Origin of the sequence: Streptomyces sp. NPDC058664 (assembly GCF_042716635.1) — a bacterium.
Lineage (GTDB): Bacteria > Actinomycetota > Actinomycetes > Streptomycetales > Streptomycetaceae > Streptomyces.
This window is the reverse complement of record NZ_JBHXRW010000008.1, coordinates 78,021-132,073: the sequence shown is the minus strand read 5'-3', so window position 1 is coordinate 132,073 and position 54,053 is coordinate 78,021. Positions and strand designations below refer to the sequence as shown.

Annotated in this window: 49 protein-coding genes (1 of these 49 only partly in view); 28 read left to right on the top strand and 21 right to left on the bottom strand. The window is 72.8% G+C overall.

The window, feature by feature from the left end; translation table 11 throughout:
* Positions 1-134: 134 nt before the first annotated feature.
* Entirely contained in the window at positions 135-1,397 is a 1,263-nt protein-coding gene (locus tag ACFWUY_RS09475) for an esterase/lipase family protein (RefSeq protein WP_384104326.1), read from the bottom strand.
* 490 nt (positions 1,398-1,887) lie between these two features.
* Positions 1,888-2,331 carry a DUF3592 domain-containing protein gene (locus tag ACFWUY_RS09470; protein ID WP_384104322.1) on the bottom strand — a complete coding sequence of 148 codons (444 nt, stop codon included), beginning with the start codon at positions 2,329-2,331 and terminating at the stop codon, positions 1,888-1,890.
* 428 nt (positions 2,332-2,759) lie between these two features.
* Between ACFWUY_RS09470 and ACFWUY_RS09465 the strand changes: the two genes are divergently transcribed.
* Positions 2,760-3,152, top strand: coding sequence for a hypothetical protein (locus ACFWUY_RS09465; RefSeq protein WP_384104318.1), 393 nt, complete (start codon positions 2,760-2,762; stop codon positions 3,150-3,152).
* Here ACFWUY_RS09465 and ACFWUY_RS09460 read toward each other — a convergent pair.
* On the bottom strand, positions 3,078-3,518 hold the full coding sequence (locus ACFWUY_RS09460; protein ID WP_384104315.1) for an ATP-binding protein: 441 nt from the start codon (positions 3,516-3,518) through the stop codon (positions 3,078-3,080). The genes ACFWUY_RS09465 and ACFWUY_RS09460 overlap by 75 nt on opposite strands.
* Positions 3,519-3,670: 152 nt before the next feature.
* On the opposite strand from ACFWUY_RS09460, the gene ACFWUY_RS09455 reads away from it, so the two are divergent.
* From ACFWUY_RS09455 to ACFWUY_RS09400, 12 genes are all read left to right on the top strand, one after another.
* The gene (locus tag ACFWUY_RS09455; RefSeq protein WP_384104312.1) at positions 3,671-4,516 is read left to right on the top strand and encodes a helix-turn-helix domain-containing protein; all 846 of its coding nucleotides are present in this window, start codon (positions 3,671-3,673) and stop codon (positions 4,514-4,516) included.
* The gene (locus ACFWUY_RS09450) at positions 4,513-4,692 is read left to right on the top strand and encodes a DUF397 domain-containing protein (protein ID WP_384104310.1); all 180 of its coding nucleotides are present in this window, start codon (positions 4,513-4,515) and stop codon (positions 4,690-4,692) included. Before ACFWUY_RS09455 ends, ACFWUY_RS09450 begins: the two co-directional genes overlap by 4 nt.
* A 92-nt stretch (positions 4,693-4,784) precedes the next feature.
* Positions 4,785-5,570 carry an SDR family NAD(P)-dependent oxidoreductase gene (locus ACFWUY_RS09445; RefSeq protein WP_384104307.1) on the top strand — a complete coding sequence of 262 codons (786 nt, stop codon included), beginning with the start codon at positions 4,785-4,787 and terminating at the stop codon, positions 5,568-5,570.
* 99 nt (positions 5,571-5,669) lie between these two features.
* Positions 5,670-6,131, top strand: coding sequence for a GNAT family N-acetyltransferase (locus tag ACFWUY_RS09440; RefSeq protein WP_384104304.1), 462 nt, complete (start codon positions 5,670-5,672; stop codon positions 6,129-6,131).
* Between the two features lie 307 nt (positions 6,132-6,438).
* Positions 6,439-8,790, top strand: coding sequence for a hypothetical protein (locus tag ACFWUY_RS09435; RefSeq protein WP_384104300.1), 2,352 nt, complete (start codon positions 6,439-6,441; stop codon positions 8,788-8,790).
* A gap of 1 nt (position 8,791) precedes the next feature.
* A complete protein-coding gene (locus ACFWUY_RS09430) occupies positions 8,792-10,045 on the top strand; it encodes a hypothetical protein (protein WP_384104297.1) in 1,254 nt (417 codons plus the stop codon).
* Positions 10,042-12,729, top strand: a complete 2,688-nt coding sequence (locus ACFWUY_RS09425; protein WP_384104294.1) for a GTPase-associated protein 1-related protein — start codon at positions 10,042-10,044, stop codon at positions 12,727-12,729. Before ACFWUY_RS09430 ends, ACFWUY_RS09425 begins: the two co-directional genes overlap by 4 nt.
* Before the next feature lie 57 nt (positions 12,730-12,786).
* Complete coding sequence (locus ACFWUY_RS09420; protein WP_384104291.1) at positions 12,787-14,421, top strand: hypothetical protein; 1,635 nt, start codon at positions 12,787-12,789, stop codon at positions 14,419-14,421.
* A complete protein-coding gene (locus ACFWUY_RS09415; protein WP_384104288.1) occupies positions 14,418-14,582 on the top strand; it encodes a hypothetical protein in 165 nt (54 codons plus the stop codon). The genes ACFWUY_RS09420 and ACFWUY_RS09415 overlap by 4 nt, the downstream gene beginning before the upstream one ends.
* Positions 14,583-14,729: 147 nt before the next feature.
* The gene (locus ACFWUY_RS09410; RefSeq protein ID WP_384104484.1) at positions 14,730-15,398 is read left to right on the top strand and encodes a tellurium resistance protein; all 669 of its coding nucleotides are present in this window, start codon (positions 14,730-14,732) and stop codon (positions 15,396-15,398) included.
* Complete coding sequence (locus ACFWUY_RS09405) at positions 15,395-16,354, top strand: PP2C family serine/threonine-protein phosphatase (protein WP_384104286.1); 960 nt, start codon at positions 15,395-15,397, stop codon at positions 16,352-16,354. The genes ACFWUY_RS09410 and ACFWUY_RS09405 overlap by 4 nt, the downstream gene beginning before the upstream one ends.
* A complete protein-coding gene (locus tag ACFWUY_RS09400) occupies positions 16,351-17,694 on the top strand; it encodes a protein kinase (RefSeq protein WP_384104283.1) in 1,344 nt (447 codons plus the stop codon). The genes ACFWUY_RS09405 and ACFWUY_RS09400 overlap by 4 nt, the downstream gene beginning before the upstream one ends.
* A 36-nt stretch (positions 17,695-17,730) precedes the next feature.
* Here ACFWUY_RS09400 and ACFWUY_RS09395 read toward each other — a convergent pair whose 3' ends face one another.
* The 6 genes from ACFWUY_RS09395 to ACFWUY_RS09370 all read right to left on the bottom strand — a co-directional run bounded on the left by ACFWUY_RS09395 (position 17,731) and on the right by ACFWUY_RS09370 (position 23,081).
* Positions 17,731-18,060: a hypothetical protein gene (locus ACFWUY_RS09395; RefSeq protein WP_384104282.1), complete on the bottom strand. Its 330-nt coding sequence runs from the start codon at positions 18,058-18,060 to the stop codon at positions 17,731-17,733.
* A 22-nt stretch (positions 18,061-18,082) separates the two neighbouring features.
* Complete coding sequence (locus ACFWUY_RS09390) at positions 18,083-19,591, bottom strand: hypothetical protein (protein ID WP_384104279.1); 1,509 nt, start codon at positions 19,589-19,591, stop codon at positions 18,083-18,085.
* A 74-nt stretch (positions 19,592-19,665) separates the two neighbouring features.
* Complete coding sequence (msrB, locus tag ACFWUY_RS09385) at positions 19,666-20,073, bottom strand: peptide-methionine (R)-S-oxide reductase MsrB (protein ID WP_384104276.1); 408 nt, start codon at positions 20,071-20,073, stop codon at positions 19,666-19,668.
* A 10-nt stretch (positions 20,074-20,083) separates the two neighbouring features.
* Entirely contained in the window at positions 20,084-21,478 is a 1,395-nt protein-coding gene (murC, locus tag ACFWUY_RS09380) for a UDP-N-acetylmuramate--L-alanine ligase (RefSeq protein WP_384104273.1), read from the bottom strand.
* A gap of 162 nt (positions 21,479-21,640) precedes the next feature.
* Positions 21,641-22,123 (bottom strand): indole-3-glycerol phosphate synthase, encoded by a 483-nt coding sequence (locus ACFWUY_RS09375; protein WP_384104270.1) that lies wholly within the window; start codon positions 22,121-22,123, stop codon positions 21,641-21,643.
* Between the two features lie 106 nt (positions 22,124-22,229).
* Positions 22,230-23,081, bottom strand: a complete 852-nt coding sequence (locus ACFWUY_RS09370) for a pyrimidine reductase family protein (RefSeq protein WP_384104267.1) — start codon at positions 23,079-23,081, stop codon at positions 22,230-22,232.
* A gap of 36 nt (positions 23,082-23,117) precedes the next feature.
* Here ACFWUY_RS09370 and zapE point away from each other — a divergent pair, with 36 nt between their 5' ends.
* From zapE to ACFWUY_RS09350, 4 genes are all read left to right on the top strand, one after another.
* On the top strand, positions 23,118-24,203 hold the full coding sequence (zapE, locus tag ACFWUY_RS09365; RefSeq protein ID WP_384104264.1) for a cell division protein ZapE: 1,086 nt from the start codon (positions 23,118-23,120) through the stop codon (positions 24,201-24,203).
* A gap of 51 nt (positions 24,204-24,254) precedes the next feature.
* The gene (locus tag ACFWUY_RS09360; protein ID WP_384104261.1) at positions 24,255-24,680 is read left to right on the top strand and encodes an OsmC family protein; all 426 of its coding nucleotides are present in this window, start codon (positions 24,255-24,257) and stop codon (positions 24,678-24,680) included.
* 147 nt (positions 24,681-24,827) lie between these two features.
* Positions 24,828-26,189, top strand: coding sequence for an alkaline phosphatase PhoX (locus ACFWUY_RS09355; RefSeq protein WP_384104258.1), 1,362 nt, complete (start codon positions 24,828-24,830; stop codon positions 26,187-26,189).
* Positions 26,190-26,274: 85 nt separating this feature from the next.
* The gene (locus ACFWUY_RS09350) at positions 26,275-27,129 is read left to right on the top strand and encodes a polysaccharide deacetylase family protein (protein ID WP_384104481.1); all 855 of its coding nucleotides are present in this window, start codon (positions 26,275-26,277) and stop codon (positions 27,127-27,129) included.
* Positions 27,130-27,174: 45 nt separating this feature from the next.
* Here the strand turns inward: ACFWUY_RS09350 and ACFWUY_RS09345 are convergent, their stop codons facing one another.
* The 4 genes from ACFWUY_RS09345 to ACFWUY_RS09330 are packed head-to-tail and all read right to left on the bottom strand — an operon-like array spanning position 27,175 to position 29,570.
* Positions 27,175-27,360, bottom strand: a complete 186-nt coding sequence (locus ACFWUY_RS09345; protein WP_384104255.1) for a hypothetical protein — start codon at positions 27,358-27,360, stop codon at positions 27,175-27,177.
* A 28-nt stretch (positions 27,361-27,388) separates the two neighbouring features.
* Positions 27,389-28,039, bottom strand: coding sequence for an ABC transporter (locus ACFWUY_RS09340; protein ID WP_384104252.1), 651 nt, complete (start codon positions 28,037-28,039; stop codon positions 27,389-27,391).
* On the bottom strand, positions 28,036-28,896 hold the full coding sequence (locus ACFWUY_RS09335; protein WP_384104249.1) for an ATP-binding cassette domain-containing protein: 861 nt from the start codon (positions 28,894-28,896) through the stop codon (positions 28,036-28,038). The genes ACFWUY_RS09340 and ACFWUY_RS09335 overlap by 4 nt, the downstream gene beginning before the upstream one ends.
* Positions 28,893-29,570, bottom strand: a complete 678-nt coding sequence (locus tag ACFWUY_RS09330) for an AIM24 family protein (protein WP_384104246.1) — start codon at positions 29,568-29,570, stop codon at positions 28,893-28,895. Before ACFWUY_RS09330 ends, ACFWUY_RS09335 begins: the two co-directional genes overlap by 4 nt.
* A 71-nt stretch (positions 29,571-29,641) precedes the next feature.
* Here ACFWUY_RS09330 and ACFWUY_RS09325 point away from each other — a divergent pair, with 71 nt between their 5' ends.
* The 3 genes from ACFWUY_RS09325 (at position 29,642) to ACFWUY_RS09315 (ending at position 32,925) form a co-directional block, all read left to right on the top strand.
* Positions 29,642-30,355, top strand: coding sequence for a peptidyl-tRNA hydrolase (locus ACFWUY_RS09325; RefSeq protein ID WP_384104243.1), 714 nt, complete (start codon positions 29,642-29,644; stop codon positions 30,353-30,355).
* A gap of 82 nt (positions 30,356-30,437) precedes the next feature.
* Complete coding sequence (locus ACFWUY_RS09320) at positions 30,438-31,877, top strand: DUF692 domain-containing protein (protein ID WP_384104240.1); 1,440 nt, start codon at positions 30,438-30,440, stop codon at positions 31,875-31,877.
* Position 31,878: 1 nt separating this feature from the next.
* On the top strand, positions 31,879-32,925 hold the full coding sequence (locus ACFWUY_RS09315; RefSeq protein ID WP_384104238.1) for a TIGR04222 domain-containing membrane protein: 1,047 nt from the start codon (positions 31,879-31,881) through the stop codon (positions 32,923-32,925).
* A 212-nt stretch (positions 32,926-33,137) separates the two neighbouring features.
* Here the strand turns inward: ACFWUY_RS09315 and hemQ are convergent, their stop codons facing one another.
* Both hemQ and hemG read right to left on the bottom strand, forming a co-directional pair.
* On the bottom strand, positions 33,138-33,851 hold the full coding sequence (hemQ, locus tag ACFWUY_RS09310) for a hydrogen peroxide-dependent heme synthase (protein ID WP_384104235.1): 714 nt from the start codon (positions 33,849-33,851) through the stop codon (positions 33,138-33,140).
* Positions 33,852-33,868: 17 nt separating this feature from the next.
* A complete protein-coding gene (gene hemG / locus ACFWUY_RS09305) occupies positions 33,869-35,356 on the bottom strand; it encodes a protoporphyrinogen oxidase (RefSeq protein ID WP_384104232.1) in 1,488 nt (495 codons plus the stop codon).
* Positions 35,357-35,525: 169 nt separating this feature from the next.
* Here hemG and ACFWUY_RS09300 point away from each other — a divergent pair, with 169 nt between their 5' ends.
* From ACFWUY_RS09300 to ACFWUY_RS09290, 3 genes are all read left to right on the top strand, one after another.
* Positions 35,526-36,545, top strand: a complete 1,020-nt coding sequence (locus ACFWUY_RS09300) for a DUF4349 domain-containing protein (RefSeq protein ID WP_384104229.1) — start codon at positions 35,526-35,528, stop codon at positions 36,543-36,545.
* Positions 36,546-36,676: 131 nt separating this feature from the next.
* Complete coding sequence (locus ACFWUY_RS09295) at positions 36,677-38,050, top strand: FAD-dependent oxidoreductase (protein ID WP_384104226.1); 1,374 nt, start codon at positions 36,677-36,679, stop codon at positions 38,048-38,050.
* Positions 38,051-38,104: 54 nt separating this feature from the next.
* Positions 38,105-38,614 carry a hypothetical protein gene (locus ACFWUY_RS09290; RefSeq protein ID WP_384104223.1) on the top strand — a complete coding sequence of 170 codons (510 nt, stop codon included), beginning with the start codon at positions 38,105-38,107 and terminating at the stop codon, positions 38,612-38,614.
* A 66-nt stretch (positions 38,615-38,680) separates the two neighbouring features.
* Here ACFWUY_RS09290 and hemE read toward each other — a convergent pair whose 3' ends face one another.
* Entirely contained in the window at positions 38,681-39,757 is a 1,077-nt protein-coding gene (gene hemE / locus ACFWUY_RS09285) for a uroporphyrinogen decarboxylase (RefSeq protein WP_384104220.1), read from the bottom strand.
* A 91-nt stretch (positions 39,758-39,848) separates the two neighbouring features.
* Here hemE and ACFWUY_RS09280 point away from each other — a divergent pair, with 91 nt between their 5' ends.
* The 3 genes from ACFWUY_RS09280 to ACFWUY_RS09270 all read left to right on the top strand — a co-directional run bounded on the left by ACFWUY_RS09280 (position 39,849) and on the right by ACFWUY_RS09270 (position 42,844).
* A complete protein-coding gene (locus ACFWUY_RS09280; RefSeq protein ID WP_384104217.1) occupies positions 39,849-40,550 on the top strand; it encodes a DUF3000 domain-containing protein in 702 nt (233 codons plus the stop codon).
* Between the two features lie 262 nt (positions 40,551-40,812).
* Entirely contained in the window at positions 40,813-41,478 is a 666-nt protein-coding gene (locus tag ACFWUY_RS09275) for a LuxR C-terminal-related transcriptional regulator (RefSeq protein ID WP_384104214.1), read from the top strand.
* An 82-nt stretch (positions 41,479-41,560) separates the two neighbouring features.
* Positions 41,561-42,844, top strand: a complete 1,284-nt coding sequence (locus ACFWUY_RS09270) for an HRDC domain-containing protein (RefSeq protein WP_384104211.1) — start codon at positions 41,561-41,563, stop codon at positions 42,842-42,844.
* Between the two features lie 53 nt (positions 42,845-42,897).
* Here the strand turns inward: ACFWUY_RS09270 and ACFWUY_RS09265 are convergent, their stop codons facing one another.
* Positions 42,898-44,019, bottom strand: a complete 1,122-nt coding sequence (locus ACFWUY_RS09265) for an alpha/beta fold hydrolase (protein WP_384104208.1) — start codon at positions 44,017-44,019, stop codon at positions 42,898-42,900.
* Positions 44,020-44,326: 307 nt separating this feature from the next.
* Here ACFWUY_RS09265 and ACFWUY_RS09260 point away from each other — a divergent pair, with 307 nt between their 5' ends.
* Together ACFWUY_RS09260 and ACFWUY_RS09255 are read left to right on the top strand one after the other, a co-directional pair.
* Entirely contained in the window at positions 44,327-45,541 is a 1,215-nt protein-coding gene (locus ACFWUY_RS09260) for a thiolase family protein (RefSeq protein WP_384104206.1), read from the top strand.
* Positions 45,538-47,676, top strand: coding sequence for a 3-hydroxyacyl-CoA dehydrogenase NAD-binding domain-containing protein (locus ACFWUY_RS09255; protein WP_384104203.1), 2,139 nt, complete (start codon positions 45,538-45,540; stop codon positions 47,674-47,676). The genes ACFWUY_RS09260 and ACFWUY_RS09255 overlap by 4 nt, the downstream gene beginning before the upstream one ends.
* Positions 47,677-47,752: 76 nt before the next feature.
* On the opposite strand, the gene ACFWUY_RS09250 is transcribed toward ACFWUY_RS09255, so the two are convergent.
* From ACFWUY_RS09250 to ACFWUY_RS09235, 4 genes are all read right to left on the bottom strand, one after another.
* A complete protein-coding gene (locus tag ACFWUY_RS09250) occupies positions 47,753-48,841 on the bottom strand; it encodes a hypothetical protein (protein ID WP_384104200.1) in 1,089 nt (362 codons plus the stop codon).
* Positions 48,842-48,940: 99 nt separating this feature from the next.
* Positions 48,941-50,419, bottom strand: a complete 1,479-nt coding sequence (locus ACFWUY_RS09245) for an amino acid permease (protein WP_384104479.1) — start codon at positions 50,417-50,419, stop codon at positions 48,941-48,943.
* 159 nt (positions 50,420-50,578) lie between these two features.
* Positions 50,579-52,498, bottom strand: a complete 1,920-nt coding sequence (gene dxs / locus ACFWUY_RS09240; protein ID WP_384104197.1) for a 1-deoxy-D-xylulose-5-phosphate synthase — start codon at positions 52,496-52,498, stop codon at positions 50,579-50,581.
* A gap of 247 nt (positions 52,499-52,745) precedes the next feature.
* Positions 52,746-54,053, bottom strand: partial view of a sugar ABC transporter permease gene (locus ACFWUY_RS09235; RefSeq protein ID WP_384104194.1) — the 3' portion only. 27 nt of this gene lie beyond the right edge of the window; 1,308 of the gene's 1,335 nt are visible here — the last part of the coding sequence; the start codon falls outside the window, past its right edge; the stop codon is at positions 52,746-52,748.

Genomic DNA, 54,053 nt, shown 5'->3' with positions numbered 1-54,053 from the left:
TGGGGGCTTTTTCTCGTTCCCCCCCCCCCCCGTCCCCCCTTCCTGGCGGGGGGGGGGCGTGGGGGCCGCGGGGGGGCCCCCCCCCCGCCCCCCCCCCGCACCCCTCTGGCTTCGTATGGGCGTTCCGGCTGGGGTTACGCGTCCTTGAGCTTGGTCACGATCCACTCGCCGAGTTCTCGGGTCATGACGGTGTGGCCTTCGTTGGTGGTGGCGCAGAGGAAGTCGTGAAGGTCGCTGTGCTCCGGGTCGATCTTGCCGTAGAGGGCGTCGCCGTTGTCGATGGCGGCCGACGAGACGGCGCTGACGGTGGGGACGAAGGTGGAGGCGTTGTGCGCGAGGTCCGCCTTGTCGGGGGTGTTGATGAGGTTGGCCAGCAGGGCGGCCACGCCGAAGTTGGCGGCGCCGCCGAGGAGCTCGGGGAAGAGCCCGCCGGGGGCGCCGTCGATTTCGGGGAAGCCGGTGGTGTTGATCGAGACCTCGTCCTGACCCTCCTTCTGCATCCGGGCAACGGTCTTCTGTCCCTCGCCCTGGGTACGCAGCTGCGCGGTCACCTTCGGTCCGGAGGTCTCCATCGCGGGGCTGTCGGCGGGGATGTCGTTTCCGGCGCCGGTACCCGTTCCGTTGGCGACGCCGAGCAGGCGCGGGATCTGGGGCCAGCTGCCCATCCGCTCCAGTGCGTCCAGGAAGTCGGTCCGTTCCTTGTCCTGGCCGGCGGCGACGTCGAGGGTGGTGTTGGTTCCGGTTGCGAGGTGCCAGCGCAGCATCTGGCGCGCGGCGGGGCTGTTGATCAGGTCGGAGTAGAGGTTGTAGAGCGGCTTGCCCTCGCCTCCCCAGTTGTCCTTCACGAAGTGGGCGAACGCCTGGACTCCCAGGGGCAGCCACGCGCCGCGGTGCGGGGTGTCGTAGGAGAGGTAGGTGGCGGTCTCGTGGTTCATCCGCTGGCGCTCCAGCTTGGCCAGGGCGTAGCGGGTGACCAGGCCTCCCATGCTGAAGCCGCCCACCGTCAGCGGGTGCTCGCCCTCGCGCTCGGCGATCGTCCGCATGATGCACTCGATCGCGACCTCGGCGTTGTCGAGGATGGAGGCGGCGCGGTCGGCGAAGCCCAGCAGGATGACGTCGAAGCCGGCCGCGCGCAGCGTGGAGACGAACGGGTACGCCCCGTTCTCCAGACCGTCGTACAGAACGTCTACGTCGGTTCCCGCCGGAGAGAAGCCGTCGGAGAGGATCACCGGCCGCTTGAGGGCCGGCTGGTCGGGCTCGCTGTAGAAGACCCACGCGGTCCCGCTGGCGGTGGCCCGGTTGCCGAGGTCCCACTTGGTGTCCCAGGGAGCGGACTGCACGGCGGCGCGCTCGGACCCCGGAGGGGTACCCCAGATGTTGACGACAGGCTTGGACATACTTCGACGTCTCCTTTTGCGTGGCGGCGATCATGCCGAACACAGCCATCGTCCCGACGCGAACACCCGCGCCTCACCCCGAATCCGGTGAGATCACTCTCCCGGGCACGAAACGGCCCTATTCACTCCCCCTTGCGCGCCTCTCGTGCGCGGGGCGCCCCAGCCAGAACGCCGACCTGACCAGGCAGAGGCGTCAACGTGGCCGGAATGGCGCCCCGCGACCACACACGACCCGCCCCGGCCGGCGGGGCCGTCTCGACTCCCGGAATGAGCGACTCACCCATGCCCACAGCCGGGGTCCCCCACCCGAACGTCTTGCGCGGCCGGCTGTTGAGCTCCGCGACGACGGCGGCGAGGTGTTCGGGGGTGCTGGGAGAGGTCGGTGCCCTGTCGAGACAGAACTCGTTGCTCTCGATGTCCCGCATCACGATGCACGACTCGTTCCCTTCGTCGGCGAGCAGGACGTGCTCGCATACCGCGTCGAGCGCGATCAGCCGTGCGCGCTCGGCCTGACGGGCTCCGCGCGCCGCTGCCGCCGCATGAAGACCGCCGACCAGACCGACAGCACCGCGAAGAGAAGGGCGGCGGCGCCCGACACCACGGCCAGCACGGCCGCCCCGCCGCCACTGACGTCCTCTTCACGGGCGACCACCTGAGGATCGTCCGCCTGGTGCCGGACGTCCAGGCGGGTACCGATCCGGCTGGACCTGCCGCCACTCCCCACCGGCAGCCCCGCCACCACGGTCCGCCCCTCGGCCTCGAACGAGACCTTGCACCCGCCCGTCATGCACGGGCCGCTCGTCTCCAGCGTCGCCTCGGCCCGCTGCCCGTTGTGGAGCGAGCGGAGATGCTGCGCCGCCGGAAGCATCACGAGTCCCGACAGCGCGCCCAGGAGCAGCGCGAACGAAAGCGACAGCCAGAGGCTCGCACGCACCCCCAGGACTCCCTCGGCCGTGCCTCCCCCGCGCGCCGGAACTCTCCGCGTTCGACATCGCCGCCACGTCTTCCGCCCCCCTTCGACCGTGTCCGTGCCCATGAGCCCATGAGCACATGAGCACATGAGGCAGACGACCCGGTGGCTTCATGTGGCGATGCGAGCACACCGGTCACGGCCCGGTTGCCCGATGTCGGCAATCAGGGTCGTGGCCACGTCCGGCCCGTACGGTCTTCACGACCGGCAGAGTAGGCCCGGCGCCGCAGGACCACCTGAGGAACGCGTTCAGCTCGCAGAAGCGGTGCGGGCCGAACGCGTAACCCCCCTTGAAGCGTCAACAACCTTGATTCACCGGGCAAGTCGAACGACTGGCGGTAGAAGGCGAACCTGGTTATGAGAGGCGGGGCAGCCAGTACACGTTCCTGTGCATGCAGGATCACAGTCTCCACAACATCATCGACATGGTCGAAGGGTTGAACGAAGACCGCTACCTCGACGGGAACACGTTCACAGGCACCGTTCAACTCGTACGGCACACCGCCGAGCCGTTCACGGGCGCCAAGTGGCTGCGTTCCACCGGACCGGAGGACAAGACCGTCTTCACGTGCCTCGGCGCGTCGGACGGACCGCGCATGCTCGACGGCCACCCAGGCCCCAATACCGTTCAGCTCCAGCCGAACACCGGTTTCCTGGGCACGAGGTGGTCCATCGAAGTGCCCGTCTGGCATACCTCGGACAGCACCGACTCACGGAACGGCGAGGTCGAGTTCCGCCCGTACGGTCTTCCCGACCGGTGCGCGATCGAGCACCGTCCACCGTGACGCCAGCGCCTCGACGAGCAGCAGGCCGCGCCCGCCCTCGTCGAGAACCGCCGGGGCCCTGAGGGCCGGGCGCCGCTCGCCCCGGGTGTCGGAGACGTCGACCCGGAGCAGCGGTCCGGGCGCGTACGCGAGCCTCAGCTCGCAGTCGCGCCCGGGCACCCGGCCGTGGGTCACGGCGTTCGCGGCGAGCTCGGCGACGAGCAGCCCGACGGTCTCGGAGATCCCGGAGCCGTACGGGAAGTCCCAGCGGTGCAGTTGGTGGAGAGCGAGCCGGCGGGCGAGCCTGGCGCCACGCGGAGTCGAGCTGAAACGCTGCGCGAACACACGTACGGTGACGGTCTCTTCGCGGGTCACGGGGGAGGTCATGGGGCCAATGTGGCGTCACCCGGGGCCCGTTACCAGCTCAGAAACCCGTACGCTGCGACAGCGTACGGGTTCACGCTCTGGACGGTACCGGTCACTACCCGTGAGCATGGGTGCGGTTCAACACGAGCGCACGGGTGCGGGAGGTGGCCGGGGTGACGGACGAGGTACCGGGCGAAGGTCCGGGAGGAAACGAACCGGAGGCGTCGGACAGCCTGAAGGCGTTCGGGGAGGTGGTCAAGGCCTTCCGGAAACGGGCCGGGCTGACGCAGGAACAGTTCGCGCCGCCGGTCGGCTACTCGGTGCCGACGATCGCCTCGATCGAACAGGGCCGGCGTTTACCTTCCGCCGATTTCGTGGCACGGGCGGAGGAGGTGCTCGACGCGTTCGGGGTCATCCGGGCGGCGGCGAAGCACTTGGCGCGGAAGCCGGGACTGGCGAGCTGGTTCCGCCAGTGGGCGAGGCTGGAACTCCAGGCGGTGACGCTGTACACGTACGAGAACCGACTGGTGCCGGGCCTGCTCCAGACGCCGGCGTACGCGAAGACGCTGTTCGACGAGCAGATCCCGGCGCTGGGTGACGACGAGATCGAGGCCGCGCTCGCCGCCCGCGTCGAGCGGATGAAACTGCTCACGGAGCGCCCCCACACGATCTACAGTTTCATCGTCGAAGAGCATGTACTGCGCCGTCTGACAGGCGGCCCGGAGGTCATGCGGGAGCAGATCGACCACGTCCTCGACCTGTGTGCCCGCCGCAACATCGACATCCAGATCATGCCGCAGTCGCGCGGTCATCACGCGGGGTTGGGCGGGCCTCTGCAACTCCTGGAGACTCCGGAGAACAAGTGGTATGCCTACTGCGAGGGACAGCGTGCCGCCCACCTCATCGCCGACCCGAAAGAGATCAGCATCCTGCAGAAGCGATATGCCAGGATGCGGGCACAGGCTCTGTCTTTCGAGGAGTCCGTGAGCCTGTTGCGGGAGATGCGAGGAGCAACATGAGCACCACAGACCTGGCCTGGTTCAAGAGCAGCTACAGCAGCAGTGGTGACGGCGACTGCGTCGAAGTCGCCACCTGCCCCTCCACCGTCCACGTCCGCGACTCCAAGGTCCCGGACGGCCCCCGGTTCGCCGTGGCGCCCGTCGCCTGGACGGAGTTCCTCGACCACCTGCTCTGAGCCGCGTCTGCGCGTCTGACAGGATGCGTGTACCTGCCCGTCACCTCACACCGGCGGGCCGGTACACGCGCGACGCGAGGAGCGACACACCCATGAGCACCACCCCCGGCGGCTACCTCTCCGGTCTCTTCTCCCTCGAAGGGCGTACCGCCCTCGTCACGGGGGGCAGCTCCGGCATCGGCCGTGCCATCGCCGGGGCCCTCGCCCGCGCCGGGGCGCGTGTCGTGATCGTGGCCCGCAAGGAGAAGGAACTCGTCGCGTCTGTCGACGAGTTGACCGTTGACGGCTGCCGGGCCGCCTGGGTCAGCGCCGACCTGAGCACCCGTACGGGGATCAGGGCCGGGGCGGAGGCGGCGGCGGCCGTCTTCGGGGAGCCGGACATCCTGGTGAACTCGGCGGGCATCAACCTCCGGCCTCCCCTCGGCGAGACGGGCGAGGACGTCTGGGACACCACGATGACCGTGAACCTGGAGGCGCCCTTCCTCCTCGGCCAGCGGTTCGGTCCCGGCATGGCCGAGCGCGGCTTCGGGCGGATCATCCACATCACCTCGCAGCAGGCGCACCGCGCGTTCGTGCAGAGCGGGGTGTACGGGGTGTCGAAGGGCGGCCTGGAGTCCCTCGCCCGTTCGCAGGCCGAGGCCTGGTCCCCGTACGGCGTCACCGCCAACACCCTGGTGCCCGGTTTCGTGCTGACCCCGCTCAACCAGCGCCTCGCCGCCGACCCCGAGAAGGTCGCCTCGCTCGCCGCCCGCACGATGGTCGGCCGCAACGGTCTCGCCGAGGACTTCGCGGGCGCGGCCGTCTTCCTGGCGAGCACCTCGTCGGCGTTCGTCACCGGGCAGTCCCTCTTCGTGGACGGCGGGCTGTCCGTCCACTGAGCCTTCCCGGTGTTCCGACCGCACAGGTTCACCGGGGTGTCCGATCCGGTGGGGAAACCCGGATGCGTCCGGGTCCCTCGTCTGTGAGAGTCGCGCACTGTGAACAGTGATGATCTCGTGTTTCGGCGTGCGGACGACTCCGACGCGGCCGGCATCGCCGATGTGTGGCTGCGTTCCTTCGCCGCCGCGCTGCCCACCGTGCGACGCGCGCATGGTGACGACGAGGTGAGGAACTGGTTCTCCCATGTGGTCGTGCCGCAGTACGAGACCTGGGTAGCCGTCGCCGAGGGCTCCGTGATCGGGCTCCTGGTCCTCGACGGCGAGGAGCTCGAACAGCTTCACCTCGATCCGTCGTGGCGCGGCCGGGGCGTGGGGGACCGGTTCATGGACGTGGCCAAGCAGCGGCGGCCCGGCGGACTGGGGCTGTGGACGTTCCAGGTCAACGGACCGGCCCGACGGTTCTACGAGCGGCACGGATTCCTCGCCGTCGAGCACACCGACGGATCGCGCAACGAGGAACACGAGCCGGACGTCCGCTACGCCTGGCAGCCCCAGGAGTAGGGCCCGCCGAGAGGACGGCCATGCGGCTGTCACCGCCCCTCCGACCGCCACGGCCACCCAACCCGGCGAACCTGTGCGGCGACGGCGCCAGGCCCTCTTGACACGCTGTGCAGCCAACCCGGCACGGGCGGTAATAGCGGCAAACCCCCTGCACAGCGCCACGACTTCTGCTGAGATGTACCCCCGGCGGGTAGCCGGACGATCATGAGGGACGGGGATGCGACGGGGGTTCGGAGAACGCTTGGGCCTGCCCGGCGCGCTGGGTTCCTTACCCCTCGCCCCGCTCACGCCCGAGTACGTCGATCTGATGAATCATCAGCGTACGGCGGGGGTGCGTCACTTCGGTGAGGCGCTGGTCGGGGACGGCGAGATCCTTTCCTTCGTGGACGGTCTCTTCCTCCGCGCCGGGAACCGGCGGCATCACGTCAGCGCGGCCCGGCTGCGTGATCTCGCCGACGTCCGTCCGTCGCGGGCACCCCTCCTGAGGCTCCTCGCCGACATCCAGACCCGCGACCCGGCCCTCCTGCGGCGCGTACTGCTGCACCAACTGATCGGTCTCCTCCAGGAGTCCGGAGCACCGGGCGAGGCGTCCGGGCTCGATCCGGCCGAAGCCGCCGCCCTCGAACAGGCCGTCTCCACCGTGCCCGTCCTCGACGCACGGCAGCGCAAGGCGGCCGAGTCCCTCGGCGGGCTCTGGAACCAGCGCCGGTTACGGGCCGCCGCACGGGCCCTCGACACCCTGGGCCCCGCCGTCGTCCGCGCCGACCCGGCGCTCGCGCACCTCGCCTCCCGGCTGAACCACCGCCTCGGCCGTTGCGACCGCTCGCTCGCCGCCGCACGCGCCACCCGGGACACGGAAGCGGCCCGTACCCACTATCTGGACGCCCTCCGACTGGCCGCCGACGACGACACGGCGACGCGCGGCCTGATCACGCTGGGCAGGCCCCGGCGCCCCGAGGACGCCCCGCTCACGGCCCGGCTCTCCGGCGACCGGGTCCTCCTCTCCTGGCCCGTGCCGGACGGACGGAGCTGGCGCGCGGTCCGCCTCACCCGGGGCACCGACCGGCCGGCCGTCGTCCCCGCGACCGCCACCACGCCCGGGGCCAGGGGCGCCGCCGTCGACCACGACCCCCGGCGCGGAACCCAGGTGCGGTACGCGGTGTTCCCGCTGCGCGACGGCGTCCCGGACGGGCCCCCGCTGGTCTCCGGGCCGCTCCTGATCGCCCCCGCCGTCGAGGACCTCACCGTCACCGACGGGCCCGCGCGGCTCACGGCCCGCTGGACCCGCCCGCCCCGCACCGCCCGTGTGACGGTCACCCTGCACGACATCGGTACCGGCGCCGCCGACGGCCCGGTCCCCGACGGGAAGGCGCTCGCGCGCCACGACGCGGGCGCCGACGCGGACACGTACACCTTCACCGGTCTCCGGCCCGGCTCCTACCTCGTCCGTGTCGTCTGCCACCACTCCTCGCCCGAGGGCCGGAACGTGGAGTCCGAGGGCGTGCGGGCCGCCGGTGTCGTCCACGCGTGGCCGGACGCGCTCACCGCGCTCACCGCCGTGCCGGACCCCGAGGGAGGCATACGGTTCGCCGGCCGGGGCGCGGCCGACGCCGAGGTGCGCCTCGTCGCCTGGACCGGCCCGGCGGGGGCACCGCCCGAGGGCACCGGTCTGCGCACCGACGCCCTGCCGGCCGCGCTCCCCTGGGCCGCGTACGGCACCGCCCACCCGGTGGCGCCGGCCTCCGCCTTCACGGGGCTGATCGCCGCGGTGGCCGTACGCGGGGAACGGGCCCTCGTCGGCCCGTCCGTCCGGGTCGACGTCCCGGCGCCGGTGACCGGACTCCAGGGACTGCGCGAGCCCGACGGACACGTGCGGCTCGTCTTCGACTGGCCCGCCGACGCCGGTTCGGTGGAGGTCGAATGGGAGCAGGAAGGAGTTCGGGACCGCACCCGGGTCAGCCGCTCCCGTTTCTTCCGGGAGGGGCTGCGGCTGCCGATCGGTCCGGCCTCCGCCCGGATCGGCGTGCGCGCCGCCTCCCGGCACGAGCCGCCCGCCGGGTCGTCCGCTCCCGCGCCGGACACGACGGGCACCACGGGCACGACGGTCTCCGTGAACGCCACGCACGCCACGGACGCCACACAAGCCGAGAACACCGCCCACGCCGTGACCGCCACGGACCCCGTGGACCGGACCGTCGTCGTCCGGCGTGCCCCCGCCGTGCTCACCCTCCCCGGGGACGTCGTCGTCTCCTTCCGCCTCGTGACCCGGCGCCGAGGCCTCACGCGCAGGGCGACGCCCGAGGCCGTCGAGGTGACGGTGACCGGGGCGGACCTCCGCGACGACTCCTCCCCCGGCTCCTCCCCCGACCGCTCCTCCCGCGACGACGGCGCCCACCCCGTCGCCCCGCCCCGCCTCCCCGACCTCGTGCTCGTCGGCCGCGTCGGCGACGCGGCCACCGCGCGCCCCCGGCACCCCGAGGACGGCGACGTCCTCGTCCGGCTGACCGGGGCCGAGCTGGCGGCCTCTCCGCGCACGGTCCGCGAGCTGCCCGCCGGGCAGCTCCGGCCGCCCTACGCCCTGCGCGCGTTCCTGGCCGGCGAGCACGCCGGCTCCGTACGCCTCCAAGAACCCGCCCTCTCGACCCTGGTGATGCGCTGACATGACGACGGTGATCTGCCCGTACTGCTTCGACCGTTCCCAGGCCTCGCGCCTCCCGTACCGCTGTCTGATGTCCCGTACCGGACTGCGCGGGGGCACCCCCTGCGACCCCGAACGGGACGACCTGTGGGCGAGCTTCACGGGCGCGGCGGCCGCCCCCGCCGCGTACATGAAGGGCCCGGTGTTCCCCGCGCCCGGCGGTCTCGGCAGGCTGCGCGGCGGAGGCGGGCGCGCCGAGTGCCCGCGCTGCGGGGTGGCCACGCCCGTGCGGGTGTGCGCGGCCTGTCACAGTGACCTGCCCAGCGACTACTGCGCCCAGGACAGCCGGATCATCGCGCTGATCGGGGCGAAGGCCTCCGGCAAGAGCACCTACGTGTCGGTGCTCGTCAACGAACTGCGGCACCGCGTCGGGCAGGCGTACGGGGCGGCTCTCGCCGCCATGGGCGACGAGAGCCAGAACCGCGACCGCGAGATGGCCGAGGACCTCTACGAGCGACTGCGGCTGCCCGGCGCGACCCGGCCCGCCGCGACCGGCTTCAACGACCCGCTGCTCTACCGGCTGAGCCTGCCGAGGCAGGGCCGCCAGGGCAGCCGGCACACGGCGCTCGTCTTCTTCGACGCGGCCGGCGAGGATCTCAAGTCGGCCGAGTCGATGACCCGTTACACCCAGTACCTCAGCGCGGCCGACGGCATCGTCCTGCTGGTCGACCCGCTCCAGCTCGGGGCGGTGCGGGACGCGCTCCCCGAGGGCGGCGGGCCGCCGCTGCCCTCGCGCGAGACCCCGGCCCTGCAGATCGCCGCCGACGTCGCCACCCAGCTGCGCTCGCACCGCAGGGGCGGCTCGCGCGGCCGGGTGGACACCCCGCTCGCCGTCGCCGTCACCAAGACGGACACGCTGCGCACCCTGCTCGACCCGCACTCCCCGCTGCTGCGCAACACCCCGCACTCCGGCGGCCGGTTCGACGAGGCCGACCGGCTCGCCGTCCACGAGGAGACCCGGTCCCTCATGGAGGGCTGGGACTCGGGGGCGCTCTGGCGGCAGCTGGAGCGGGACTTCTCCACGGTGTCGCTCTTCGGGCTCTCCGCGCTCGGTGCCCCGCCGCCCGCCGACGCCCCCGCCGACGTGCCCAAGTCCGGCCCGCAGCCGGTCCGCGTCGAGGACCCGATCCTGTGGCTCCTCGGGCGGCGCGGCCTGATCCCGGTCGCCAAGCCGCCGCGCGACGGCGCCGCCCGCAAGGGGGATTCCGCGGCATGAGCCTGCCCCAGATGCACTACACGTCGGCGCCGCCCGGACCGGACGGCTCCGGCTTCCGGTTCACCGCGGTCACCCCCGGCGTCCCGTCGTCCGTGCTCCGCGAGGCCGAACAGCTCGTCGGGTACGAGCCGCCCCGGGACGCCCCGTCGCGGCCCACGCCCTCGGACCTCGCCCTGTTCCCCGAGATGTTCAGCTACACACGGCTCTCCGACGGCAGCGGACTGCTCAGCCGCACCGTGTACACGGGCGCCGACTACAGCGGACGGTGGGGCAACTTCCACGCCCACGCCGTCCATCTGACGGCCGGCGACCGGCTGCCCGGCGACCTGCCGCCGATCGCCGCGTGGGGCGCCCCGCAGTGGGCGGACCACTCCCCGGAGGACGGCACGCCCCCGCCGATCGACGCCTTCACCCCGGTGCACCCGGCCGGACTCCGGGCGGAGCTCGCGGCCTTCGCCGCCGAACGGCAGCCCTGGCTCGCGGCCGTCCTCGCCGATCTGCGGCGCCTCGCCGAGACCCCGCACGCCCCGCAGATCGTCCTGGCCGAGCAGGACACCCGGCGGGTCGCGCACTGGGTGATGCTGGTGAACGCCGCGCTGCCCCACGCGTTCGCCCGCGGCCTGACCTTCACCACGTACACCCGGCGTCCGCAGCAGGCCCGCCAGCAGATCATCGGGGTCCGCCCCGAGGACGTCAGGTCCGTGGCCGGGCAGCCGCACCGGTACAGCGTGCACGACTGCTCCGACCCCTCGGCGGTCCCGCCCCCGGCGGCCGACGCCTGGGCGCGCACGGCGGCGGCCGTCTGGGCCGCCGACGCGCACGAGCTCCTCCGGCGGGCGGGCGGGACGGAGGGAGCGGAGCCGTTCGCCCCGGGTCCGCTGGCCGTGCTCGCCCTGGCGCACGGCATCCCGGTCCCCGAGGACGCGCGGGCCGACGCGGTCGCGTGGGTCCGCGCCCACCACGGCGCCTTCGACGAGCCGACGCTCACCGGCTTCCTCAGGGCCGTCTGCGACAACGCCCCCGGCACGCCCGAACTCCCCTCGGAGGCCCTGGCCGGCCTCCTGGCCGCACTGCACGGCGGCGTCCCCGCCGCGCTGACGGCTCCGCTCACTGCACGGCTCGTCAGCCGGGCCGTACGGGGCGGGGAGACGGCCCTTCCGCCGCTGCCGCCCGGGGCGCTGCCGGAGCCGTACCGGGGCGACCTGGCCGCCGAGTCGGGCGAGGAGCTGCGCCGGACGCTCCGGCACCCGCTCACGCCGCTGGTCCGGGTCGTCGAACTGCTGCGGGTGGCCCGGCTGCTCGGGGTGGCGTACGACGACCTGACGGCCGGCCTCGCCGAGCGGTTCCGCGACGGCCTCCTGAGCCGGCCCGGCGCGGCCACCGCGGAGGCGCTGCGGGACGCGCTCGCCGAGTCCGATGCCCTGCGCGACGAGGTCTGCGTCCTCCTGGAGACCCGGGCGGCCGACGACCCGCCGGGGGTCGCCCTGGCCCTGCGGGAGATCCGGCTGCCGATCGGCGGATCCGTGGCGCTGCCCCACCTGCTGATGTGCGTGACGGCTCCTACGCTGCGGCCGGGGGGCGCGGGCCATGGGGACGTACGGGCGGGTGACGGATCCGGTGCACGTTCCGGGTCCGGTTCCGCGTCCAACTCCGTGTCCGGGTCCGGGTCCGGGTCCGGGTCCGGCGTACCGGCGGGTGACGGCTCACGCGCGGGGTCCGGCTCACGCGCGGGGTCCGGCTCCGCGTCCCCGTCACGCGACGGCGACGCCGCCCGCGTGCGCGAGCGCGACCAGGTCTGGGTCCGCGACCGGAACGGCGAGCTGCACAAGCTGCTCCGGATCGCCGGGGTGCCCCACCCCGGCGACCCCCTCGTCCTGCGCACGGCGGTCGCGCTGGTCTGGGACGACCGCGGTCCCACGGCGGCCGAGGCCTCCCAGCTCCTGAGCGAGACCGGCGCCGAACCGCACATCGCCGCCGGCACCTGGGACCACCTGGTGACCGCCGCGGTCGACGCGCCCGCCGAGGACAAGGAGGTCCCGCTCCTCGCCCGGCAGCTCCTCGCGGCCGCGCCCGAGGCCGTCGGGCGTTCGGTCCAGGACGACCTCAGGCTGCTGTCGCTCGTCCACGACATGGAGGAGCGGCGGGACGACGCCGGCGCGGCCCAGGGCGGCTGGACCGCCCGGGTCCGGGCGCTCGCCGGGTCCGCCCGTCCGAACGTCAGGAACCGTGCCACGGCCGTGCTGGCCCGGCGGCTCCTGGGCCCGGACCGACCGGGCGGCGAACTCATGGAGCTGGCCCGCAGCGACGACGGCGACCTCATCGACGCCTACGCCTCGGCGGCCCGTACGCCGGTCTTCCGCGACGTGCTGCGGTCGGCCCCCGGCCGTACGGCGGACTGTTTCGTCGCCTGGACCGCCCACGCCGGGGCGAGCCCCCGGTGGGACCTGACGCGGCGGGCGCTCCTGGACGAGGTGCTGCGCCCCGTCGTCCAGGGCCTGTCCGACGGGGAGCTGTTCTCGGTGGAGGACGCGCTCGTACGCCTGTCGGCGAACCGGGCGGCCGACTTCCAGGAGTGGAACCGGCCCGCGGGCGGCCTGGGCCGCCTCTTCCGGCGGCGCGGGCGGAAGCCGGCGACGCCGACGTCCCCGTGGCGTGGCGACGTCGCGCCGCCCGAGGGGAGGTAGCCCCATGACGACGAGAGGGTTTTCGACGACAAAGCCGCTGGTGAGGGAGTGGGCGACATGACGGGTGAGGAGCTCACCGGGATCGCCGTCGACGTCCTCGTGGCGTTCTGGGGCGTGACCGCCCTCCTGGTCTGCGTCGTCTACGCGTTCTGGGTGTTCCTGGCCACCGCCTGCCGGAGCGCGGGACGGGCACTGGGGCCGTTCCGGGCGGGGCGGTCGGACACCCGGGTCCTCACGATCGGCACGGAGCCCGCCCACCCGTCGTACTGGCCGGAGCAGTCCTGGATCGACACGGCCGGCGCCGTCGGCCGCTCCTACCGGGCGCTGTGGACGCTGTGGTGGGCGCACTGGATGCTCACCGTCACCGGGCGGCTCTTCCGGGGCCGGCGGCCGGGCACGGACCGGCGGGGCACGAACACCCTGACCCGCCAGACGATGCGGCTCGTGGCGCCGGGCACGGCGGTCGGCGCGACCGTCGCCGCGCTGCTCGCCGCCGCGCTGCACACGCTCGTGCTCGTCGTGTTCTGCGCCCTCGTCGCCCTCGTCTGGGCGTCCTGGGTCCTGACCGTCGCCGTCGTCCGGGGGACGGAGCGGGCCTGGCTCCTGCTGCGCGGGGTGCGGACGGTCTGCCCGCACCCCGGCTGCCACCGGCCGTTCCCGCTGGCCGCCCACCCCTGCCCGCAGTGCCGCGCGGTCCACACCTCGCTGCGGCCCGGGCGGTACGGGGTGTTCCGGCACGCCTGCCGGTGCGGCGCCCGGCTCTCCTCCTCGCTCCTCTCGGGCCGTGGCCGGACCCCCGCCGAATGCCCTTCCTGCGCGCGGCCGTTGCCGCCGTCGGTGGGGACCACGCGGGTGGTCCACGTCCCCCTGATCGGCGGCTCCTCCTCGGGCAAGACGATGCTCGTGGCGGCCGTCGTGGCGGGGCTGCGTTCCTGGTCGGAGCGGGGGAACCTCACCATGGAGTTCGCCTCGGACGCCGACCAGCAGGACGGCGAGGCACTGGATCGGCAACTCGACCGGAACGACTGGGCCCACAAGACGCAGGGCGACCAGCGGGCCTGGATGATCCTGGTGGGCAGGGGGCGCCGACGGCGGCTGCTGTACCTCTACGACCCCATGGGCGAGTCCCTGCACCAGGCAGACCGGGTGCGCGAACAGCAGTACCTCGCCCACGCCGACGGTGTCCTCTTCGTCGTCGACGTGCTGGCCGACCGTACGGTACGGCGCGCCCTGCACGGCGCCGACGACACCCTCGCCGACGGGGCCCGGCCCGCAGCCCAGGGGCCCGTCGACACCTATCAGGGGCTCACCGGCGAACTCGCCGCGCTCACCGGCGGCCGCGGCGACCTCCCGGTGGCCGTGGTGGTCACCAAACGGGACGTGCTCGACCGCATCGGGGCGCTGCCCGCTCCGGGGGCCCGGGTCGACGAATGGCTCGGCGCCATCGGCCTCGGCGGGCTCGTCCGCGGCTTCACCCACGATTTCAAGGCGACGGGCTTCTGGGCGGTCAGCGCCTCGGCGGCCACCGGCACCGGAGCCCTGGACAGCGAGCGTCGGCGGGCGGCGGAGCCGGTGCTCTGGCTGCTCGCCCGCTCGGGACTGCGGGTCGGCGCGCTGGTCGAGTCGCGGGGGCCGGTCCCCCGGCAGGGGCGCCGCACCGACACGAGGAAGCAGGGGGTACGACGGGGATGACGGTGGTGACCCCGCGCGTGGCGCGGTCCCGCAAAGTGGTCATGGCGCTGTTCGTGACGGCCTGCGTCGTGGTGTTCGGGGCGGCCGTGTACGGCGTCCTGTACGCGCTGCCCGGCCTCTTCGAGGAGCTGCGGCTCCTGTGGGAGGAGTCCGAGTCCTGACCGGCTCTCGCACCGGGACCGGCCACCGGCCGCTCCCCGCGCGCCCTCCCCCTCTCCCTCCTTCCCTTCCCACCCTCCGATTGCCACCCATCCACTCACTCATCCACCCACAGGAGGATTCTCGTGACCGAGATCCCCGGCGGCCCCATGGCGAACCGCCCGGTGCACTTCATCTGGCTGCTCGACTGCTCGTACTCGATGCTCGGCGAGAAGATCGGGCAGTTGAACTACGCGATCCGGGAGGCGATCCCGGAGATGCGCTCGGTGGCGCACGACAATCCGGCCGCCCAGCTGCTGCTGCGCACGATCACCTTCTCCACCACCGCCCGCTGGCACCACAAGGACCCCGTGGCGGTGGACGACTTCACCTGGCAGGACGTGCAGCCCGACGGCACGACCAACCTGGGCGAGGCCCTGCACCTGGTGGCCGGGGAGCTGCGTACCCCGCCGATGCCCGAGCGGGCCCTCAAGCCGGTGATCGCCCTGGTCTCGGACGGCGTGCCGACGGACGACTGGCGTGCCGGGCTCAAGGCGATCGACGCCACCCCGTGGGGCCGCAAGGCGGTGCGGGTCGCCATCGCGATCGGTTCGGACGCCGACCGCGGCGTGCTCCAGGAGTTCCTGGCCAATCCGGAGCTGCGCCCGCTCGACGCGAACAGCCCCAAGCAACTGGCCGCCGCCATCCGTTGGGCCTCGACGGCCGCGGTCAAGGCGGCCTCGCAGCCGGTGGCCGGTTCGACCGACCCCGGCGTCAAGCCGGCTCCGTACGCGCCGCCCGTCCTCTCCGACGACGACGACGAAGACGACGTGTGGTGAGCGCGCTGCCGGCCTGGGAGACCTTCCACGAGAGCGTCCAGGGCGTCAACAAGGCGCGGAACCAGGACCGGTGCCTGGTCCAGGGCACCGGCACGGCCGAGGACCCGCTGATCCTCACCGTCGCGGACGGCCACGGCTCGGCCTCGTACCCCCGGAGCCACGTCGGAGCGCACTACGCGACGGACCTGTTCGCCCACCGGGCACGCGAGTTCGCGATGTCCGTGGCCGACCGCGACCGGGCGGGCTGGCGCGGGCGGCTGCGCGACTACGCCCGGATCGGCCTGCCGGAGCGGCTGGTCAGGGACTGGCAGGGCAAGGTCCTCGGCCACTGGGAGCGCGATCCCACCCCGGACGAGGACCGGAAGTCCCCCGGGCCGATCCTGCGGCTGTACGGGTCGACCCTGATCGGCGCGGTCCTCACCCCGGACCTGTTCGTCGCCTGGCAGCTGGGCGACGGCGAGCTGACCGTGGTGGACGGCGACGGCGGGGTCCGGCTGCCGCTGGCCCCCGCCCGGGTCGAACTCGGCGACGAGACGGCCTCGTTGTGCATGCGCGACGCGTGGCGGTCGGTCCGGGTGCACTGGGAGCCGCTGCCCGATCCGGTACGGGCTCCCCGGCTGGTGGCGCTGTCCACGGACGGCCTGTCGAAGAGCTTCGTCTCGGACGAGGGCTTCACCGAGTTCGCGGCCGGTCTGCACCGGCGGCTGGCCGAGCGGGGCGTGCCGGGCGTCGCCGAGGACATCCCCCGGTGGCTGGCCGAGGCGTCCCGGCACTCGGGCGACGACACGACCCTGGTGCTCGCCCGCCGGTCCGCCGAAGGCCCGGCCACCGACGAGGCCACCGACGAGGCCGCCGGCGAGGGCTCGGACGAGAGCCGGGGCGAGGCCACGGAGGGCCCCGGAAACAGTCCCGTGGACCCGCGGATCCCCTACTGCGAGGAGAGAGAACGACCATGAGCGGCATGCTCGACAGCGGAGACTCGCTGATCACCGACAGCGGGCAGACGATCGTCGTCGACCGCCTGCTCGGCTCAGGCGGACAGGGCGAGGTGTACCGGGTCGGCCTGCCCGACGGCAGCGTCAAGGCCCTCAAGTGGTACTACCCGGACAGCGCGACCCCGCAGCAGCGCCGGGTCGTCGAGGACCTGGTGACCCGTGACTTCGACGACGACAGGTTCCTCTGGCCGACGGCCTTCGTCAGTGCGGGGGACGACCGCTTCGGCTATCTGATGGACGTACGGCCGGACCGCTTCCGGGGTCTTCCCGAGCTGTTCCGGCGGACGGTGAGCACGTCCTTCCGGGCCCTGCTGACCGCCTGTCTGTACACGGTCGAGGCGTACCAGGCCCTGCACTCCAAGGGGATCGCCTACCGGGACATCTCCTGGGGCAACATCTTCTTCGACCCGGCCACCGGCGAGGTCCTGGTCTGCGACAACGACAACGCGGTGGTCGAGGGCGACCAGAGCGGGATCTCGGGGACCATGGGGTTCATGGCCCCCGAGCTGGTGCGCGGGGACCCCGGCGCCCAGCCGGGGACCCAGAGCGACCTGCACTCGCTCTCGGTCCTGCTGTTCATGTTCCTGATGAACCACCACCCGCTGAAGGGCGCCCGCGAGCTGGCGATCCACTGCCTGGACGAGAACGCGGAGCGCAAGCTGTACGGCCGCGAGCCGCTGTTCGTCTTCGACCCGCAGTACACGGACAACCGGCCGGACCCCGTCGAGCACTCCACCGTGCTCGCCCTGTGGCCGCTGGTGCCGCCCTCCCTGCAGGCGCTGTTCGTCCAGAACTTCACCGTCGGGCTGCGGGAGCCCTCGGCCCGGGTGCGGGAGTCGCAGTGGCGGGACGCGCTGCGGGCCGTCCGTGACGCCGTGGTGGAATGCGCGAACTGCGGCCGGGAGAACATGACGGAGCCGGGCTCCGCCACGCCCGGCACCTGCTGGAAGGACGGCTGCCGCAGCACCCTCGTGCTGCCGCCCCGCCTGGTGGTGACCACCCCGCCGCCGAGGGCGGAGCGGCACATCATGCTCGGCAGGGCCGCCCGGATCCACCGGCACCACCTGAGCCCCGAGCCCTCCCGGCACGACTACTCGGAGGAGAGCCTGGTGGCCGAGCTCGTGGAGCATCCGCAGAAGCCGGGGCGGTACGGCCTGGCCAACCGGTCCGCCACGGCCTGGACGGGCACCCGTTCCGACGGCACCACCCAGCAGGTCGTGCCCGGCCAGACGGTGCCGCTGCGGTCCGGGCTCGCGCTCGAACTGGACGGCGGTGCCAGGGCCGAGGTCCGCGCCCACTAGCCGTCCCGTCCTTCCGGAGAGGGAGCCCCCGGGGGATCACATGCCGACGATGCCGGCGATCCCCTGGACCAGGGCCAGACCGCCGCTGCCGACGGTCACGTACGGCTCGATGGCGGTGAGCGCGGACCGGATGCGGCCCTGGTCGGCGGGGCGGCCCTCGCGCTCGGCGGTCACGAGTTCGCCGTGCACCGCCTCGGCCTGCTCGACGGCGGCCCGGGCCGCCTCCTCGTCGCGGAGCCACCGGACGAGCCGGGCCGCCATCGCCACGGCGCTCGCCGGGTCCGTACCGTACTGGTGGATCTCCACCCGGCCGTTGTCCCCGATGTTGCTCCCGGACACCTGGCCGTGGAAGTTGTACGTGTTCATGGGTTTCCTCTCCCTCGGGCCCTCAGGGCCTGACGTGGCCGGGCTGGGCCGGAGCGCCCTGCTGTCCGCCCGGTCCGCCCTGTCCGTGCTGGTTGACGGTGCCGTTGCTGCCGACGTTGCTGCCGTGGATGTCGCCCGAGATGTTGTACGTCTGGGTGCTGATCACCTGCACGGCCTGGTCGTAGGAACTGGTGTCCACCCGGTGGTCCTTGAGGAACCGTTCGGTGGCGGTGAGGACGCCGCTCTGGAGCCGGTGCAGGTAGTCCCGGGAGTCGGAGCGGTCGCTGTGCAGCATGTTGTCCCAGGACGAGACGCTCTCCCGGATGCTTCCGGTCGCCCCGTGGTCGAAGACGACCTGCCGCTCGACGATCTCCCGCCGCAGGTTCCGCAGGTCACGGGCGCGGGCCCGGGCACGGCCGCGCCGTTCGGAGTTGCGCCCCCAGGCTCCGCGCAGGCCGGGCCAGCAGTCGCGCCGGGTGGCCGCGAGCAGCTTCCAGGCCCGCTCGAAACCGCGGAGCGGCAGGGCGCCCGCCAGGTTGTAGACGGCCTCGTCCACGGGCGGGATGACGAAGACCAGGACCTCCCAGGAGAGGCTGGGGTGGTGGAGCCGGGCCCGCAGCTGCATGGTCACGATCACCCGGCCGCCGTCGCTGACGCGCTCCAGGCTGAGGAAGGTTTGCATCCCGGCCCCGGGGTTGAGCAGCCCGGTCCGTACGAGGTCGGTGTCGATCTGGGCGCGGGGGCGGCCCTGCGGCTCCTCCAGGAGCTCGTCCGCGAGGAGCTGGACGTGGTCGCCGCACACGTACAGCCGGTTCCGCGCCCGGAGTCCTTCGAGGCCCGCGATCTTCGCCATCTCCTTGGCGACGTAGGTGTGGAGGTCCACGGCGTCGAAGGGGACGATGGTCAGCTTGCGCCCGGGGTTCGCCGGGTCCTCGGCGGGCCGCGAGACGTCGATGGGCTGCCAGACGACGTCCTTGATCTTCCTGCCGCTGCCGACGAAGGGGTCGGTGCGGGCGGCGGCCGCCGTGTACGGCACGACGTTGGCCTTGGCGAGCGCCCTGAGGCGGTCCTCGGCCCGCTGTTCGACGGGGTCCGCGAGGGTCTCGGGGCGCGCGCTGCCCCAGTACACGTCCTGGGCCGCGGTCCAGGAGGCCGACAGGGCGGCGTGCACCGCCCACCAGGCGCCGGCGAGCGAGCCGGCCATCACCCCGCCGCCCGCCCACGGGCCGACGGCGTTCCCCGAGACGAAGCCCCACACGAGGACGGCGAGGCCGGCCCAGAGGGCGAGGAAGAGGCGGGAGAGGACGCGGTCGCGCCGCTCGGAGCGGCGCACCGCGGCCCGCGCGTGGCGGGCGAGGGCGATCAGATGGATCCCCAGGGGGAGCCCGAGGGCCGTCATCCGGTCCGCGGTGAGCTCGGTGTCCACCTCGCGGGCGAAGTGCTCGTCGAGGTGGACGTGCGCGCACAGCTTCCGGGTCACCGCGTCCTTACGGTAGGTCGGAAGCTGCGGTAACGACGGTCTGCGTGCCATGCGGTCTCCCCCTGTGCGTCACCGCACACCCTAGGGAAGTCCGCCCACCGTGTCCCCCGGTTCGGCCGGAACGCTCAGCCCTCTTCGGGCTCCAGGCGCAGCGAGATCGAATTGATGCAGTAGCGCTGGTCCGTCGGGGTGGGATACCCCTCGCCCTCGAACACGTGGCCGAGGTGCGAGCCGCAGCGGGAGCAGCGGACCTCGGTGCGGAGCATGCCGTGGGAGCGGTCCTCGATCAGCTCGACGGCGGAGCTGTCCTTCGGGTCGAAGAAGGACGGCCAGCCGCAGTGCGACTCGAACTTCTCGTTCGACGTGAACAGCTCCGCGCCGCAGGCCCGGCAGGAGTACACGCCCTTGGTCTTCGTGTCCGTGTACTCGCCCCGGAACGCGGGCTCGGTGCCCGCCTGACGCAGCACCTGGTACTCCGCCGGGGTCAGCTCCGCACGCCACTGCTCGTCCGGCTTCTCGACCTCGTACGCCATCGTTCGCTCCTCAGTTCGCCGCGATGCGGGCGAGGATCTTCGGACCCAGGTCCGTGACGTCTCCCGCGCCCATCGTCAGAACGAGATCGCCGGGCCCCGCCATTCCCGCCACGGCCTCCGGCACCGCGTCCTTGTCGGACACGGCCGTCACGTCGGCGCCCGCCTTCCGCGCGGCGGCGATGATCAGCTCGCTGGTGACGCCCGGGATCGGGTCCTCACGGGCCGGGTAGATGTCGAGGACGACGGACGCGTCGGCGAGGGCCAGCGCGTCGCCCATCTCCTTGCCCAGTTCCTGGGTGCGGGAGAAGAGGTGCGGCTGGAAGACGACGAGGAGCCGGGAGGCTCCGGCGGCGCCCCGCATGGCCTCCAGGTCGGCGGTCATCTCGGTGGGGTGGTGCGCGTACGAGTCGATGACCTGGACGCCCTTCGCCTCGCCCTTGAGCTGGAGGCGGCGGCCGACGCCGGTGTAGGCGGTGAGGGCCTGGGCGAGCTCGGCCGGGTCGATGCCGACGCGGGCGCCGGCGGCGAGGGCCGCGGCCGCGTTGTGGGCGTAGTGGCGGCCGGGGACGGAGACGGTGAAGGTGTGCTCGACGCCGTCGAGGGCGACCGTCACCTCGCTCTTCATCCCGTTCGGGACGATCTTCAGGATGCGGGCGTCGGAGCCCTCGGACTCACCGACCGTGACGACGTCCAGGCCCTCGCGGTCCGCGACCCTGCGAGCCAGCTCGCGCGCGCCCGCGTGCTCGCCGACGACCAGGGTGCCGCCGGGGCGGACCTTGGCGGTGAAGGCCTCGAAGGACTCGTAGATCTCGTCCATGGAGGCGTAGTTCGCGTGGTGGTCCAGCTCGACGTTGAGGACGATCGCGACCTCGGGGTCGTACTTCTGGAAGCTGCGGTCGCTCTCGTCGGCCTCGGCGACGAAGACCTCGCCGTCGCCGTGCAGCGCGTTGGTGCCGGGGCCCGCGAGGTCGCCGCCGATCGCGTACGAGGGGTCGAGGCCCAGCTCGGTGAGGGCGACGGCCAGCATGGAGGTGGTCGTCGTCTTGCCGTGCGTGCCGGCGACCGCGATCGCGCGCAGACCGTCCATGAGGGAGGCGAGCGCGTCCGAGCGGTGGACGACGGGGATGCCGAGCTCGGCGGCGCGCGCCAGCTCGGGGTTGTCGGCGCGGATGGCGCTGGAGACGACGACGGCCGAGGCGTCGTCGGCGAGGTGCTCGGCGGCGTGGCCGATGTGCACGGTGGCGCCCAGGGCGCGCAGGGACTCGGCGGTCGCCGACTCCTTGGCGTCGCTGCCGGCGACCTTGGCGCCGCGCTGGGCGAGGATCTTCGCGATGCCCGACATTCCGGCACCGCCGATGCCGATGAAGTGCGGCCGTTCCATGGCGGCAGGGATGGCGGGTGCCATGCGGATCTCTCCCCGGGGTGCGTCGTGCGTGGAAGTCCCCAGCCTAGTGGCTCCGACCGGATGACCCCGGCGTGCCACGAGGGGTCACGCCGGGGCCGGGGCCGTACGCCGGGGGCCCGTGTCCGCGCCCCGTGCAGGGGGCGCGGACACGGGCGCGGGCTCCTACTCGCTCACCTGCTCACTGTGGGCGAAGAGCTTGAGCACCGGGACCCCGACCTTGTGGCGGGCCCTGGAGGCCCAGTCCCGGTGGAAGAACTCCTCCACGTAGTGCGGGGCGGTGAGCACGATCACCTCGTCCGCCTTCGACTCCTCGACCACCGCCTTCATCTTGTCGAGCGGGTGGTCCTCGACGACCTGGCCGACCGCTTCGCAGCCCGCGTTTCTCAGGGCCTGGAGCGAGTGCTCCAGGGCCAGCTCGGCGGGGACCCTGGCCTCCTTGCCCTCCGGTTCGTCGCCCTCACGGGCGGCTTCCTTCAGTTCGCCCATGGCGACGTCGTCGATGGCACGCAGCAGTACATCGGCCTGGTCACCACGCGGCTGCATCAGAACGATGAAGGACACGCCCTCGTCGCCGTGCAGCGTGGTGACGAACTCCACGTCGACGGACGTCAGGGGCTTCTCGATCATCAGAACGCTTGTGAACACCTCAGGAGCCCTTCTGCGGAAACCATCCTTCCCCGTGCCCGCACGGGGTCTGCGACAGTAAGTGTGCCCAGCGGACGGTAAGCGGAACGACAAATTCCGCCGATTGTCAGATCCGAAGGTAGCGGGTGAAGAGGAAGCCGTCCCGCTCCAGCACGGAAGCCACCGAGAAGCGTGTCGGGACGGCCACCCCGGGGCCGCCGGCGATCCGTTGGGCGTCCCCCGCCGTCATCGTCGGCGAGACCGTCAGACACAGCTCGTCGAGGACGTCCGCCGCCACGAACTGACCGAGCAGCCGGGGCCCGCCCTCGGTCAGCTGCCGCCGGAGCCCGCGCTCCGCGAGCGCCGACAACGCGCGGGCCGGCTCCACCCCGGTCCCGTCGCCCGCCACGAGGACCTCGGCGCCCGCCGCGCGGGCGGCGGCGATCCGCTCGGGAGGCGCGGCGGCCCCGGTGAGGACCAGGGTCGGCACCAGCGGCTCGGTGAACAGCGGCAGCGAGAAGTCCAGTGCCAGGGAGGCGCTGACCACGGCGATCACGGGCGCCGGACCCTGTCCGGCGGCGGCGCGGCGGGCCGCGAAGGCCTCACGCGCGCGTGCCGGGCGGTAACCCTCCAGGCGAACCGTTTCCGCACCGACCACGACGACGTCGGCGAGCGCCCGCAGGGTGCCGAAGATCCGCATGTCGGTCTCGGAGGAGAGCGGCTGGGAGCGCCCGTCGTGCTGCCCCGCCCCGTCCAGCGAGGAGACCATGTTGGCCCGCAGCCACGAGCCCCGGGCGGGGAGCTCGGGGTACGCGTAGGCGTCGGCGAGCTCGTCGAGGGACCACTCGCGGCCGCCCCCGCCCGCACCGACGGCGTCCGCCCCGGCCACGGCCGGGTCCGCGGCGTCCGGCCCGGCCGCCGGCCCTCCGACGGTGGTCACGTGGGCTGTCATGTCCGTCACAGGGAACAGTCGTCGCATCCTCGCAGTCTGACATGGCGCTTACAGTGGGGAACTGTGTCGACCCGTGCCCTCACCGAAGCCGCTTCCGCCCCGGCGGCCCCGCTTTCGCTCTGCTCCCGAGAGCCCCACGTCCCCGCCGACCGCCTCGTCGCGGAGATGGTGCCGCCGCCGCGCTTCGACTCCGTACGGTTCGACACGTACCTGCCGGACCCGAACCAGCCCAGCCAGACGGACGCCGTCAAGGCGCTGAGCCAGTTCGCCGGGGGCCTGGGCGGAGCGCACGCCTCCGGTGCCGGGAAGCGCCGCTGGTTCGCCAGGAAGCCGGCCGCCCCCACCGGGCCGCGCGGGGTCTACCTGGACGGCGGCTACGGCGTCGGCAAGACCCACCTGCTCGCCTCGCTCTGGCACGCGACCCCCGCCGAGCCCGCGCTCAAGGCGTTCGGCACCTTCGTCGAGCTGACCAACCTGGTGGGCGCGCTCGGCTTCCAGCAGACGGTGAGGACCCTCGGCGGGCACCGTCTCCTCTGCATCGACGAGTTCGAGCTCGACGACCCGGGCGACACCGTCCTCGTCTCCAGCCTGCTCGGCAAGCTCGTCGAATCGGGCGTGGCGCTCGCCGCCACCTCCAACACGCTCCCCGGCAAGCTCGGCGAGGGCCGGTTCGCCGCCGCCGACTTCCTCCGCGAGATCCAGGGCCTCTCCGCCCACTTCATGCCGCTGCGGATCGACGGCGAGGACTACCGCCACCGCGGCCTCCCCGAAGCCCCGGCCCCGTACTCCGACCAGGTCGTCACGGAGACCGCGTACGCCACGCCGGGCGCCTCCCTCGACGACTTCCCGCACCTGCTCGAACACCTGGCCAAGGTGCATCCGAGCCGGTACGGCGCGCTCACCGACGACCTCTCCGCCGTCTGCCTCACCGACGTGCGGTCCGTCCCCGACCAGTCGACGGCGCTGCGGCTCGTCGTCCTGGCCGACCGGCTCTACGACCGCGAGATACCGGTCCTCGCCTCCGGCCTCCCCTTCGACCGGCTCTTCAGCGACGAGATGCTGAACGGCGGCTACCGCAAGAAGTACTTCCGGGCGATCTCCCGGCTCACCGCGCTCGCCCGCGACGCGAAGGGGCTCGTCGCGCAGTAGCCCGGGGTCTCGCAGTAGCTTGGTGGCCGTACCCGATCGAAAGGGATTCACATGGCCACCGTGCGTCACGCACACACCGTCTGGCAGGGCGACCTCCTCAAGGGCTCCGGTGTCGTCACCCTCGACTCCTCCGGACTCGGCTCGTACGACGTCTCCTGGCCGGCCCGTACGGAGGAGCCGAACGGGAAGACCAGCCCCGAGGAGCTCATCGCCGCGGCGCACTCCTCCTGCTTCTCGATGGCCTTCTCGAACATCCTGGCCAAGGCCGGCAACCCGCCGACCCGCCTGGAGACCAAGGCCGACGTCACCTTCCAGCCGGGCGAGGGCATCACGGGCGTCCACCTGACCACGCGCGGCGAGGTGCCGGGCCTGGACGCGGACCAGTTCCAGGCGCTCGCCGAGGACGCGAAGAAGAACTGCCCGGTCAGCCAGGCGCTCACGGGCACGACGATCACGCTCACCGCCGAACTGGCCTGAACCTGACGCCGGATCAGCACAGGCACCTCACAGGGCTGTTGTGGCCCGCATGGTTCACGTGTCACCACAGTGCGTGATACACACATGCGGGTCACACGTCACAGCACAGCACACACCTGTCCGCCAACAGGAAAAGTGGGTTGCCTCATGTCCGCGACACGACGTCAGATCCTGTCCCGCACCGGCGCCGCCGCCGTCGGGATCGCCTTCACCGGCGCCCTCTCCGAGCTCTTCGCCGGCAGCGCCGCCGCCGCCGGGAGCCGGGACGGCTACGGTCCCCTGGTCCCCGACCCGGACGGTCTCCTCGACCTCCCGGCAGGCTTCCGCTACACGGTCCTCTCCCGGCAGGGCGATCCGCTCCGCTCCGGCGAGGGCCTCGTCCCCAGCAACCCCGACGGCATGGCCGCCTTCGCCGGCCGCCGCGGCCGGACGCACCTCGTCCGCAACCACGAGAACCGGGTCACCGGGAAGATCGGCGTCCCGACCGTCCCCGGCCTGACGTACGACCCGGCCGCCAAGGGCGGTTGCACGGCCCTCGAACTCGACGGCCGGAACAACGTCCTCGGCGAGCGGGTCGCCGTCGCCGGGACCGCCGTCAACTGCGCGGGCGGGCCCACCCCTTGGCGTACCTGGCTGACCTGCGAGGAGACCGAGGACAAGGCCGGCACGAACGGCTACGCCAAGGACCACGGCTTCGTCTTCGAGGTCGACGGCGCCGACCCGCACCGCACCGGGGCCGTCCCGCTCACCGCGATGGGCCGCTTCCAGCACGAGGCCGTCGCGATCGACCCGTCGAGCGGCATCGTGTACGAGACGGAGGACGCCTTCCAGCATCCCTTCGGCCTCTTCTACCGCTTCCTCCCCCACAAGCCGCTCGGCGGCACCGGTTCGCTGCGCGCGGGCGGCGCCCTGGAGGCCATGCGGGTGCCGGGCGTGCCGGACCTCTCGGTGATCCAGGAGACCGGCACCCGCTTCGAGGGCGTCGAATGGGTCCCCGTACCGGATCCGCAGGCGGTGGAGACCCCCATCAGGCTCCAGGACTTCGGCCCGAAGGGCATCACGCACGCGCAGAAGCTGGAGGGCTGCTACTGGGGCGGGAACGCCGTGTACTTCGTGTCCTCCTTCGCGCGCGTCAAGGACGGCTCCGGCGCCACCCACTTCGGGCAGGTCTGGAAGTACGAGCCGCACCGGCGCCGGCTCACGCTCGTCGTCGTCTTCGGCCCGAGCACCGACATCCAGCTCCCGGGCGAGTCGCCGGACAACATCTGTCTGGCGCCGAGCGGGGGCCTGATGGTCTGCGAGGACGGCGACGGCGCGCAGCACGTCTACGGGGTGAGCAGGAAGGGCGAGGTGTACGCGATCGCCCGGGGCGCCCGGAACATCGGGACCCCGGAGGCCCCGGAGTGGGGCGAGTTCGCGGGCGTCACCTTCTCGCCGGACCGCCGGACGATGTACGTGAACTGCTACTCGCCGGGGACGACGTTCGCGGTGACGGGCCCGTGGTGCTGACGTCGCTGACATCGCCGGCGTCGCGTCGCACGCATTCGCCTCTTTGATCGGTTAACTTCCGGTCGTGAACACTTCTGTACGAAAAATGGCGGCGCTCGGTCTTCTGGGCGCCGCCCTCGTCGGTTGCGGCGGACAGGCCGCCGAGACCGCGCCCCCGAAGGAGCCGACCACCGCCGCGAGCCCGTCGGCGCGGGCGAGCGCGGCGGCGGCCGGTCCGAAGCCCGCGCGCGCCCCCGCCGCACCGCCCACCATGGCGCCGGGACCCGGCGGACTCACCCCCGTGTACGAGCGCCGCGCCAAGGGCACGGAGAAGGTCGTCGCACTGACCTTCGACGCCGACATGACCGCCGACCAGGGCCCCCGGGCCGCGCGGGGCGAGCGCTTCGACAATCCGGAGCTCATCGCGACCCTGCGCCGGCTCGAGGTGGACGCGACCGTGTTCATGACGGGCCGCTGGGCGGAGGAGTACCCCGACCAGGCCAGGTCCATCGGCGGCGACCCGCGCTTCGAGATCGCCAACCACTCCTACAGCCACTACGCCTTCGCGGCCCCCTGCTACGGCCTGCCGACCGTCCCCGGGCCCGACATGACGACGGACGTGCAACGGGCCTTCGACGCCTTCCGTGACGCCGGTGCCGTCAACGTCGTCCCGTACTTCCGCTTCCCCGGCGGCTGCTACGACGACGCGGCCCTGCGCGCACTCGCCCCGGCCGGGGTGACCGCGGTCCAGTGGGACGTGGTCAGCGGGGACGCCTTCGCGAAGGACGCGGACGCCGTGGCCGAACAGGTCCTCGACGGGGTGAAGCCGGGATCCCTGGTCGTCATGCACTGCACCCGCAGCGCCGCCCCCGTCACCGAACGGGCGATCCGCCGCATCGTCCCGGAGCTCCGGGCCCGCAGCTACCGCTTCGTGAAGGTCTCGGAGCTCATGGGCGGCTGACGCGGCCGGCAGGGCCCGAACGCCCGGCAGACCCGAAGACGGACGCTAGCCCGAGCAGGCCGTGCGCTCGGCCTCCCGCCACTCGCAGACCGGGCACAGGGTGATGCCCTTCGTGGACTCCGGGTACTCGGTCGGCTCCTGGCACAGCACGCACGCGGCGAACGGTCCCTCGGCCGCCGGTTCGGGCCTCGGGGTGGGCTCGGGGGCACAGGAGAACGTGGTCTCGCTCATGTGTCCGAGCGTACTCACTCGTCCTCACTCACTCCAGGCGCGCCGTGGCCCGGCAGGCGCAGAACGCCACCGCCGCCGCGAGGACCAGGGCGGCCGCACAGGCCAGCCACGGCGGGTCCGCCGTCGTCGTGCGGGCGCCGGTGACCAGGGCCGTCACCGCGTGCTTCGCCGGGGAGCCGGTGGTCACCAGGGCGAGCAGCGAGCCGAGGACGAGGGCCGCGAGCGACCAGCCGGTGGCCGGGACGAAGGGCCGGGAGGCCAGCGCGCCGACGGCGGCGCCCGTCAGCGCGCAGGCCAGTGCCGCGAGGAGGCCGGTGGTCGCGGCGGCGGGCGCCGGGACACCGCGCCGGTCGCAGAGCGCCGTCACCACGAGGACGGCGACCGCGCCGACGAGCGCCGGCAGGACGGTCCCGGTGACGAGCGCCGCGAGGTGCGCGCGGTCCCGGCCGGCCGCCGCCGCGACCACGCCCCGGGCGGCGGGCGGCTCCTGCGTCAGGCAGATCCGTACGGACCAGGCGGTCACCGGGAGGAGGGCGGCGGCGGTGACACCGAGGGCGCCGAGTACGGGCTCGCCCATGGTGACGCCGACGCCGAGGACGGCCGCGTACAGGAGGAGCGGTGCCAGCCACCGCTGCGAGCGGAGCAGCAGACCCGTCTGGTAGCGCAGGAGCGCCGTCATACCCGTACGCCTTCGGTGGTGAGGTGGTCGATGTGCCAGGAGGCCGCGAGGAGCGCCCCGAGCAGGGCGTCGGAGTGGGCGGCGTCCACGGTGAGGACGGTGACGGTGTCGCCCGGCCCCGGCGCGGTGACGACGGGACGGCCGGGCAGCCGGTCGGGGAGCGGCCGACGGCCCCCGGAGACGACGATCCGGACACGGGGCCGGGGCACTGCCTCCCCGTCCGCCGGGACGGCCTTCCCGTACGCCTCCGTCTCCCGTACCCGCCCGCCGGCCACCGCGTACACCGCGTCCGCCTCGCCCGCGAGCCGTCGGGGGTCGTGGTCGACGAAGACGACCGTCGCGCCCGCCGCGCGCCGTTCGCGGACGGCCGCGTCCAGCTCCGCACGCGCGCCCGTGTCGAGGCCGGTCCAGGCCTCGTCGAGGACGAGGAGGGCCGGGTCGGCGAGGAGTGCCTGGGCGACGGCGATCTTCTGGCTGGTGCCCTTGGAGAGGTCCGCCATGTCCGTTCCCGCGTGTTCGGCGGCACCGAAGCGTTCCAGCCACTCCCCCGCCCTGGTCCGCGCCGTCGCCCGGCCGAGGCCCTGGACGCGTCCCAGGTGAACCAGGTAGTCGGCGGCCGTGAACGGCAGGGCGACCGGGAAGCGTTCGGGGACGTACGCGGTGCGGGCCGGGCGGCCCGTGACACGGCCCTCGCTCGGCGCGTCGACGCCCGCGACCAGCCGGAGGAGGGTGGACTTGCCGGTGCCGTTGGTGCCGGCGATCCGGACGAGGGCCGCGGTGGGCAGGTCGAGGTCGACCTCACGGAGGACCCACGGCCCCCGGAGGCCGTGCCGCCGCCCGACCCGTACCAGCCTCAACCGGCCGAGTGCTTCTGCGGGGTGGCCTCGCTGGGCCGGACGACCGCGAAGCCCTGTCCCTCCAGCTTCAGCTGCACCGCCTCGCCCGAGCCGCCGCGCATCATCGAGCCCAGCGACTGCGAGCGGTGCAGCGAGGTGTGCAGCTGCTCGCTCCAGCCGACGACGGCGCCCGTGTCGACGAAGACCGGGGCCTGCGGGGAGACGGGGATGACGATCGGGCTGCCCTCGCAGATCAGGGCGACCTTCCCGTAGCCCGAGAAGACGGAGTTGAAGAGGCCGCCGCCGGTCATGCTGGCGCCCTTCACCGTCTTGATCTCGTAGTGGAGGGTGGGGTCGAAGCAGAGCACGTTGCGGCCGTTGACCGAGAACGCGTCGCCCTGCTCGATCTCGACGATGAAGCAGTTCTGCGCCTCGTGCGCGAACCAGGCCTCGCCCCGGCCGCGCACCTCCATCAGCGCCAGGCCCTCACCGGTGACGGCCCGCTTGAGGAGGCCGCCGATGCCCTGCCCCTTGCGCTCGAACCGGAGGTCGCCGCGGAAGGCGATCATCGATCCCTGACGGGCGTGCATCTCGCCGTCGACCGTGTACTTGACCGACTTGGAGTTCTGCAGGGCCATGCCCGGGAAGGCGGCGGCCTCGGCGAGGTGCTCGCCGGCAAAAAGATCGCTCTTCACAGGGGGCATCCTGGCCCGGAAGGGACGATTCCCACAAGAACCGCTCGTCACGGCAGTGGCAGACTTGCCCGGTGAGCAGCCACGACACCGATCCCCGTGAAACCGACCCTCGCGCCTCCGATCTCCGCGACGAGAAGCCCCAGTTCGTCCTCCCCCTGGTCGTCCGCATCGAGCGGGACGCGCCGCCGGCCCGTACCGACGCCCTGGAGACCGCCGCGCGCGCGGTCCTGGAGATCCTGACCGACGACCGTTCCCTCGGTGAAGGCGAGTGGGCCGAGGCCATGACGGACTGGCAGGACGCCAGGATCCGCAAGGTGGTGCGGCGGGCGCGCGGCGCCGAGTGGCGGCGGGCGGAGGCGCTCCCGGGGATCACCGTCACCGGCGAGGAGGCGGAGGTACGGGTCTTCCCGCCGGTGCCCCTCGACGGCTGGCCCAAGGAGCTGGCCAAGCTCCAGGTCTCGGGCACCGACCTCGACGACCCGGCCGCGCCCGGACCCGTGCCGGACGGGGCGGCGGTGCTGTGGTTCAACCCCGGGCTCGACATGTCGGCGGGCAAGGCGATGGCGCAGGCCGGGCACGGCGCGCAGCTGCTGTGGTGGGCGATGGCGGAGGCCGGTCGCAAGGCCTGGCGGGAGGCGGGATTCCCGCTCGCGGTACGGACGGCGCCGGCCGGGGAGTGGGCCGCCCTGACGGAGAGCGGCCTCCCGGTGGTGCGGGACGCCGGGTTCACCGAGATCGCGCCGGGCTCGTGCACGGTGGTGTCGGCGTTCCCGAACCTCAAATGAAGCTCTGAACGTGCCCCTCCCGGGGTTCGAACGTTCCCGCCGGGGTCATCACGTGGGGGACTGAGGACCGAAGGAGGGGGACATGACGGAACTCGGCATCGGCATCGGCTGGCGTCCCGAGATCGCCGAGGCGGTGGAGGGACTGTCCGGCGTCGACTGGGTGGAGGTCGTCGCGGAGAACATCTGCGCGGACCACCTGCCCGACTCGCTGACCCGGCTGCGCGAGCGCGGCGTCACGGTCGTCCCGCACGGCGTCTCGCTCGGGCTCGGGGGCGCGGACCGGCCCGACCCGGCGCGGCTCGCGGCGCTCGGCGAGAAGGCGGTGGCGCTCGGGGCGCCGCTGGTCACGGAGCACATCGCGTTCGTGCGGGCCGGGGGGCCGCTCACGGCGACCCCGCTGCTCGAAGCGGGCCATCTGCTTCCCGTGCCCCGGACCCGGGACGCCCTCGACGTGCTCTGCGAGAACGTGCGGATCGCGCAGGACGCGCTGCCCGTGCCGCTCGCCCTGGAGAACATCGCGGCCCTGATCTCCTGGCCGGGCGAGGAGCTGTCGGAGGGACGGTTCCTGGCGGAGCTGGTGGAGCGTACGGGGGTACGGCTCCTCATCGACGTCGCCAACCTGCACACCAACCACGTCAACCGGGGCGAGGACCCGGCACTGGCGCTGTCCGAGCTGCCGGTCGACGCCCTCGCGTACGTGCACGTGGCGGGGGGTGTCGAGCGGGACGGGGTCTGGCACGACACGCACGCGCACCCGGTGCCGGGCGCGGTGCTCGACATCCTGGCGGACCTCGCGTCGCGGGTGTCGCCACCGGGGGTGCTCCTCGAACGGGACGACGACTTCCCGCCTGCGGAGGAGCTGGCGGCGGAACTGGAGACGATCGCCAGTGCTGTGGGCATACGTTCCGCAAGGGCGATGGGGGTCCCCCCGGACGAAGTCTGGGGGAGGGTGGGCACAGCCCACCAGCGCGGCGCCCTTTCGCTGGAACCCGCACCCCGACGAGCCGCCGCCGGCCCGGCGCAGCCGTTGCTCATCGGTGCCGGGGCCCGCGTCTCGGGCGGGGTGATGCCGAGCGTCCCCGTCGAGACGCCCCCCGCACCCGAGCCCGCGCTCGCCGCCCGCCAGCGCCTCGGCCTCGCCCAGGCCTCGCTGCTCTCCGCGCTCGTCGCCGGGACGCCCGTCCCCGAGGGGTTCGACAGCCGTCGGCTCGGGGTGCAGAGCCGGGCGCTCGCGGCGAAGCGGGCCGGGGTGGTCGCGAAGGTCGCGCCGGAGCTGCCGGAGATCCTCGGCAGGGACTTCCGGCCGGCGTTCCTCGCGTACGCCAGGACCCGCCCGATGACCGGTGGCTACCGCCGGGACGCGCTCGACTTCGCCGAACACCTGCTGGTGGCCGGGCGGCCGGAGGATCCGGTGGCACGGCGGCAGCTCACGGAGTGGTGGCGGAACCGTTCCGGCAGCCGCCCGCCGGGCCGCGCCACGCGGCTCGTACGGGCCGCCCGTCATGCACTCGTACGGAGATGAGGTGCCTGTGAACGTCCTGGCCACGCTCTACTGTCTGGCCGGTGCCACGGGCATCGCGCTGCTCGTCACCCGGGTCGTCCGGGCCCGCCGGGGACCCGGCGGGCCCGTCCACGACCGGTACGAGGCCGCGTTCCTCAACGGCGGCCCGGCCAGGGTCGTCGACACCGCTCTCGCCGCCCTCCAGGCGGACGGCAGGCTCGCGGTGGGCGGCCCGGGCATCGTGGCCGTCGTCCGTCCCACCGCGTACGACCCGGTGGAGCGCGCCGTGCTCCAGGCGCACGCCGCGGCCCCGCACGGGGCCCTGCACCACCTCAGGCTCGCGGTCATGCGGCACCCGGCGGTCCAGGAGATCGGCGAGGGGCTCGCGGCGCGCGGGCTCGTCGTGCACCCGGCGGTCCGCCGCACCACGGTCCGGTGGTGCGTCGCCGTCGGCCTCACCGCCTTCGTGCTCTTCCCGGTGTCGGCCCTCCTCACCGCCGTGGACTTCGCCACCGACGCGGGGACGTCGGTCCCGTTCATCTTCAAGGTCCTGCCGGTGCTGTTCGCCTGCGTGATCACCGCCTTCGTCTGCGGGTCGCTCTCCGCCCGACAGATCACCCCGGCCGGCCGGGCCGCGGTCTCCGCGTACGGGCGGGCGCACGCCCACCTCGGGGACGCGGGCCTGCTCGTCGCCCTGTACGGGCTGCGGGCCCTGCCCGATCCGGTGCTGCGGGAGCAGCTCGTCGCCGCGGCCAGGTTCTACGGGCCGGTCCGGCGGCCCCGGAGCGGCGGCAGGCGTCCGGTGCGGCACGGGTACGCCGACACGGGCGACGACCTCGCAGCCGCCGCCGTGTGGTGCGCGGGGACGAGCTCGTGCGGAGGGGGCGGAGGAGGCGGCGGCAGCTCGTGCTCCGGCGGCGGATCCTGCTCGTCGGGGTCGTGCTCCGGCGGAGGCTCCAGCTGCGGAGGCGGGGGCGGGGGTGGCGGCAGCTCGTGCTCGAGCTCAAGCTCCAGCTCGTGCTCCAGTTCGAGCTCCAGCGGAAGTTCGTGTTCGAGCTCCAGCAGCTGACCGGCCGCCGAGCGCCCCGGAAGGGCCCCGGAAAGCCTCGGAAAAAGGCCCGGAAATGACGCCGGTGCGGCGCGCGTCACGCGCGCCGCACCCGGAGCCGGACCCGGTGTCGCTGGAACGGCAGGCAATGTTCCCGCCTGCCGTCTGATCTTCCGGGTCGAGGGTGGCGCGCCCGGCCGGGAGCCGGGCCGCCACCAGGTTCGTACGGCCGGTCAGGCCAGGCCCGCCACCAGGTCGGCGACGCTCTTGCGGCGACCGGTGTAGAACGGGACCTCCTCGCGGACGTGCATCCGCGCCTCGGAGGCGCGCAGGTGACGCATGAGGTCCACGATGCGGTGCAGCTCGTCGGCCTCGAAGGCGAGGAGCCACTCGTAGTCGCCGAGCGAGAAGGAGGCGACCGTGTTGGCCCGGACGTCCGGGTAGCCACGGGCCATCTTGCCGTGGTCGGCGAGCATCCGGCGGCGGTCCTCGTCGGGCAGCAGGTACCAGTCGTAGGAGCGCACGAAGGGGTAGACCGAGACGTAGTCGCGGGGGTTCTCGTCGGCCAGGAAGGCCGGGATGTGCGACTTGTTGAACTCGGCGGGGCGGTGCAGCGCCATGTTCGACCAGACCGGCACGAGGGCGCGGCCCAGACGGGTGCGGCGGAAGAGGTTGTACGCCTCCTGGAGCTCGTCGCTCGTCTCGGCGTGCCACCAGATCATGACGTCGGCGTCGGCGCGCAGACCGGACAGGTCGTACGTGCCGCGGACGGTGATGTCCTTGGCCGCGAGCTGGTCGAACAGCTCCTGGACCTCGTCGGCGTAACCGCCGCGGTCCTCGGGCAGGACGTCGCGCAGCTTGAAGACGGACCACAGGGTGTAGCGGATGACCTCGTTGAGGTCCTTCGCCTTCTTACCGGCGTTCGGGATCTTTTCGGGCGCACTCATACGCCTATTCTCGCCCGTCACCGTGAGTGCCCCGTACCGGGGTCGGTCCTTTTCGACGTGGCGATGATCTCGTCCGCGTTCCGGTCCGCGATCTGGCCGGCGATCTCGTCGGCGGCGCGGTGGGCCGAGGCGATGCAGGCGGGGATGCCGACACCGTCGTACGCGGCGCCCGCGAGCCGCAGGCCGGGGAGGGCGGCGACGGCCTCGCGGACCCGGGCGACGCGGTCGAGGTGGCCGACCGGGTACTGCGGCAGGCCGTCGGTCCAGCGGGTGACCGTGGTGGCGACGGGGCGGGCGGCGAGCCCGGTGGCGGCGGCGAGGTCCTTGAGGGAGGCGGCGACGAGGTCGGCGTCCTCGCGGTGGACCTGCTCCTCCTCGCCGTGGCGTCCGACGGAGGTGCGCAGCACGAACAGGTCGGGGGCGCCGTCGGCGACCCACCGCCACTTCTGCGAGGAGAAGGTGGAGGCCTTGATCGTGTGCCCGTCGACGGGCGGCACGAGGAACCCGGAGCCGGCCAGGGCGGGCATGTCGGCGCGGCGGAAGGCGAGGGTGACCAGGGCCATCGAGGCGTACGCGACGGCGTCGAGCCCGGCGGACGCGGCGGACGCGTGCGGGGCGAGGAGCGCGGCGGCGGGCCCGGCGGGGGTGGCGAGGACGACCGCGTCCGCGCCGATGACCCGGTCGCCGCTCACGACCTGCCAGCCGGTGGGTCCCGTGCGGCGCAGTTCCGTCACCGGGGCGTCGGTGAGGATCGTGCCGCCCGCGGCGCGGATCGCGTCGGCGACCGCGCCGGGCAGGGTGCCGACGCCGCCCTCGACGCCGAGGAAGACGGAGCCGCCGAGGCCGGTGGCGGCGCCGGCCGCGTCGGCGGGGACGGCCGCGCCGGCCCGCTGGACGGCGCGGATGGCGGCGGTGAGCGTGGGGTGGCTGCGGGCGGCCTCGAAGAGGGCGGGGACGGCGGCCCGCATCGAGATGCGGTAGGCGTCACCGGCGTACACCCCGCCGAGGAGGGGTTCCACGAGCCGGTCGACGACCTCGTGTCCCATGCGGTCGGCGACGTACGCGCCGATGGCGATGTCCTCGCCGATCTCGGCCGGGGGCAGCTCTCCGTCGAGGCCGATCCGGCGCACGCCCTCCTCGGAGAGGAGGCCCGCGACGGCGTGGCCGTCGCCGGGGACGCCCATGACGTGGCCCTTGGGCATGGGGACGAGCGCGCCCCGGGACCAGACGGACGCGGTGGTGGTGGCGGGGGCCTGGAGCCGGTCGCCGAGACCGACGGCCCTGGCGAGGGCGACGGCCTCGGGCCGGCGGGCGAGCAGCGACTCGGCGCCGAGGTCCACGGGGGCGCCCGCGATCTCCCCGGCGAGGAGCTTGCCGCCGAGCCGGCTCCCCGCTTCGAGGAGGGTCACCCGGTGGCCGGCGACGGCCAGCCGGTGGGCGGCCGCGAGCCCGGCGATACCGCCTCCGGCGACGACGACATGGGGTCCCGTGGTGTCCGCGTTCATGGGACCACCCTCTCAAATCGCCCGCCGCGTCCTGTTCCTGGGCCGCTCCGGCCGGCCCGCTCCCGTTCCGAGGCCCGACCGTGACCGCATCGCTACCGTCGGAGGGCAACCCGTTCCGGAGGTCGTACGTCGAAGAGGCACCACACACGATCACCCTGGGGGGACGACGATGCGGAACGCACGAACGACGGCGAGAACGCGGGCGGCGGCGGCCGCGGCACTGCTGACGGCCGCGCTGCTCGTGACCGGCTGCGGCGCCGGCGGCGCCGACGGCACGGGCGGCGACATGGCTTCGAACGGCAAGCGGGACCTGGGCGCGGCCGGGGCGAAGGGCGGCATGGCCGAGGCCCCGGCCCAGGGCGCCGCCGACGGCTCCTCGGGCTCCGAGCAGGCCGGGAAGCAGCCGAAGGCCCCCGTCCAGCAGCATGTCATCCGTACCGCCTCCCTCTCGGTGGAGGTCGGCGACGTGACGAAGGCCCTGGCCACGGCCCGCCGGGTGACGGCCGACGCGGGCGGGCGGGTCGAGAGCGAGGCGACGGAGCGGATCGACGACACGTACGTCACCTCGCGGGTCGTGCTGCGGGTGCCGCAGGAACGGTACGACACGGTGCTCACCGAGCTCGCGGGAACCGGGAAGCTCCTCGGCCGCAAGGCGGACGCCAAGGACGTCACCGAGCAGGTGGTGGACGTGGAGAGCCGGATCGCCACCCAGCGCGCGAGCGTGGCGCGGGTGCGGGCGCTGATGCAGCGGGCGGAGAAGCTGGCGGACGTGGTGACCCTGGAGGGCGAGCTGAGCCGCCGTCAGGCGGATCTGGAGGCGCTGCTCGCCCAGCAGTCCTCGCTGAAGGACAAGACGTCCCTGGCCACGATCACCCTGGAACTGACGGAGAAGCAGAAGCCGCGGGCCGAGGAGCCCGAGGAGGGCGGCCCCGGCTTCGGGGACGCCCTGAGCGGCGGCTGGAACGCCCTGGTGGCCGCGGTGACCTGGATCGGCCTCGTCCTGGCCGCCCTGGCCCCGTGGCTCGCGGTCGCGCTGATCGCGTTCGCCGTGTGGCACCGCCTGATCCGCCCGCGCCGCGCGGCCCGCCCGCGTACGCCGGGCGACTCCTCCACCCTGCCGGGCGCCAGGCGCAACGCCGCCGGGGCCGCCGTACCTCAGGAGGCGCCCGCCTCTGAAACCGGCGAGTGAGCCGAAGGGGCGCGCCGGGGGAACGGTCCCGAGCGCGCGGAGCCTCCTGAGGGACGAAGGAGGCGAGCACGGTCGGGACCGTTCCCCCGGCTTTGGCGCCCCGGAGGCGAACCGAGCCTGAAAATAAGCACATGAGTGAACGACTGGTGGTCATCGGTGGGGACGCGGCGGGGATGTCCGCCGCGTCGCAGGCGCGCAGGCTCAAGGGGCCCGGGGAGTTGGAGATCGTCGCCTTCGAGCGCGGTCACTTCTCCTCGTACTCGGCCTGTGGCATCCCGTACTGGGTGGGTGGCGACGTCGCCGGCCGCGACGAGCTGATCGCCCGCTCCCCCGAGGAGCACCGGGAGCGCGCGATCGATCTGCGGATGCGGACGGAGGTGACGGAGGTCGACGTGGCCGGGCAGCGGGTCCGTGCGCGGGACCTGGAGGCGGGTACGGAGGCCTGGACGGGCTTCGACAAGCTGGTGATCGCGACGGGGGCCAGGCCGAGGCGTCCGGCGCTGCCGGGGATCGACGCGCCGGGTGTGCACGGCGTGCAGACCCTGGACGACGGGCAGGCGCTCCTCGACTCGCTCGACCGGGCGCCCGGGCGCCGGGCGGTGGTGGTCGGCGCGGGTTACATCGGCGTGGAGATGGCGGAGGCGCTGCTCGGCCGGGGCTACGAGGTGACGGTCCTGCACCGGGGCGAGCAGCCGATGGCGACGCTGGATCCGGACATGGGCCGCCTGGTGCACCGGGCGATGGACGGCCTGGGGATCACGACGGTCGCCTCGGCGGAGGTCACGAAGATCCTGACGGGTGAGGACGGCCGGGTCAGGGCGGTGGCGACGGAGGACGCCGAGTATCTGGCGGACGTGGTGGTCCTCGGCATGGGGGTGGTGCCGGAGACCTCGCTGGCCCGGGCGGCGGGGCTGCCGCTGGGGGCGCACGGCGGGCTGCTCACCGATCTGGCGATGCGGGTCAGGGGGCACGCGAACATCTGGGCGGGCGGCGACTGCGTGGAGGTCCTCGACCTGGTCTCGGGCCGGGACCGGTACGTGCCGCTCGGGACGCACGCGAACAAGCACGGCCAGGTCATCGGCGCGAACGTGGGCGGTGACTACGCGACGTTCCCGGGGGTGGTGGGCACGGCGGTGTCGAAGGTGTGCGACCTGGAGATCGCGCGGACGGGGCTGCGCGAGAAGGACGCCCGCGAGGTGGGGCTGCGGTACGTGACGGTGACGGTGGAGTCGACGAGCCGGGCGGGCTACTACCCGGGGGCCGCGCCGATGACGGTGAAGATGCTGGCGGAGCGGCGCACGGGACGGCTGCTCGGGGTGCAGATCGTGGGCCGGGAGGGCGCGGCGAAGCGGGTGGACATCGCGGCCGTGGCGCTGACGGCGGGGATGACGGTGGAGGCGATGACGGCCCTGGACCTGGGGTACGCGCCGCCGTTCTCGCCGGTGTGGGACCCGGTCCTGATCGCGGCGCGGAAGGCGACGGCGGCCGTTCGGGCGGCGGGATGACCCGAGCGGCAGAGTCACACACCGCGGCGACTTGCGTACACGCAGTCACCCCGCGTGACTCTTCACGCGATCGGACACACGGCGCGTGCGCTCTGCGCCGTCTCCCTCGTCATCGCCCCGCTCGCCCTCGCCGCAGCCCCCGCGCACGCGGTGACCTCCTGCACCGTCAACGGGGTGCCGAGGTCCGGCCCGACCGTGAACGGCACGGCGGGCAGCGACTCCATCGTCTGTCCCTCGGTGGACCCCGGACACTCCGTCAAAGGTCTCGGCGGCGACGACTACATCGTCCTGACCGGCACGACCGCCGGCACCGTCTCCGGCGGTCAGGGCCGTGACTACGTCACCTCGCGGTCGAACGTCCTGGTCACCGGCCTCCTCCAGGGCAACGAGTCGTCGGACTACCTCGTCGTCGACGGCAGGGTGGCCCCCGGCGGCATCGTCCGGGGCAGCACCGGCAACGACTACCGCGGGGTCAACGCGAACGACGGCACCGCCAACGGCGGCGAGGGCTTCGACGCCCGCCAGGTGAACGTCGGCCGTCCGCCGATCACCTGCGAGTACTGACCTCGCTCGCCCCGCACGCGGACGGCTCGCCTCGGCGCGCCGTCCGCGTCCGTCATGAGGCCCTGCTCAGCGGGCCGTCCGCGTGTGCACGTATTCGACGAGGCGGGTCAGCGCGTCCGGGTCCATCGACGGCATGACACCGTGGCCCAGGTTGAAGACGTGGCCCTCCAGGCCCTGCGCGGCGGCCAGGACCTCGTCCGTCTTGGCCTCGACGACCTCGCGCGAGGCGAAGAGCACGGCCGGATCGAGGTTGCCCTGGAGCGCCTTGCCGGGGCCGACGCGGCGGGCGGCCTCGTCGAGCGGGACGCGCCAGTCGACGCCGACGACGTCCGCGCCGGCCTCGCCCATGAGGCCGAGCAGCTCGCCCGTACCCACGCCGAAGTGGATGCGCGGGACGCCGTAGCCGGCGACGGCGTCGAAGACCTTCACGGAGGCCGGCATCACCGAGCGGCGGTAGTCGGCGGGGGCGAGGGCGCCGACCCAGGAGTCGAAGAGCTGGACGGCGGAGGCGCCGGCCTCGATCTGGACCTTGAGGAAGGCCGAGGTGATCTCGGCGAGGCGGTCGAGCAGGTCGGCCCAGAGCTGCGGGTCGCCGTACATCATCGCCTTGGTGCGCTCGTGGCTGCGCGACGGGCCGCCCTCGACGAGGTAGCTCGCGAGGGTGAAGGGCGCGCCCGCGAAGCCGATGAGCGGGGTGTCGCCGAGTTCGCCGGTGAGCATCCCGATGGCCTCGGTGACGTAGTGGACGTCCTCGGGGGTCAGGTCGCGCAGCCGGGCGAGGTCGGCGCGGGTGCGGATCGGGTCGGCGACGACCGGGCCGACGCCGGGCTTGATGTCGAGGTCGAGGCCGATGGCCTTGAGGGGGACGACGATGTCGCTGAAGTAGATGGCGGCGTCGACCTTGTGGCGGCGGACCGGCTGGAGCGTGATCTCGGTGACCAGCTCGGGCCGCATGCACGACTCGAGCATGGGGATGCCCTCGCGGACCTTCAGGTACTCGGGGAGGGAGCGCCCGGCCTGCCGCATGAACCAGACGGGGGTGTGCGGCACCGGCTCGCGCCGGCACGCCTTGAGGAACGCGGAGTCGTAGGTCCGCGACTGCTGCTTCGTCTGCTGGCCCGTGGGGCGATCGTTGGCGCTCACGCCCAGAATCTTCGCATGTGGCGGGAAGCCGCTCGTCCGGGCAGGGTGTCCTTCCCCGCACGAAGGGCCCGTTCCGCCTACTCTTCCCCGCATGGCTGCGGCTCAGGGACATTTTTCCGATCATTCCGACGGCGATCGAGGGACGGACGAAACGGCGGACAGTACGGAGACGAACCCGGTGCCACCGGTGTTCCGGCGGGCGGTGGAGGCCCTGCGTTCGGCGCGGTTGCGGCCGGAGATGGAGATCGACCCGACGAGGCCGCCGCAGCGCCTCGCCCCGTACGCGTACGCGGTGGAGGCGGCCGTCGTGGACGGCGAGGAGGACCTGGCGGACGGGCGTCTCGTGCTGCTGCACGATCCGGCGGGGCACGACGCCTGGAAGGGCACGTTCCGGCTCGTGACGCTCGTCCGGGCGGAGCTGGAGCCGGAGATGGCGGCGGATCCGCTGCTGCCCGAGGTGTGCTGGTCCTGGCTGACCGGGGCCATGGAGGCCCGGGGGCTCGCGTACGGGGAGGCGAGCGGGACGGTCACGATGGCGGGCTCGCACTACTTCGGCGGTCTCGCGGACCGCAGGCCGGCGACGCAGATCGAGATCCGGGCGTCCTGGACTCCGCGCGAGGGCCTGGGCGGGGTGCCGGACACGGGGGCGCACCTGGCGGCCTGGTGCGACCTGCTCTGCCAGATCGCGGGGCTGCCCCCGGCGCCGGCCGACCCGGCGCCGGGAGCGGCGGGGACGGTGTCGGGCGCGGGGGTCGTCTCGTTGCCGCAGCGGCGGGGGCCGCAGCAGGCCTGAGCGGCGCGATCAAGCCACTCTTCCGGAGCGTCCGCACGGAGCTCCGGCAGTCGCTCGTGGGAGTGAAGGAGCGGGGTCCGCTCGTAGGATGATCGATCGCGCGTCCGAATTGCCCTGATTGTTACTCACCAAATCGTGATCTTTCCCTAAAGGCGGACGGCTCAGCTGCCGAAGGAGACAGTGACCCCTTCACAGCACGGGTTCCCCCCGGCTTCTTCCCCGAGCCGGCTCCGTCCCGCATCCTTCCCCCCCAGGAGGCCTGGTGTCCGTTCTCCTCGAGCAGCCCGCAAGCCTGGTCGCCTACCGCCCGAACAAGCCGACGGCCATGGTCGTCGTGGCCGACCCGCGCGTCCGTTCCACCGTGACCCGCCACCTGTGGGCCCTCGGAGTACGTGACGTGATCGAGGCTTCGTCCATCGCGGAGGCACGCCCCCGCGTCGGCAACCCGCGCGACATCTGCGTTGCCGACGTCCACCTGCCCGACGGCAGCGGCCTGACCCTGCTGTCCGAGACCCGCGCCGCGGGCTGGCCCAACGGCCTCGCCCTCTCGGCCGCCGATGACATCGGCGCCGTACGCAACGCCCTGGCGGGCGGCGTGAAGGGCTATGTCGTCACCGGTACCCGGAACAACATCGGCCACCCGGCCCGGCCCGGCGCCGCCCCCATCGGCGCCGCGGCCGCACGGCTCGGCCACCGCCGCCCCCCGGGTGCCCCGAGCCACCCGGGCGGCTACCGCGAGCTCTCCGGCCGTGAGGTCGAGGTGCTCCGGCTCGTCGCGGAGGGCCAGTCCAACAAGGCGATCGGCGTCTCCATGGGCCTCTCGGCCCTCACCGTGAAGAGCCACCTCGCCCGCATCGCCCGCAAGCTGGGCACCGGCGACCGCGCCGGCATGGTCGCGGTGGCCCTGCGGACGGGGATCATCCACTGACAGACCGGCCCAGGACGAGCGAGCGCCTGCCGACGGAACGTTCCGTCGGCAGGCGCTTGCCGTTGACCGATACCCTTGACAGGTGACCGACGCCCAAGAGACCGCAGCAGACACAGCACTGCGCACCACCGGGGGCGGCCCCCCGGACGACGATGTCCCTGCGAATGGGCTTCCGATCCCGTTGCTGGAGCCCCGGGAGGGGGTGCCGCCCGTCGTCGAGACCGAGGACGCCCTCGCCGAGGTGATCGCCGCCTTCGCCGCCGGCAGCGGCCCCGTCGCCGTGGACGCCGAGCGCGCCTCCGGCTACCGCTACGGCCAGCGCGCCTATCTCGTACAGCTCCGCCGCGAGGGCGCGGGCACCGCGCTCATCGACCCGGTGGGCTGCCCCGACCTCTCCGGCCTCGGCGAGGCGCTCGCCGGGACCGAGTGGATCCTGCACGCCGCGACGCAGGACCTCCCGTGCCTGCGCGACATAGGCATGCTGCCGACCTCGCTGTTCGACACCGAGCTCGCCGGGCGGCTCGCGGGCTTCCCCCGGGTCGGCCTCGGCGCGATGGTCGAGTCCGTCCTCGGCTACGCCCTGGAGAAGGGCCACTCCGCGGTGGACTGGTCCACCCGGCCGCTCCCCGAGCCCTGGCTGCGGTACGCGGCCCTGGACGTCGAGCTCCTCGTCGACCTGCGGGACGCCCTGGAGAAGGAGCTCGACCGGCAGGGCAAGCTGGACTGGGCCCACCAGGAGTTCGACGCGATCGCCTCGGCCCCGCCCGCCGCGCCGCGCAAGGACCCGTGGCGCCGGACCTCCGGCATGCACAAGGTGCGCCGCCGCCGTCAGATGGCGGTCGTACGGGAGCTGTGGACGGCCCGTGACAAGGTCGCCCAGCGGCGGGACGTCTCCCCCGGCAAGGTGCTGAGCGACGCGGCGATCGTGGAGGCGGCGCTCGCGGTGCCGGTGAACCTGGCCGCGCTGACGGCACTGCCCGGTTTCGGCCAGCGGATGGGCCGCCGTCAGCTGGAGCAGTGGCAGTCCGCGGTGGACCGGGCGAGGGCCCTGCCGGAGAGTGAGCTGCCCCAGCCCGGCCAGCAGGTGGCCGGACCGCCCCCGCCGCGCGCCTGGGCGGACAAGGACCCGGTCGCGGCGGCCCGCCTGTCGGCGGCGCGCGCGGCGGTCTCGGCGCTCGCGGAGGAGCTGAACCTCCCGCAGGAGAACCTGATCACCCCGGACACCGTGCGCCGGGTCTGCTGGGAGCCGCCGGCCCCGGCCGACGCCGACGGCGTGGCCGAGGCACTGACGGGCCTCGGGGCACGCCCCTGGCAGGTCGGTCTGGTGACCCCGCTGCTCGTGGAGGCGCTGACGGCGACCGCGTGACCCCGTCCGAAGAGCCCCCGGCCGCCCGAGAAGGCGCCGGGGGCTCCGCCGTCCTACGGGGCCGGGCTGAGGTTCCCCTCGGTGTCCATGTCGAAGACGCCCTGGGTCTTGCCGTCGACCTTGAGGTGCTTGAGCCAGTGCTTCGAGAGGTTGTGCACGTTCTTGTGCTGCATCTCCCACACCACCGAATGCCCCGCGCAGGCCAGCTTGACCATCAGCTTGTGCGGGCCCGCGACGGCCTCGTAGAGCGCGGGGACCGAGAAGTTGAGTTCCACGTTCGGGTTGGGCGGTGAGGTGTTCACCTGCCGGTCGTACTCCCCGTAGACGATGAGCACGGGCACGCCGCCGCCGAGCACTCCGCCCTGCGCCGCGGTGGTGCTGTTCCAGCCCCACCGGACGAAGTTCCTGATCCGGTTGAGGCCCTCCGCGGGTCCCCAGGTGCTGCCGACCGGGTCGCTCTTCATCATCGCGTCCCACACGACGTCTTTCATGGCGGGGTCGCGCTGCCCGTCGCAGAGCGCTTCCTCGCCCCAGCTGTCCCAGACTCCGTCCTTCGTGCTGAGGAAGGTCGGGAAGCCCGGCCTCGGCAGCGAGGCCGGTGCGTCCGACGTGCCGAGGGGCGGGAAGATCGGCGCCAGCAGGAAGAGGCTCTCCACCTTCTGGGGGTTCTTGACCGCGTACGGCCCCATGGTGAACGCGGCGGCGGACCATCCGATGAACGCGACCTTCTCCACCTTGCACTCGGCGCGGATGAACTCCACGACGGTGTTCAGTTCGTCCCGGTCGCTGTTCGAGTTGGTCAGCTGGAACGGATAGTTCGGCGGGCCCGGCGTGAATCCCTCCGGCCTCGGTGTCAGCAGGTGCTGGTGGGCGGGGTTGACGTTGCGGGGGTCCTCCATCTTGGGACGCGGCGAGAGTCCGGAGCCCTGGAGGTCCATCATGAAGACGTCGTAGCCGGCCTTCGCCAGCGCCTCCGCCCAGCTGTACGACTGGTGCTGGAGGTCGAAGCCCGCGAGCACCGGGACGCTCCGGCCGTGGAGCATGAGGACCGGGGTGCGCGGACCGGTGAGGGACGTGTCGCGCCGCTCCCGTACGAAGAGCTCGACCGGCAGGTCCTTGTTCGCGGGGACGGTCGAGATGTGCGGGACCTTGTGGTCGGTGGTGACGATCGCCATAGGAGTCCGTTCTGTGCGCAGTTCCGGAGCCTGGTGCCCCGGTCGGGCCAGACTGCGCCCGCCGGTGGGAGCCGGTGCCGCGGCGCGGCCGCCGCCCTGGTCCATCGGGGGGCGGGACCCATCGATCGGACGGGCGTACGCGGGGGGCGCGCGCGGCGGGCCCGGTGGCATCCTCGGGATGTGACCTTCGCCGCTTGCCCCCCAGGGGCTGGGCAGCCCGGTTACTCACAAGTAGCATGGGGGAAGCAAGCGCACGCTTAGGCGTGTGCCGCAGCAGTGCCACCCCGCACCCTGGAGGAGAGCCATCGTGCCTCGTACCGTCAGGGACGTCGTCTTCGTCGACGGCGTCCGCACCCCGTTCGGCAAGGCGGGCCCGAAGGGCATCTACCACGAGACCCGCGCCGACGACCTCGTCGTCAAGGCCATCCGGGAGCTGCTGCGCCGCAACCCGGGCCTCGACCCCGTGAAGATCGACGAGGTCGCCATCGCCGCGACCACGCAGATCGGCGACCAGGGTCTGACCCTCGGCCGCACGGCGGGCATCCTCGCCGGGCTGCCGCAGTCGGTGCCGGGCTACTCCATCGACCGCATGTGCGCCGGTGCCCTCACCGCCGTGACGAGCGTCGCCGGCTCCATCGCGTTCGGCGCGTACGACGCCGTCATCGCCGGTGGCGTCGAGCACATGGGCCGTCACCCCATGGGCGAGGGCGTCGACCCGAACCCGCGGTTCGTCAGCGAGAAGCTGGTCGACGAGTCCGCCCTGTTCATGGGCATGACCGCCGAGAACCTGCACGACCGCTACCCGAGCATCACCAAGCGGCGCGCCGACGAGTACGCCGTGCGCTCGCAGGAGAAGGCCGCCAAGGCGTACGCCGACGGCAAGATCCAGCAGGACCTGGTGCCGATCTCGGTGCGCCGCACCGACGCCTCGACCGGTGAGACCGGCTGGGGCCTGGTCACCGCCGACGAGCCGATGCGTCCGGGCACCACCCTGGAGTCGCTGACCGGCCTGAAGACGCCGTTCCGCGTCCACGGCAACGTGACCGCGGGCAACGCGGCCGGCCTCAACGACGGCGCCACCGCCTCGATCATCGCCTCCGAGGACTTCGCGCGGGAGAACGACCTCCCCGTCAAGATGCGCCTCGTCTCGTACGCCTTCGCCGGCGTCGAGCCCGAGGTCATGGGCTACGGCCCGATCCCGGCGACCGAGAAGGCCCTCGCGCAGGCCGGTCTGTCCATCGAGGACATCGGTCTCTTCGAGATCAACGAGGCCTTCGCGGTTCAGGTCCTCGCCTTCCTGGAGCACTACGGCATCGCCGACGACGACGCCCGCGTCAACCAGTACGGCGGCGCCATCGCCTACGGTCACCCGCTCGCCTCCTCCGGCGTCCGTCTGATGACGCAGCTGGCCCGCCAGTTCGAGGAGAACCCGCAGGTCCGTTACGGCCTCAACACCATGTGCGTCGGCTTCGGCATGGGCGCCACGGTCATCTGGGAAAACCCCCACTGGGAGGGCAAGTGAGCACCACCGCCGAGCTTCTGAAGGGCGCCGCCGAGCTCTTCCCGGACGAGGTCGTCACCAGCGCCCACGTACGGCACTTCGAACTGCCCGCCGCAGCGGGCCGGTTCGCGCTGATCACGCTGGACAACGGCTTCGACCACACCAAGCCGACCACCTTCGGCCCGCAGTCCCTCGCCAACCTGAACACGGCGATCGACCAGGTCGAGGCCGAGGCCGCGAACGGCGAGATCGTCGGCGTCGGCATCACCGGCAAGCCGTTCATCTTCGCCGTCGGCGCCGACCTCAAGGGCGTCGAGCTGCTGAAGAAGCACGACGAGGCGCTCGCCATCGGCAAGGGCGGCCACGACGTCTTCAAGCGTCTGTCCGCGCTCGCCGTGCCGACCTTCGCGTACTACAACGGCGCGGCCATGGGCGGCGGCGTCGAGGTCGGTCTGCACTGCACCTACCGCACCGTGTCGAAGGCCCTGCCGGCCTTCTCGCTGCCCGAGGTCTTCCTCGGCCTGGTGCCCGGCTGGGGCGGCTGCGCCATCCTGCCGAACCTGATCGGCGCGGAGAAGGCCGTCTCGGTCATCATCGAGAACTCGCTGAACCAGAACCGCCAGCTCAAGGGCAAGCAGGTCTTCGAGCTCGGCATCGCCGACGCCCTGTTCGAGGGCGCGGACTTCCTGGAGCAGTCGCTGATCTGGACGGCCTCCGTCCTGAACGGCTCCGTCACCGTCGAGCGCCCCGAGATCGACCGCGGCGAGGGCTGGGACCAGGCCGTCGCCAAGGGCCGTGCCGTCGCCGACTCCAAGGTGCACGGCGCCGCCCCGGCCGCCTACCGCGCCCTCGACATCATCGAGGCCGCCAAGGACGGCGACCTGCAGAAGGGCTTCGACGCCGAGGACCAGGCCCTCGCGGACCTGATCATGGGCGGCGAGCTGCGCTCCGGCATCTACGCCTTCAACCTGGTGCAGAAGCGCGGCAAGCGCCCCGCCGGCGCCCCGGACAAGTCGCTGGCCCGCCCGGTCACCAAGGTCGGTGTCGTCGGCGCCGGTCTGATGGCCTCCCAGCTGGCCCTGCTCTTCCTGCGCCGCCTGGAGGTGCCGGTCGTCCTGACCGACATCGACCAGGAGCGCGTCGACAAGGGTGTGGGCTACGTCCACGCCGAGATCGAGAAGCTGCTCGGCAAGGGCCGGATCAACCAGGACAAGGCCAACCGCCTCAAGGGCCTGGTCTCCGGTGTCCTGGACAAGGCCGAGGGCTTCGCGGACGCGGACTTCATCATCGAGGCCGTGTTCGAGGAGATGTCCGTCAAGCAGAAGGTGTTCGCGGAGGTCGAGGCGGTCGCCCCGGCGCACGCGATCCTCGCCACCAACACCTCCTCGCTGTCGGTCTCCGAGATGGCCTCCAAGCTCCAGCACCCGGAGCGCGTGGTCGGCTTCCACTTCTTCAACCCGGTCGCGATCCTCCCCCTCCTGGAGATCGTCCGCGGCGAGCAGACGGACGACGCCTCGCTCGCCACCGCGTTCGGTGTCGCGAAGAAGCTGAAGAAGACCGCGGTCCTCACCAAGGACGCCCCGGCGTTCGTCGTGAACCGCATCCTGACCCGCTTCATGGGCGAGATCCAGAACGTCATCGACGAGGGCACCCCCGTCGAGACGGCCGAGAAGGCCATCGAGCCGCTCGGTCTGCCGATGTCCCCGCTGGTGCTCCTGGAGCTCGTCGGCCCGGCGATCGGCCTGCACGTCTCCGAGACCCTGAACCGCTCCTTCCCGGACCGCTTCACCGTCTCGCCGAACCTCAAGCGGGTGGTCGAGGCCGGCAAGCGCGGCTTCTACGTCTACAAGCCGGAGAACGGCTTCAAGCCGGAGCTCGACCCCGAGGTCGCCGCGCTCCTCCAGCAGGGCGACTCCGTCCTGACCGAGCAGCAGGTCCGCGACCGCGTCCTGGACGCGGTGGCGCAGGAGATCGGCCTCATGCTGGAGGAGGGTGTCGTCGCCGAGGCGCAGGACATCGACCTCTGCCTGATCACCGGCGCCGGCTGGCCCTTCCACCTGGGCGGCATCACGCCGTACCTGGACCGCGAGGGTGTCTCCGAGCGCGTCAACGGCAAGCGTTTCCTGGCGCAGGGCGTGGCGAGCGTCCCCGCGTAACCACTCGGTACGCACGCGTACGGCCCCGGCACCTTCTCCAGGTGCCGGGGCCGTTCCCGTAGCGGCAGGGGGCCGGTCACCCCATGGAGCGCCAGCCCTCCAGCAGGAGACCGTCCGCCGCCGTCTTCTGACGGGTGGTGAGCAGCGAGCTCCCGTCGGCCAGGGCCATCACGACGAGACGCCCGTCGAGTCCCCGCGTGAGGACGGTGGCGAGGTCGCCGTGGGCGTCCCCGGTCTCCGCCCACCGGATGCCCTCGGCCTCCTTCTCCTGCTCGCTCGGGAAGGCGGCGAGGGCGAGCCGGCCGTCGGCGGACCGCTGGGCGAGGACCGTGCAGTCGAAGCCGTCGATGAGGCAGCGGGTGACGGCGAGCCGCCCGGTGCCGACCGCGTCGCCGAGGGGCGTGGGATCGAGGGAGCGCTCCGGCGACCAGGCGCAGGCCCGGCCCTCCTCGTCGAGATAGAAGAGGGTGACGTGTCCGGAGGGGCCGGTGGTGGCCGCCAGGGTGCCCATGGTGACCGAGGCGGGGACCAGCTCCTCGCGGAGCGGCTTGGCGCCGGGCTCGCGCTGTACGTAGCGGACGAGGCCCTTGGCGTGCGAGCTGTACAGCTCGACGAGGCCCGAACCGTTGGTGACGGCGACCGGTGAGGGGTCGGTCCTGGAGCCGAGGAGGTCCCACCAGGGGTGCCAGCCTCCGGCGTCCTTCTGGGCCCGTACGCTCACCCCGCCGCCGCCGTTGCGCATGAAGACGTACACGCGGCCCTGGGCGTCCACCGCGACGGCGGGGTTGCCGGTCCACGGCCCCTTGCCGTTGGAGTGCCCGATCGGGCGCCAGGCCACCGCCGGACGGCCCGTCTGGAACTGGACGCTGTGCACCAGCTCGACGTGCTCCTCCTCCCCCGCGACCGGCCGCAGGGCGACGAGGTGGACGTAGCGGTCGGGGCCCTGGCCGACCGCGAGGAAGGGCGTCAGACCGTCGCCGCCGAGCGAGACGGGCCCGTCCCAGCGACCGTCGGGCTCCTCGGTCCAGCGCACCACCTCTCCGTCCCTGGGCAGATAGGCGCTGAACCGGCCCTCCACCCCTCTGGTCAGCCAGCCGCCCTGGAGTACGGGGGCGGTGGTGGAGCCGTGGGAACGGGCAGTGGGGGCCTGGGATCGATTCGCCATGGGGGGATCCAGCGCTCCGGTCGTCGGAAGGAGTTCGGGTACGAACCGACTGTAGCCGCCCTTCCCGGGGGTCCCTTCCGCGGCCGCCGTCCCGCCCGCTCAGTAGCGGGCGTCCGGCCCCTCACGCCCGAGCCGGCTGTGACCGCGCCCGTACAGGAAGTACACGACGATGCCGATCGCCATCCAGACGGCGAACCGGAACCAGGTCTCGCCGGGCAGGTTGAGCATCAGCCAGAGCGAGGCCGCGATGGAGATGATCGGCAGCGCGGGCACCCAGGGGGTGCGGAAGGCACGCGGCAGGTCGGGGCGGGTGCGTCGGAGCACGATGACGCCGAACGCGACGAGCACGAAGGCGAAGAGGGTGCCGATGTTCACCAGGGTCGCGAGCTCGTTGATGCTGGTGAAGCCGGCGACGATGGCGATGACCACACCGAGCAGGATCGTGGGCCGGTACGGGGTCTTGAAGCGCGGGTGCGTGACGGAGAAGAAGCGCGGCAGCAGGCCGTCGCGGCTCATCGCGAAGAACACCCGGGTCTGGCCGAGGAGCAGGATCAGACACACCGTGGTGAGGCCGACGGCGGCGCCGAAGCTGATCACGCCCGCGTAGAAGGGGTGTCCGGCGGCTTTGAAGGCGTCGGCGAGCGGGGCGCTCACGGACAGCTCCGTGTAGTGCTGCATGCCGGTGACGACCAGGGCGACGGCCACGTAGAGCACGGTGCAGATGAAGAGCGAGCCCAGGATGCCCCGGGGCATGTCCCGCTGCGGCAGCTTGGTCTCCTCGGCGGCGGTGGCGACCACGTCGAAGCCGATGAAGGCGAAGAAGACGACCGAGGCGGCGGTGAAGATGCCCATCACGCCGAAGTTGGTGGGCTCGTAGCCGAAGAGCAGCTGGACGAGCGGGGAGTCCCAGTTGGAGCCGCCGCCCTCGGGGGTGACGGCCGGCGGGATGAAGGGCTTGTAGTTGTCACCGACGATGAAGAACAGGCCCGCGATGATCACGATCATGACGACGGTCACCTTGATCGCCACGACGACCGCGGTGATCCGCGCGGAGAGCTTCATGCCGAGGACGAGGACCACGGTCAGGACCAGGACGAGCAGGAAGGCCAGGATGTCGAACGTGCCGCCTGCGACGTCCGGTCCTTCCATCCAGACGGGTAGGTGCCAGCCGGCGTTGTCCATGAGGGAGCGGACGTAGCCCGACCAGCCGACGGCGACCACCGCCGTACCGAGCGCGAACTCCAGGACGAGGTCCCAGCCGATGATCCAGGCCGGCAGCTCGCCGATCGAGGCGTACGCGAAGGTGTACGCCGATCCGGCCACCGGCACCGTCGAGGCGAACTCGGCGTAGCAGAGGGCGGCGAGGGCGCAGACGATGCCCGCCGCGACGAACGCGAGGGCGGTGGCCGGGCCCGCGTTCTCCTTGGCGACCTTTCCGGTCAGGACGAAGATGCCGGTGCCGATGATGACACCGACTCCGAACACCGTCAGATCCCAGGCGGACAGGGATTTCCGGAGCGCGTGCTCCGGTTCCTCCGTGTCGCGGATCGACTGTTCGATCGACTTGGTCCGGAACATTCCGGAGTTGGCCCGTGGCTGCTGGTCCGTACTCACCTTCGTACCTCCCTGCCCGATAGGGCTGCCCGCCCTGTGGTCAGAATGCACGCGAAAGGGCCGGTCGGCACTCCGAAGAGTGATCCGACCGGCCCAAGGGTGACGCCGGGTGACGGGGAACCGTCAGTCGCGGGCGGGCTCCACGGCGTGCGCGTCGCTCTCGAACCGTCCGTCGAGGCGTGAGACCAGACCGGTGACCTGGCGGGCGATGTCCGGGGCGGTCAGCCCGATCTCGGCCATGACCTCGGCGCGCGAGGCGTGGTCGAGGAAGCGCGGCGGGATGCCGAAGTCGCGCAGCGGTACGTCCACGCCGGCGTCGCGCAGCGCCTGCGCGACGGCCGAGCCGACACCGCCGACGCGGCTGTTGTCCTCGACGGTGACGACGACCCGGTGGCGTTCGGCCAACGGGGCGAGGGCCTCGTCGACCGGCTTGACCCAGCGGGGGTCGACGACGGTCGTGGAGATGCCCTGCTTGTCGAGGAGGTTCGCGATCTCCAGGCACATGGGCGCGAGGGCGCCCACGGAGACCAGGAGGACGTCGGGCCGGTCCGCGCCGGCCTCGCGGAGGACGTCCATGCCGCCGACCCTGCGCAGGGCGGGGACGGCCGGGCCGACCGCGCCCTTGGAGAAGCGGACCACGGTCGGCGCGTCGGTCACCTCGACGGCCTCGCGCAGCTGGGCGCGGACCTGGTCGGCGTCGCGCGGGGCGGCGAGCCGCAGGCCGGGGACGACCTGGAGGATGGACATGTCCCACATGCCGTTGTGGGAGGCGCCGTCGGTGCCGGTGACGCCGGCCCGGTCCAGGACGAACGTGACGCCGCACTTGTGCAGGGCCACGTCCATCAGGACCTGGTCGAAGGCGCGGTTGAGGAAGGTCGCGTAGACCGCGAAGACCGGGTGGAGACCGCCGGTGGCGAGGCCGGCGGCGGAGACCGCGGCGTGCTGCTCGGCGATCCCGACGTCGAAGACCCGCTCGGGGAAGGCCTTGGCGAACTTGTCGAGGCCGACGGGCTGGAGCATGGCCGCGGTGATGGCGACGATGTCCTCGCGCTCCTTGCCGAGCGCGACCATCTCCTCGGCGAAGACGCCGGTCCAGTCGGCGCCGGAGGAGGCGATGGGCAGCCCGGTGTCGGGGTGGATCTTGCCGACGGCGTGGAAGCGGTCGGCCTCGTCCTGGAGGGCGGGCTGGTAGCCGCGGCCCTTCTCGGTGAGGCAGTGGACGATCACGGGGCCGCCGAAGCGCTTGGCGCGCGTCAGGGCGGACTCCAGGGCCTCGATGTCGTGGCCGTCGATGGGGCCGACGTACTTGAGGCCGAGGTCCTCGAACATGCCCTGCGGGGCGATGAAGTCCTTGAGGCCCTTCTTGGCGCCGTGCAGGGTCTCGTAGAGCGGCTTCCCGACGACGGGGGTGCGCTCCAGGATGTCCTTGCCGCGGGCGAGGAAGCGCTCGTAGCCGTCGGTGGTGCGCAGGGTCGCCAGGTGGTTGGCGAGGCCGCCGATGGTCGGCGCGTAGGAGCGCTCGTTGTCGTTGACGACGATGACGAGCGGGCGGTCCTTGGCGGCGGCGATGTTGTTCAGCGCCTCCCAGGCCATGCCGCCGGTGAGCGCCCCGTCGCCGATGACGGCGACGACGTGGTCGTCCTTCCGCAGGACCTCGTTGGCCTTGGCGAGGCCGTCGGCCCAGCCGAGGACCGTGGAGGCGTGCGAGTTCTCGATGACGTCGTGCTCGGACTCGGCCTGGCAGGGGTAGCCGGAGAGGCCGCCCTTCATCTTGAGCCTGGAGAAGTCCTGGCGGCCGGTGAGCAGCTTGTGGACGTAGCTCTGGTGGCCGGTGTCCCAGAGGACCTTGTCCTTCGGGGAGTCGAACACGCGGTGCAGGGCGATGGTCAGCTCGACCACGCCGAGGTTGGGCCCGAGGTGCCCGCCGGTCTTGGAGACGGCGTCCACGAGGAACGTCCTGATCTCGTCGGCCAGCTGGTCCAGCTGTTCCGGGGAGAGCCGGTCCAGATCTCGCGGTCCCCTGATACGGGTCAGCAGAGCCACCCGTTCCTCCTTGCGTTTGAGCTGGTCGAGCTTGCCGATTTGTCGAGTCTAATGTTCCGCCCCGGATCGTGGGCATCGGGCCGGGCAGTGAGGCGTCACCCTCACGGCCTACCTGCCGCTGATCTGTACGGGCCTGTGCGTGCCGGTTCACTGCTCCGGACGCAGCAGTGCCCGGCGCCGGTTTCGCGGCGCCGGGCAGGTGTGGCGAGCGTTACGCGCGCGGGGCGGAGCCCCGGGGGGTGTCCCCCTAGGCGCGTCCGGCCGTCTTCTGCGTCTTGCGGGAGACCGAGTCGATGATCACCGCGATGAGCAGGACCGCTCCGGTGATCATGTACTGGATCGCGTTCGAGGACAGGTTCATCTGGTTGAGGCCCTGGACGATCGACTGGATGACCAGGATGCCGAGGAGCGCCGACCAGACCTTGCCGCGTCCGCCGAACAGGGACGTACCGCCGATGACCGCGGCGGCGATGCACATCATCAGCTGGTTGCCGCCGCCGAGGGAGCGGTCGGCGCCGCCGGTCGCGGAGGCGAGGAACAGGCCGCCGATCGCGCCCATGGTGCCGGAGATCATGAAGACCGAGATCCGGATCCACGCGACGTTGATGCCGGCGCGGCGGGCGGCCTCGATGCCGCCGCCGACGGCGAAGACCTGACGGCCGTAGGTGGTGCGGCGCAGCACGAAGTCGGTGACGAGGAGGATCACCAGGAAGATCACGAGCGAGAGGGGCAGGCCCTGCTCCTGGTTGAAGCCGTAGGCGGCGACGAGGACCAGGACCGCGAGGACGGCGGTGCGCAGGATCATCTCGCTCTGCGGGCGGTGCGGCAGCTCGGCGGCCTTGCGGCGGCGGGAGTCGCGCAGCTGGGCGAGGTAGAAGGCGGCGACGACGGCCACGGCGAGGCCGTAGGCGGCGGCGACGTCGGAGAAGTAGTACTTGGTGAGGTCGCCGACGAAGCTGCCGATCGGCGTCGGGATGGTGGACTTGTCGCCCATCACCCAGGTCTGGAGGCCGGCCCAGCCGAGGAAGCCGGCCAGGGTGACGACGAAGGCGGGCACGCCGATCTTGGCGAAGACCAGACCGTGGAAGGCGCCGAGCAGGGTGCCGGACAGGATGCCGAGGAGGATCGCGAGGCCGTCCGGCATGTCCGTGCCGAGGACGCCCCAGACCGCGCCGGCCAGACCGGCCACGGAGCCTACGGCGAGGTCGATCTCGCCGAGCAGCAGCACGAAGACGATGCCCACGGCCATGATGCCGGGGCCGACCGCGTACAGCGTGATCTGGTCGAGGTTGTACGAGGTGATGAAGTTGCCGGTGAGGGCCTGGAAGACGATGCCGATGACGACGAGGCCGACCACGACGGGCAGCGAACCGATCTCGCCGGAGCGGATCTTGCGCTTGAACTCGTCGACGTAGCCCTTGAAGCCCTGCTCGCGCACGAGGAGGCGGGGGTCGACGGCGGGGATCGCGGCGGCGGCCGGGGTCTCGGTCGCCGGGGTCTCTGTCGCCGGGGCCTGCTCGTCCGGGGTACGGGGCTCGGGCACCGCGGCTTCCTC

Excerpts from the sequence above, each read along its gene's own strand:
- ACFWUY_RS09395 (WP_384104282.1), bottom strand. The coding sequence starts at position 18,060 with ATGAACACGTACAACTTCCACGGCCAGGTGTCCGGGAGCAACATCGGG.
- ACFWUY_RS09345 (WP_384104255.1), bottom strand. The coding sequence starts at position 27,360 with ATGAGCGAGACCACGTTCTCCTGTGCCCCCGAGCCCACCCCGAGGCCC.
- ACFWUY_RS09295 (WP_384104226.1), top strand. The coding sequence starts at position 36,677 with ATGAGTGAACGACTGGTGGTCATCGGTGGGGACGCGGCGGGGATGTCC.
- ACFWUY_RS09390 (WP_384104279.1), bottom strand. The coding sequence starts at position 19,591 with ATGGCACGCAGACCGTCGTTACCGCAGCTTCCGACCTACCGTAAGGAC.
- ACFWUY_RS09355 (WP_384104258.1), top strand. The coding sequence starts at position 24,828 with ATGTCCGCGACACGACGTCAGATCCTGTCCCGCACCGGCGCCGCCGCC.
- ACFWUY_RS09420 (WP_384104291.1), top strand. The coding sequence starts at position 12,787 with ATGACGGGTGAGGAGCTCACCGGGATCGCCGTCGACGTCCTCGTGGCG.
- ACFWUY_RS09265 (WP_384104208.1), bottom strand. The coding sequence starts at position 44,019 with ATGGCGATCGTCACCACCGACCACAAGGTCCCGCACATCTCGACCGTC.
- ACFWUY_RS09320 (WP_384104240.1), top strand. The coding sequence starts at position 30,438 with ATGACGGAACTCGGCATCGGCATCGGCTGGCGTCCCGAGATCGCCGAG.
- ACFWUY_RS09300 (WP_384104229.1), top strand. The coding sequence starts at position 35,526 with ATGCGGAACGCACGAACGACGGCGAGAACGCGGGCGGCGGCGGCCGCG.
- ACFWUY_RS09410 (WP_384104484.1), top strand. The coding sequence starts at position 14,730 with ATGGCGAACCGCCCGGTGCACTTCATCTGGCTGCTCGACTGCTCGTAC.
- ACFWUY_RS09465 (WP_384104318.1), top strand. The coding sequence starts at position 2,760 with ATGCAGGATCACAGTCTCCACAACATCATCGACATGGTCGAAGGGTTG.
- ACFWUY_RS09360 (WP_384104261.1), top strand. The coding sequence starts at position 24,255 with ATGGCCACCGTGCGTCACGCACACACCGTCTGGCAGGGCGACCTCCTC.
- ACFWUY_RS09370 (WP_384104267.1), bottom strand. The coding sequence starts at position 23,081 with ATGCGACGACTGTTCCCTGTGACGGACATGACAGCCCACGTGACCACC.
- ACFWUY_RS09250 (WP_384104200.1), bottom strand. The coding sequence starts at position 48,841 with ATGGCGAATCGATCCCAGGCCCCCACTGCCCGTTCCCACGGCTCCACC.
- ACFWUY_RS09425 (WP_384104294.1), top strand. The coding sequence starts at position 10,042 with ATGAGCCTGCCCCAGATGCACTACACGTCGGCGCCGCCCGGACCGGAC.
- ACFWUY_RS09280 (WP_384104217.1), top strand. The coding sequence starts at position 39,849 with ATGGCTGCGGCTCAGGGACATTTTTCCGATCATTCCGACGGCGATCGA.
- ACFWUY_RS09460 (WP_384104315.1), bottom strand. The coding sequence starts at position 3,518 with ATGACCTCCCCCGTGACCCGCGAAGAGACCGTCACCGTACGTGTGTTC.
- msrB (WP_384104276.1), bottom strand. The coding sequence starts at position 20,073 with ATGGCGTACGAGGTCGAGAAGCCGGACGAGCAGTGGCGTGCGGAGCTG.
- ACFWUY_RS09430 (WP_384104297.1), top strand. The coding sequence starts at position 8,792 with ATGACGACGGTGATCTGCCCGTACTGCTTCGACCGTTCCCAGGCCTCG.
- ACFWUY_RS09350 (WP_384104481.1), top strand. The coding sequence starts at position 26,275 with ATGGCGGCGCTCGGTCTTCTGGGCGCCGCCCTCGTCGGTTGCGGCGGA.
- ACFWUY_RS09245 (WP_384104479.1), bottom strand. The coding sequence starts at position 50,419 with ATGTTCCGGACCAAGTCGATCGAACAGTCGATCCGCGACACGGAGGAA.
- hemG (WP_384104232.1), bottom strand. The coding sequence starts at position 35,356 with ATGAACGCGGACACCACGGGACCCCATGTCGTCGTCGCCGGAGGCGGT.
- ACFWUY_RS09340 (WP_384104252.1), bottom strand. The coding sequence starts at position 28,039 with ATGACGGCGCTCCTGCGCTACCAGACGGGTCTGCTGCTCCGCTCGCAG.
- hemQ (WP_384104235.1), bottom strand. The coding sequence starts at position 33,851 with ATGAGTGCGCCCGAAAAGATCCCGAACGCCGGTAAGAAGGCGAAGGAC.
- ACFWUY_RS09445 (WP_384104307.1), top strand. The coding sequence starts at position 4,785 with ATGAGCACCACCCCCGGCGGCTACCTCTCCGGTCTCTTCTCCCTCGAA.
- ACFWUY_RS09415 (WP_384104288.1), top strand. The coding sequence starts at position 14,418 with ATGACGGTGGTGACCCCGCGCGTGGCGCGGTCCCGCAAAGTGGTCATG.
- ACFWUY_RS09400 (WP_384104283.1), top strand. The coding sequence starts at position 16,351 with ATGAGCGGCATGCTCGACAGCGGAGACTCGCTGATCACCGACAGCGGG.
- ACFWUY_RS09435 (WP_384104300.1), top strand. The coding sequence starts at position 6,439 with ATGAATCATCAGCGTACGGCGGGGGTGCGTCACTTCGGTGAGGCGCTG.
- murC (WP_384104273.1), bottom strand. The coding sequence starts at position 21,478 with ATGGCACCCGCCATCCCTGCCGCCATGGAACGGCCGCACTTCATCGGC.
- ACFWUY_RS09450 (WP_384104310.1), top strand. The coding sequence starts at position 4,513 with ATGAGCACCACAGACCTGGCCTGGTTCAAGAGCAGCTACAGCAGCAGT.
- ACFWUY_RS09475 (WP_384104326.1), bottom strand. The coding sequence starts at position 1,397 with ATGTCCAAGCCTGTCGTCAACATCTGGGGTACCCCTCCGGGGTCCGAG.